Origin of the sequence: Vibrio sp. (assembly GCF_047973365.1) — a bacterium.
Taxonomy (GTDB): domain Bacteria; phylum Pseudomonadota; class Gammaproteobacteria; order Enterobacterales; family Vibrionaceae; genus Vibrio.
On the sequence record NZ_JBKEBW010000004.1, the window covers coordinates 57672 to 115342 of the forward strand.

Below are 57671 nucleotides of genomic sequence, written 5' to 3' on the forward strand. Positions count from 1 at the left end.
CCCCTTACTTAACAATAAAGAAGTGTTAAACGAACTGGTTCGTTTACGCCAACTTCACAGCGACGGCCTACCCGCTTGTCGTAATCTTGAATGTGAAAACGCGGGACTTTCTGTCCATACTCACAAACATCTTTACCATGCTTTTGGCTATAGCGGCGATCGTCAACGTTATCGCTGCAAATCTTGCCACTCTACATTTGTCGATAAATGGTCTGGATCTAACAACAAATTACTGTTCCAAGAAACCTTATTCGGGTTGCTTTTCATGGGTTACTCAGTGCGAGAAATCTGCCGCAAACTCGATATCAATCCAAAAACTTTTTATGACCACATCGATCACATTGCGAGTCGCTGTCGTAGAAAACTGGCTATGATTGACGCGCGTTGGGTTAACCACGCTAAAAGCTTCCAGTTCTCTTCGCATTACATGGCGCTGCAGCCTAAAAGTAGCAATGGCGTATTATGGATTGCCACTGGTGAGGCAAATACCGGTTATATTCTCTGCCAGCACGTTAATTATTCCGCTAAAGAAGAGCCTATTGGTTCCGTAGATCACAACCCTTATGAACTCCCAGCGCGATTCGTCTCACGAGAGCATTCTTCAGAAGCGAACCTACCACAGCCGGCACCTTCACCCATATTGAGGGAAAGAATTGATCAACAATATCAGACCATTCTGGCGCGCGGCAACGTTGAAGATCCTATGGGGAACTTATCCATCTTTAACTACCCTTCGAAAGGAGCATTGATTCGTCCCCCATACACCTCCTACGCACACTACCTACATGTGTTGGATATGTGCGACATTGATAAGCATGTCTCTATCTTCATGCCTCAGGATCCGCTTCTTCGCTCAGCCGCTTTAAGTGTGTGTCTATCGAGGATCAGACGTCAAAACATTGACTTAATGTATGTTGAAGAAGATGCAGACTGGCAAGATACGCTATCTTTTGACAAAGTTGATATTGTTCTCATGGGGTGGTGGCGAGACAGATGGGCGATAGCTCACCAACAAAATGGCTCAAAAGGTATCTGTTATCTGGCGGGAGCACATCCAGATCCTCAAGCTTGGTTAAAAAAGGCTTCGGTAAAGCAAACCGCGTTTTATCAACAGCGTTTTCAACTGTTGTTTGAATCCTTCATTAATGAACCAAGACGCAAATTACGTCCCGGTGGCTTGCTGCCATTACTCGACATTTATCGTGCATGGCACAATCTATGCTATCAAGATAAGCATGGAAATACGGCGGCACAGAATTTAGGATTAACACAAAAGCCTTTGACGTTAAAAGAGCTTTTATCCTGAACAGTGAGCAGTAGAGTGTGAGGAAGCACAAATTTATACATGAGCAAAATCATAAACATTTCCGGTTTGCTATGTAATTAGTGCTAAATGGCATCGATATTCAAACGACACGCGGTCAACAAACTCAATGACATTGTATGCGTGTGTCGTACAGCCAGGAAGTAATGGATTTGGATCAAAGCCAGTACCTATTATTATCAGAGCTCAAAAAGCTTAGGCCCCGTATAGAGTCTGAGCCCGCCGATGTATTGGCTATCGCAGAGAAAGCTCTCACCCAAGCGAAACAGTCCCTTTTTCACGATGGCATGATTCAAGCACTGATCATTATGTCCCGTTGCGCATGGTGTGAAACGAATTACCGTAAGGGATTGAAATATATCAAAGAAGCGCGTCGGTATCAGAATAGTCTCGACACTGACGAATTTCTGCCAGAAATTCTCCATGTTCATGCGTTGCAGTTCTGGGGACAAGCCAAATACTATACCGCCCAACAATTTTGGATTAACGCCCTAGAGCAGTCTGCGTTAGTGGACGAAGATGAAGTGCTGATTGAAAGCCTCATCGGTTTTGGCAATATCTGGCGCATAACCAAACAGTACCAACAAGCCAGTTCAACCCACCAGCTCGCGGCTAAAGTCGCACATAATTTAGAGATTTCATGGCTTGAGGGTAAAGCCCGAATTCTATGGGCTTGGGATCTCTATTTGCAAGGACAGTACTTAGATATGCTGACTGTCCTTGATGGTGCAGATGAAGCACTTGCTGACTATCCTGACAAAACATGGCAGACCGAAGTCTGGGATTTTCGTGGCTTAGCACTGCTAGGTTTGGAACGAATTGAAGATGCTCAGCAAGCTACGCAAAAAGCTCATAAGCTCGCGGTCGCCCATAACCTCTCTAGAATGAAAGCCCACTCATACATTAGCCGGGCAAAAATTGAGTTATTGAGGAAAAATCATTCGCAAGCCGTAGAGTTGCTTATTTCAGCAGAAAAGACCGCCCGCAGTTTTAATAATGGTGAGCTACTGTCGCAAATTTGCTATCAACAAGCGCTCGTCTCCGAAGAGATCGGCGATGACTACACCGCATTGGAAGCGTTCAAAAAGTATCGCGAATACTCACTGCAAATGCTCCATGAGCAAAGCCTCCGCTTAGGTTCCGATAAGGCTCGAACTTCCAAGCGACAACTGGATCAGCGAGCGAAGAAACTTCTAAATCGAATCCGAAATCAACACGAGTATCATCCAGAGAAACATTTATCTCATGTGGTACCAGAAAACTTCTGGTGGGAGCAAATGGTCTTGCATAAAGTTGACCTGATGAACTCGTCTCATTCCGTCATTTCAATATATCATGCTAACCCGTTGTTTTTAGATGCCTGTACAGAACTGATTCATTCATTGTGTGGATCCAAAGATCTGCTCTCACGTTTAAGTGTCAATTACTTAGGATTATTAATGAGCGAGCGTGGTGATGCAGCAGAACATCTATTTGATATTATTGAGAAAATGATTGAAATTTATCCATGGGAGCGCAAGAAGCTTCATGGCACGCTTCCACAGACAACACTTCATACAATAGTCAGTTTTCCTTTCACTCTTGAACTGCTTGAAGAGCTGACTTTGGAGAATTAATCAATGGAAGTACTACTGAATAAAGTTCAAGAAGCAGGGTTAGATGCCACATCTGTCAATGGCGAAGAAGCCGTGATCTTCTGGAACCATGTTCGCAAAAACATCGCCATAACTAATGAAGAAAAAGCGATGTGCTTTATTGTTAGTGCAGAATTTCATGCAAAAATGCGCCAGATACCAAGCAGCATTAGCAAACTTAGGTCGGCGCTAAATTTGTTAGATTCCAACCAAGCGGAACTTATTCTTTCAGTAAAAAATAGTCTTGCTGAGCTGCTGATTGAAAACGGCGATTATGTAGAAGCGCTGCAAGAGCATATTTCATCTTCCGGATTAGCGGTAGAGTATCGTTATATCGATGGTTACGTACTTGCTATATTAGGCATGGGCAACTTGTGCGACGCTTATGGTGATCATCGCAGAGCAATGAGTTACTACCTGAAAATCGACAGCCTTGACCACGCAATAAGTAGTCGATCGTTGAGGTTACGCTACAAACTTTACATGCTTGCCTGCTACGTAAACCTCGGACGCTTCGATGAAGCCAACGAGCTAGTAAAAGAGTGTGAAGAATTGAGTATTTTGGTGAGTGACAAAATTCTTGCCGGCCAAACCATCTTATACGAAGCCAAAATATATCGTTATCAAGGCAATATACCGCAGGCATTACGTACTTTATCAACCGTTCAGTTTGCCCCAGGCAACATTCATTCTTACTGGCTTGCTAACATGGTGCGTGTAGAACGCGCAAAATGTTTCCTGGAACTTGGTAAATCTGACATTTCAAATATGCTGCTGTTTGGTACCGAAAAGCGCCTCAAACGTTTTCCATCCCCAATATTGGGAAAAGGCTTATATCAGACTTTCAGCCGAATTTTTGAACGTCAAGGATTGTATAAAGAAGCACTGCGCTACCAACGAGAAGCCTTTAAAATTGAGTCCGAACTTATTCAAAGCATCCCGATTGCGGAACTGGGAGCGGCACAGTTGCGCCGTTTATCTCGCTTTGAGCTGCAATTGAAACTTATCGTATCAGAACTCGAGAACCAAGAGCTGAAAGAGACCACAGAGCACCATAAAAACGCAGTTGCTCGCCTACAGCAAGACGTATTGACCGACCCGCTCACCAAACTGCATAACCGCCGTTGGCTGGATGGAAAACTCAAAGCTCTACTGCATACCGAAACTCCATTTGCTTTCTTAGTAGTTGATATTGACCACTTTAAATCCATCAACGACGAACTTAGCCATCTGGTTGGTGATAAAGCGATTGTCAATGTCTCAAGTGAACTGGCTGATCACTTCAAAGACCCCAAAGCATCTTGTATACGCTATGGTGGCGAAGAGTTTTTGGTCATTCTCGAGGATATGACCATAGAACAAGCACAGGCATCAGCAGAAGCATTTCGTCAAAGAATCTTTAAGTTCCAGTGGCAAGAGATTTTAGGCGAGCGCGGTTTAACCGTGAGTATTGGGATAACCTTAAATAAAGACGGTGAAAATACTCAAAGAACCTTCTATCGAGCAGACAAAGCTTTGTATCGAGCCAAGGCAAACGGGCGAAACCAAGTGTGTTCAGAATAATCCTTTGATTTATCAGACGATACTGTTACAACTAAATACATTCACAAGTAGAATAAACCGCGATTTAACAGAAAAAAGTACTACGCTTTAAGAAACAGAAGGTAGCGACCTGCTATTTTCCATATCGCAGCGGACTGATATGAAATAATTGCCACGACTATACCCAAACTACTTGAAGTTGCAGGTAGGCGGCAAGTGAGTGAATCCCCATGAGCATAGATAAACTATGCGATTGGAGTGAGCGAGCGTAGCCAACACCGCTGCAGCTTTAAGTAGGAAGAGTATATACCCAATTGGCCATCATTTTATATGTAAAGAGATTTTGTTTATCACCACGATAAGTCTTCAATTTATATAGGATCATTCTATGTTTTTAGATTATTTTGCCCTAGGTATGTTGGTGTTTGTGTGCTTAGTGATTTTCTACGGCATCATTGTCATTCATGACATTCCGTATGAAATGGCTAAAGAACGTAATCACCCTCATCAGGATGCCATTCATGTGGCAGGCTGGGTTAGCCTGTTTACCTTACATGTTTTATGGCCATTTCTATGGATTTGGGCAACATTGTGGCGTGAAGACCGAGGTTGGGGGTTCAACAAACTTCAAGAAGAAACGCACGATATTCATGTCCGTGTTGACCAGTTAACACAACAGGTTGCCATGCTAAAAAATGAAATCGCACAATTAAGTCAAAAGCAAGCTCCAGCGGCTAAAGAAACCATGCAAGAAGAGGAGCAAAAATAATGGATTTATTACTTATTCTGACTTACACCGCGATTTGTATTGCCGTTTTCAAAGTTTTTAAAATCCCTCTCAATAAATGGTCGGTACCGACGGCTGTACTCGGTGGCGTGATTATCATTGGTACGCTTATTCTGCTAATGAATTACAATCACCCATTCACAGCGATCGGTGGTCAAGCTTATAGCACCACACCTATCGTGTCTGGTGTGCGTGGTAAAGTGTTCGAGGTAGATGTCGTACCCAACCAACACCTGAACAAAGGTGATGTGTTATTCAAAATCGATCCTACACCATTTGAGGCTGAAGTCGTGCGTAAAGAGGCCGCGGTAGCAGAAGCTGAGCAACAAGTACTACAACTAGAATCGGTTTATAAAGAAGCAGTTTCAAATACGACCAAGGCAGAAGCCGCTCGTGATAAAGCAAAACGCGAGTATGAACGCTACGAAAAAGGCTTCAAACGCGGGGCATTTACTGCCCAACAAGTGGATACCACCAATCAGCGCGCAGGCTTCTTTAGAAGCCGCACAAGCCCAGCAGGAGTCCGCTCGTCTTGCTTATGAGTCTGAGATTGACGGTGAAAACACAACCGTTGCCCGTGTTGAGGCTGAGCTCGCTCAGGCGGAGTTCAACTTAGAGCAAACCGTTGTAACAGCGCCAACAGACGGCTTTGTAACACAGCTTGCACTGCGTCCGGGTATGATGGCGGTTCCACTGCCATTATCACCAGTGATGACATTTGTTCACACTGAAGATGTCTATTTCTACGGTGCTTTCCGCCAAAACTCTATGCAGCGCTTAAAGACAGGATTTGAAGCAGAATTTGTCTTCCGCTCTATTCCGGGCAAAGTATTCAAAGGTGAAGTTGTTGATGTCATCCCTGCGATTGCAGAAGGTCAGGTTCAGGCTAGAGGCTCGTTGATTGGCACACAATCGATCAACACTCAAAGGCGTGTGATGGTAAAACTGAAACTCACGGACGATATGAGCGAATACAACCTACCGCTAGGGTCTAGTGCAGAAATAGCCGTGTATTCAGATAGCTTTGAGCACGTATCTATCATGCGTAAAATACTTATCCGTATGAAGAGTTGGCAAAACTATTTATATCTGGATCATTAATACCGTTATTGCCCCAGATAAAAGCAACACAGAAAAAACTTAACAAACAAATTAGCTGCTCAGTTTTGAACAGCTAATTTTGTATTTTTATTTACCTTACCAGAACGTCATCGCAATGGTGGTCAAAATTGCGATACAGGCTAGATTGAGAACAAATCCAACCTTCATCATTTCGCGTTGTTCTATGTGTCCTGTACCAAACACGATAGCATTTGGTGGTGTAGCAACAGGTAACATGAATGCGCAAGAAGCAGAGATGGCGATCAACACTGACAATATAACGGGTGATACGCCAAACACTTCGGCAACACTAGCAAACACAGGGACCAGAAGTGCAGCACTGGCAGTGTTACTGGCAAATTCCGTCAGGAACACCACAAACACAGCAATCACAAAGACAATAAAAAACATTCCGAATTCAGAGATTAACTGGCTTAATTCCTGAGCAATAAACACACTCGTACCCGTTTGTTTCAACACATTACTCAAACAGATACCACCACCAAACAGAAGTAACACACCCCAGTCGGCTGTCTTTTCTATATCTTTCCAATGCACCACGCGGGCAAAGCTGATCATGATAATCGCACAAAGGGCGATGAGCGAATCGAAGCTCATAAAGCCGCCTAACATAGCATTCACAGGAGCACTGAATATCCATAGAAATACCACCAGCGAAAAAATTCCTAGGGTAACTATTTTGCCCTTGTCCCAATTTACAGGTTCAGAATGGGTATCAAACTGACCACTGAGGTCGGGCTTTAACATGAAATAAAGAATCGCCAAACAGATTGGTAGCAGCACCAATGTTGTTGGCAAGCCGAATTTCATCCAATCAAAGAAAGTTAAACCGACTTCAGCGGCGGCAATCGCGTTTGGTGGACTACCTACAACCGTGGCAATACCACCAATGCTTGCACTGTAAGCAATACCTAACAGAACAAAGACATAAGTTGAATGACCTCGTTTATCATCCACCTTACTCAAAATGCCGAGCACGAGAGGTAACATCATGGCTGTGGTTGCCGTGTTGCTGATCCACATAGAGAGTGCCGCAGAAACACCAAACAACATGAAGACAGCAGCGCTCATGCGTCCTTGAGCTAATACAAGCACTTTATCGGCAATCACTTTATCTAAACCTTGGCGATGCATAGCCGCCGCTAGGGCAAAACCACCCAAAAATAGGAAGATAATGGAGTTGGCAAAGTTATTCAGAGCCGCTTGGGTATCAAATACACCAAGAAATACCGCCATGACAGGGACAAGTATTGCCGTGACGGTGACATGTAATGCTTCTGTTAGCCAAAGAATGGCGATAAACGTTAGCATACTGATACCTAATACCACATTAGGCTCAAAAGGTAGGGTATAGAATAAAGTTAAAAACAGTACGATATCAGCAATCACTATCAGACTGTTTCGGTTTAAAAACCATTCTCGGGTATTGTGGGGTAAAGGGACACTATCATTTCTATTCATTATTATTTTCCTTACAAAAGCCTTACGGCAACATCATGATCACACGTAATCAAACAAGGAGATAATAATTTTTTGTCAAGTTGTTAAACTAATCAACATAAAATCCAACAACTTAACATTTTGAAATGAATAGAAATAGAAAAATCCCTTTTCCGTTAGGCTGAGTTTCACTAAAACATCAGTTTTAAACTGTCGCTCAATTAAACAGCCACCCAGTTAAAATCTTGTTTTTAAGCAACCAATCTAGCAATTTGATCGAATGCATTCATTACCTCAGGGCTTGTCATCACTCTACCATGACCTTGATTTTGCGTGGTTATGAGCGTCACTTTTTCAATCTCTTGGGACGCTTTTTGCGATATCGCATACTTAGCAAATTTATCGCCTTCATCATGAACAATGATAGTCTGTGACTCACGCTGTTTGAGCTTTTTGTATGGGTCAATCGAGTGAATGGGGTAGTGATATTCGTCCTGAACTTCGTTCACCACTTCTTCAAATAAACGCATCGAGTACCCCGAACGAGCCACGGTGCTAAACAGGTTATCTAAGTAATCCAAAACAGGGGCAATCAGTAGCATCGGACAGTTGGCGATTTTTGCGTGTCGACATTCCAGCGCAGTTGCGTTACCCATACTGTGTCCGACTAAGCCAACCACATCATCTTCACTATCGAGAATCGCTTCTAGCCCACGCACAAATGCGGGTATGTGCCCTAGAGCCCCTTCACTTTCACCATGCCCAGGATGATCGTAAGCCAGAGCCGTAAATCCCAGTGAAGCGATATGCTCCATTAACGGATAAAACTGATTCGAAGAGCCTGACCAACCATGAGTTAATACCCAAACAGGTCCAGTGCCTAAACGAAATGTCGTTAACAACCCTTCCGGTGATGGAACCTGAGATTTGATTAAACCTGTTGGCTCATGATTCTTCGCTTTCATTCGATCAGGAGTGAGAAGCAGCTTTCTTGCGGTTTTCTTCGCATGCCTTGGTGCCAATGTATGGTGCAAACGCGTGGTGACATTCACTAAACTGCGACGCCAATTAAAACGTTGCGCGGTATTGAAGTAGATTTTCTCACTCATAATTCTTTATTTTTCAATTTAATAAATAAAAAATTTTAGTATGGCGGGGCTAGTTTTACAAACACGAATACGGAAAATAACTCACCTTGATATACTCAAACTACTTGACCTTGTACTTAACTACAAAGTTTATACTGTTGCAAAATGACAAGAGAAGTGAGGTTTGTGCATGGTGTCTTTAACTCGCGGTCAACTGGCGAAACAGCTCAACATAACCACAGAGGCAATTCGATTTTATGAGCAGCAAGGCTTAATAGAGCCACTGCGTGCAGATAACGGTTATCGTCAATATGACCAACACTGTATTGATAAGTTGAAATTCATCCTTCATGCCAAAGAAGTGGGCTTATCTTTAAGTGATATTCAGGAACTGCTTTCAATCCAAATTGAACCTGATCAGCACACTTGCCAAGAAGTAAAAGAGATCACTCAAGCCAAATTGAGAGACATTGAACTGCGCATTGCTCAACTGCAACATATGCACGATGCATTGAGAGTCATTAATGAGCGCTGTTGCGGAGGAGCACATTCTGCCGAACACTGCACCATCCTCACTGCTTTAACTCACACTCAGCCAGAAGAGGCTTAATATGCAAACTATCACAACGTTTTTAGATACCCTGCTCGATTTGTGGCTTGATGCTTCTTTCTGGCTAATCATAGGGTTATTCGTTGCTGGTGTACTTAAAGTCACACTGAGCAATGAAAAACTGAGTAAACATTTAACCGGACACGGCATGTGGCCAAGTGTCAAAGCGGCAATATTAGGGATGCCGCTACCGCTATGTTCCTGTGGCGTGATACCCGCGGCAGTGGGGCTTCGTCGCGGAGGCGCTTCAAAAAGTGCCACAACGGCGTTTTTAATCTCTACACCGGAAACGGGCGTAGACTCGATTGCCATTTCATACGCGCTATTGGGCCCATTCATGGCTGTCATTCGTCCGATAGCCGCCACTGCTTCAGCAATCAGTGCTGCATTTTTGGTATTGCTAACCGATCAAGACAACCATACACCGCCACCACCATCTGCTGCGGTAAACAGCTCATGCTGTTCAAACTCTCATAGTTGCAGTAGCCATCAATCAACTGCACATACAGCTGAGGAAAAATCACAATCCTGGCTGAAAAAGCTGTGGGAAGGTCAAAAATATGCTTTCACAGATTTGATTGAGGATTTATCGTTGTGGTTGATTGTGGGCTTGGTTGTCTCTGCTTTAGTGGTCACATTTGTTCCGTCTGAAGCTTTGGTTGAAATCAGTCGCAGCCCTTGGGCGATGATCCTGATGGCATTGGTTGGAGTCCCTATGTATATCTGTGCATCCGCTTCAACACCCATTGCCGCAGGATTGATGCTCGCTGGCGTTTCACCGGGTGCAGTGCTTGTGTTCTTACTTGCTGGCCCTGCAACGAACATGGCCACGCTTGGCATCGTAAAAAAAGAGTTGGGAGCGAAGGCGTTGGTGAGCTATCTCGTTGGTGTGGTGGGTGTTGCAATATTGTTTGGTTATCTCACTAACTTCTTAGTCGATACTTACGCCATCAATATCAATGCTCAACTTGCTGCAAGCAACGAATTATTACCGCCAGTGGTCGCTTGGACCAGTGGTATCGCACTCGCTGTCATTATCGCGGCAGACCTGTGGAAACGCTTTATCCCTAAACAAAAGGCAAGCTGCTGCTCATCATGTTAACCGCTCGCCAGCGTATTCCAATCAACGCCAACACACTGTAGAGTATAAAAATCTGCCAATAAGCACTGTCGTTAAACTACACGTCAGTGCTTATCGTTTTAAATATCTCTTCATCTGAAGTTCAAGGAATGAACGTGGACAGCATTTTTCAATTACTGATGTTTTCGGCCTCAATCACAGGTCCTATTTGTTTAATGCTGGTTTTGGGAGTATTTCTTAAACGCATCAACCTGATTAACGATAACTTTATCGAAGTTGCTTCAAAAATCGTCTTTGAAGTAACGCTACCCACTATGCTGTTTTTAAGCATTGTTAGTTCAAACCACGATTTTTCTTCCAGTACATCATTGATCCTTTACGGTGTGGTCGCCAACTTTCTGTTCTTTTTATTCACCACTTTTATCACTAAAAAAACATTCGCTCGACCACAGGATCAAGGCGTTATCATCCAAGGTGCTTTCCGTGCAAATACCGCCATCATAGCTATCGCCTATGTTGCTAATGCTTATGGAAATACAGGGGTTGCTCTGGCCGCCATTTACGTTGCCAGTATGACTTTGCTCTACAATATCCAAGCGGTTATTGCTTTAACCAGCAAAAGTGACGCCAAAGGTACTCCGACATCCAAAATCATCTTTCGAACTCTGACCAAGAACCCACTGATCATAGCAATACTGCTCGGCATCTTCTGCTACGGATTCTCTATTCCAATTCCGAAAATGGTCACGGATGCCGGGCGCTATTTGGGCAATATGACCCTTCCTCTGGCACTGCTGTGCACTGGTGGTTCTTTGGATTTAAAAGCACTAAGAGAAGACAACGCACCCGCATGGTATGCTACTGGCTTTAAGCTTATTCTCGCGCCGCTGTTAACCACATTAGGCGCACTGATATTTGGTTTCCGAGGTATGGAGCTGGGGATGGTCTTCCTGATGAGTTCCGCCCCCACCGCGGCAGCTAGCTATGTGATGGCAAGAGCCATGGGTGGCAATGCGACATTAGCTGCCAATATCATTGCGCTAACAACCATCTTTTCACTGTTCTCATGCACCCTAGGTATATTCCTACTATCCGCATTTGATTTGATGTAAACGATTTGGGATACCGTTCTAAAAAGTTTCTGATCAGTGAATGGGTATCGATAAGCAAACCCTCTGAGCCAAGGATGGCTCAGCGGAGCCCCATGGAAGGGTTTATGCGTGTTTGTGTTCGATGCTCATTCGCTGTTCCATCAATGCCCAATTTGATCATATTTTTATCTAGGAATGGTATGAAGGCAGCAAAAATTAAGCCCCGCATTAGTTACTATATAATTAATGCGGGGCTTAAGTCGTTTAAAGCAGTATCGGTTTAGTCTAACTCGACCAACTGCTTCTTATACGTTTGGTGCTGTGATTTCACAGCTTGTTCTGGTTCACCAGTCAGTAAACTTACAACCACGATAGCGATGGTAGACAGGATGATTCCCGGTACGATTTCATACACGTCATACCAACCACCAGACAGCTGTTTCCACACGACGATAGTCACACCACCGACAATGATACCTGCCAGAGCACCATTACGGTTCATGCGAGACCAGTACAGGCTTAGCACTAACGCAGGACCAAATGCCGCGCCGAAACCAGCCCAAGCGTAAGAAACTAAACCTAATACTGAACTGTCTGGCGTCATCGCTAGGATAAGCGCAATAACAGATAGGATGATGACCGCTAGGCGGCCGACTCGCACAATCTCTTCTGAGCTTGCGTCAGTTTTAAATACCTGTTTGTAGAAGTCTTCAGCCAATGCAGAAGAAGAAACCAGTAGCTGAGAGTCGGCGGTACTCATGATCGCCGCAAGAATTGCCGCCAGAAGAATACCAGCGATAACTGGGTGGAACAGCGCATTAACCAGCAGCATGAAGATCTTCTCACCATCTTCAAGCTGAAGCGTGCCGTGATTCGTTACATAGACCAAACCAACAAAACCGACTAACAATGCGCCAAACATTGACAAACCGGTCCACACAACGGCAATACGACGAGCCGCAGTTAAATCTTTATTCGAACGTGATGCTTTGAAACGAGCCAGAATATGTGGCTGACCAAAGTAGCCTAACCCCCATGCTGCAAGAGAAATGATTGCGATTGCAGACAGTGGCTTACCGTCAATCCCATTCCAAAGAGTCAGAAGCTCTGGGTTGATCGCCGTAAGCTCTGCATCCAGTTTACCGAAACCACCGTCAAGTGCGGCAAAAGGTACGATAAGAAGCGCTGCAGCCATTAAAAGACCTTGCACTAAGTCAGTCCAAGAGACTGCAAGGAAGCCACCGAACAGTGTGTATGAAACCACACAGATTGTTCCGATAACGACCGCGATGGTGTAATCAAGACCAAATACGGTTTCAAACAACTTGCCACCAGCGACAAGACCAGAACTGGTGTAGAAAAGGAAAAATAACAGGATAAAGAAGGCTGAAATCGTTTGAATTAACTTAGATTTGTCATTAAAGCGACGCGATAAAAATTCAGGCAATGTAAGTGCATCCGTCGTTACACTATAGGTACGTAGACGTTTTGCAACTAATAGCCAGTTTGCCCAAGTACCGACTAATAGGCCTCCGGCTAACCAGAAAGCTTCAAAACCCGCTGCGTAGGCATAACCAGGCAGACCAAGTAACAACCATCCGCTCATGTCCGATGCACCCGCAGATAGCGCTGCTGGCCAAGGGCCTAAAGAGCGACCACCGAGGAAATAATCCGATGAACTTTTCGTTCGCTGATATGCGTAAACACCAATCGCCAGCATCAAAATGAGGTAGACGATAAAGGTGGTCGTAATAGCAAAGCTATTTTCCATTATATTGAGTCCTCTAAATATAAATTATCTTCCATGCCCCCTCACAAAAAGGGGGATAGATAAAAGATCTAAGGTCTGAAAAATCTTTTATGGCCTATCAGACCTAATGAGATTCGCTCCCAAGCTCTAGCAAGGTTGCGTTACCACCCACTGCTGTAATATTGATTGTACGAGTACGTTCGGTAATAAAGCGCAGTGATAGGTGTGGATCGTATGCTACAGGTAAGGCATCCAAATCCGTTTCTGATACCAAGCTGACAATAGCGCCTGTACGTTTTGCCAGATCACGATTAAGACGACGCTCAACCGATGTTTTACCGACATAACCTACAGCGCGAACATCCGACTCGATCAACTGGTGATGAGCATCAAATGTCGCGAATTGCACCACGTTTGCTGGTAATGTTGACTGCTCGAAAGCGGTCTTTAATGCTGAAAACAATTCAGCATCGTCGCTACAAAAAACTGCGCTGTTGCCCGCAACCAATGCAGCTGTTAACTGAGCCATTACAGCTTGTTTCGCAGCATAGCTACTGTCATCTTGAATGATCAGTGCCACACCTCGACCCGCCGTATACAGCTCGTTAGTTTCTCCTGTTGGGCCAACAAGTTGGTGCGTATGCGCCAACAATGTAGAAGCCTGTTGAAGATGGTAAGAAATCACTTTCGCTAGTTGAGGCGAAATGTTTTCTACATTTGCTTTCAATGAAAGTAAACACTCACATTTGGAATCAAAACTTGTCAGATTCCAGTTTTCCCAAGCCGAAAAAGCGTCAGAAAAACGAGTAACTTGATGAACCATGTTTGGTCTCCTTCGCCTAATCGATTAACAGTACTGAACTTGAGAAAAACGGTATAAGTAGTGCGGACCACCCGCTTTCGGACCTGTGCCCGACAAACCTTGACCACCGAATGGCTGAACGCCAACCACAGCACCTACTTGGTCGCGGTTGATGTAACAGTTACCTACTCGAGCGTGTTTTTCAATCCAGCGATACGTTGTTTCGTTACGGCTATGGATACCCATAGTCAGACCAAATCCAGTTTGGTTAATTTGATTCACCACCTCCGCCAACTCATTCGCTTTGAAGCGAACAATGTGCAGCAGCGGACCAAATTTTTCTTCGGTCAGACATGATATGTCTGCAATCTCAAACGCGGTTGGAGATACAAAGTCACCGTGCTGGCAAGCTTCACCTAGGCTTAGTTGCGCCACTTTCTTCTGTGTTTTGGTCATGTGTTCGATATGCTCAAGCAAAGTTTGCTTCGCTTTGGCATCAATCACAGGTCCCACATCGGTGGTGTGCAAATAAGGCAGGCCAACCGACAGCTCTTGCATCGCACCTTGAATCAAGGTGGTAATACGATCGGCGATATCTTGCTGAACGAAAAGAACACGCAGTGCTGAACAGCGTTGACCCGCTGAAGCAAATGCAGAACGTAAAACGTCGCGAACCACTTGCTCAGGTAGCGCTGTACTGTCTACGATCATCGCGTTCTGACCACCCGTTTCGGCAATAAACGGAACGGGATCTGCATCGCGTTCGGCCAGTGTTTGGTTGATACGTTGCGCCGTTGCAGTTGACCCTGTAAACGCAACGCCAGCAATACTTGGATGCGACGTTAACGCACTACCAATTTCTGCACCTTTACCAGGAAGAAGCTGAATAACGCCCGCTGGGAAACCCGCTTCCAGCATCAATTCAACCGCACGAACAGCGATTAAACTGGTTTGCTCTGCAGGTTTTGCGACAATCGTGTTTCCAGCCACCAATGCCGCAGAAATTTGACCTAGGAAAATAGCCAGTGGGAAGTTCCAAGGACTGATGCAAACAAACACACCACGACCTTCACGACGTACTTTACGCTCTTCACCATCAAAACCATCAACCGTGAACTCACCTAAGCAATCGACTTGTTTGGCGTAGTAACGACAAAAATCAACCGCTTCGCGAACTTCATCAATGCTGTCGTGAACGGTTTTACCCGCTTCGTGGTGACAAATTGCAACTAGCTCAGCCAGATTCGCTTCTAATAGATCAGCAAGTTTCTCTAATTTTTCGCTGCGAACAGATGCCGGCTCTTGATTCCAGCTTGCAAAGGCGACCTGCGCAGATTCAATGGCTTCGGAAACATGATCATGGGATGCGAAGTAGACTTGACCCACGTCAATACGACGATCATACGGTGCCGTCACAAGCTCAGGTTTTACATCTTCCTTGATCATGCTTTCGAGCTTAGACATGCCATTGATGATTGGCGCAGCCTTCCACTGATGACCAGTAAATGACTCAACTTGCTTTTCAAATGGTTTAGCTTCGCTTTCGATATCAATGTTCACACCATAAGAATTGCGGCGTTCAGAGAAGATGGCTGGTGGCAATGGGATTTGCGTGTTGTTTAAGGTTTCGCACTCTAATAGCATGTCCACTGGGTGCTGAGTCAACGAAGAGATCGGACAACGCGCATCAACCAGACGATGAACAAACGAGCTGTTTGCGCCATTCTCTAGAAGACGACGAACAAGGTAAGGCAACAAATCTTTATGGCTGCCTACCGGAGCATAAATACGAACCGATTGCTTATAGGTTGCCATCACGTGATTATAAAGCGCATCACCCATACCATGCAGACGTTGGAATTCGAAATCTTTATGCTTCGCCATCACAGCAATAGAAGTCACTGTTTGTGCGTTATGGCTGGCAAATTGTGGGAACAAATTGCCACGCACAGCATCACTTAACAGATAACGTGCACAGGCAAGATAGGAAACATCGGTCGATTCTTTGCGAGTATAAACAGGGTAGCCTGTATAGCCCGCTTGTTGAGACCACTTAACTTCACTGTCCCAATAGGCACCTTTAACAAGACGAACTGGTATCAAATCGCCCTGATCTTTTGCAAGCGCAGTTAACCAAACGAGCGCAGGTAAAGCCCGTTTTGAATAAGCTTGGATGACCAAACCGAACTTGCCCCAACCTTTGACAAGTTCACTGCGATAAACTTTTTCAAACAGTTCAAGAGAAAGCTCTAAACGGTCTGCTTCTTCCGCATCAATCGTGATAGCCACATCGAGCTCAATCGCTTTTTCAAGCAATTGCATTAACGTTTGATACAACTCACTCATTACTCGTGCGCGGTTTGCCACTTCGTAACGAGGGTGCAGCGCAGAAAGTTTGATAGAAATAGACGGTGCAGGACTGTTATCTAAAGCATATTTGTCACCACCAACAGCTTCAATTGCCATTAGGTAGTCTTGGCTATATTTTTTCGCATCAGCAGTTGTTAGTGCGGCTTCACCCAACATATCAAATGAGTAGGTAAAACCTTTGTCACACATCTTGCGACCATTTTTTTGCGCTTCAGCAATGTTACGACCAAGAACAAACTGGTGCCCCATGATCTTCATCGCTTGATGCATCGCTTTACGAATAACAGGCTCAGTCAACTTGTTGACTAAACGGTTAACGGCTTGGATTGGACTGGTACTTTCGACATCAGAAAGGCCAATCACTTTGCCTGTAAACATTAAGCCCCATGTGGAAGCATTAACAAATACAGAATCGGAATTCTTTAGGTGTGATTTCCAATCAGCAACGCCTAAACGGTCCTTAATAAACGCATCCGCAGTTTGCGCATCTGGAATACGCATCAGAGCTTCAGCAAGGCACATCAATAAAATACCTTCCTGAGTATCTAGGCTGTACTCAAGCAGAAGAGCATCAATCATTTGAATCGATTGCTTGTCTTTGCGAATCGTCTCGATAAGTTCAGTTGTCTTAGCCGCTATCGCTGACTTTTCATCTTTGCTCGGGGTTGCTAGGGGTAAAAGTTCCTTTAGCCATTGGGATTCGTCCACCATATAGAGTGGCGAGATCTGCGACCATAATTTGTTTAGCGGTTGCTCGACAAATTCGGCTTTCAACACATCAGTTGCTATAAACACGCGCTTTCCTCAATCTCATACCCGTATATCCAATCCGGGCTTCCTACAATGGCTGCAGTGTATTTTGAGCGCGTGAGGATTACTTGTCAAAAACTCCGAGCTTTTTGCTAAAAACTTGGTTTATTAACAAAGTAAAAACAGAATCACATCAATTAACGCAAAATAAAATGCCATTTGTTTACTAACAGATAAAAATAAATAACTTAAAATCAATATTCACACATTATATATAAGAATAATTCTCATTAAATAACACGATGAATAGCGAACAGCGCAGCTTGTTGCAACGACTAACAGAAAAAAAGACAAATCTGATACCAGGTTAGTCATTGATGAGTGCTATGAAATGACCATTTTGCAAAGCCTGTCAGCAGAATAGCTAGTTACGGCAGTTTTTTTTGAATTGCGAGGGTGAAATGCCCTGCAAGCGAGAGAAGGTATGTGTGAAAGTGCTTTGGTTAGAAAACCCTGTCAGTTCTGCAATTTGCCCCAGATTTAAGCGACCTTGTTCAATCAGAGACTTCGCCATGTCCACACGTTTGCCCAATACATATTGGTGTGGTGTGATTCCTTGTTGCTCTTTAAACAAACTATGAAATTGGCTTTCCCCCAGAAACACACTGCCAGCAAGCTGAGCAACAGAAATTCTATGACTTAAATGTTGTTCGATATAGTTATCCACCGCTTCCAGATCAAAACGAGAGTCTTTTCTATGCGTAGAAAAACTGGATATATGTCTCTGCAACAAAGCGGTCACCGTATCGTTACAAGCCCGGCTTAACAGAAGGTCATCAGGATAAGTCTGCATTTCCAAAACCAAAAGCTGGATCAGTTTCTGAATTTGTCCATCAAGCTGGAAATAGATATCGCTGCGTGAAAGATCATTAATTTTCTGCAACGCGAGAGGATCGTCATCGGCAGGAAGAGGTAGATTAAGCACCAAGATGTCAGACTGTCCGACAATACCGCCAAAAGCATGATCGGAACCCGAAGTCACAACACACCCCTGCCCCGGGCCAACAATATTTCCACTGCCGCACACTTCAAATTCAGCCTGACCTTTAAGACCAATCACAATTTGAGTGTAGTTATGATCATGAGACTCCATATACGCAGGCAAGGTGATCAACTGCGCCGGACGAGGCGACAAAACTTTGGCTCTTTGCTCTATAAAGGCAGAAGTTGTCATATTTTGCTCACTCAAGACCACATCATTTTTTGAAACAGACTCGCATTTTATACCAAATTTTACCGCAGTGATATTGCTGTACAAACACTCACCAACACTAGACAACTGAATGCATATGAGATAATTTGTGGTGACGAAATGGAGGAGATTAATCGAATCGGAACAATGATCAAGTGCACATAAATTACGGTCAATGTGTATTCAATCGAAAAACTACACTGCGAAACGGAAATCGGTACTTGCATATTTTATTAATCTGCTCAAAATGGGAATCGCACATTTGTAAGATTTACAAAATCAGAGACCTAATAGCAGGTTTTGGTAAGTTTTAGTGCTTTGAAGCTAAAACAGCGACAAAGTTTGCATAATGAGTCGGATTTTATGAAACCGTCAAAAGATTGTCTTTCCCACTGTTATCGGTGGTTAAATATTAAATTGTTGCAGGGACCTATGATCAAATATCGCATCCCAGCGCTATTGCTTGCGCTAAGCCCTCTTTGGCTAACTGCATCGGTGAACGCAGAACAAGTAACACAGGCTGATCCTGTGGCGAGCATCGATGAGAAGATAAGCATCAAACAAACGGAAATTGACACAATTTCTTCAGAATATGAAACGGAAGGTGCAAAACTTCAACAATTGAAAAATGAAGAAGAGCGCCTACAACGTGAAGCAGATGAGTTAGATGCGAAACGTAACCGTGCAAAATCAGATCTAGACAAACAATATTCACGCCTCTTGGATGACCCAGAAACGGATCTGGTGAGCTTTCAAAAGAAATACCAAGAAACTTGGGCAGCGGTGAAACAAAACCAGTCGGCTAAATTAGCCAATGAACAGTCAGCGACAGAAATTGAAATGCGTCTGTCTCAAATTAAGCAAAAACAGGCTCGCTTAAAAACTGAATTCGCTAATTTGGAAGAAAGCCGTATTGAAGCGCGAGTGAAACGTCTTGAGTCTGAACTGCGCGAGAGCAGCGTTTTAGAAACAAGTTATAAAACGGCTTGTTCTACCACTATGACACTCGGAGAGTGCGCCAACCAGGGGAAATATCTAACCAAGCAAAAAGCCGTGAAAACCTTTCGAGCGAAGTTGCTTGATGGTGTCACTGAATCAACGCTTGTTAAACAAAATACCAATGGTGTTGAACTGAACATTCACGTTCAAGAAAGCCAAATCATCAAGAGCGGCTTTGAAGGTAACAGTGACTATGTGACGCAGATGCAAGCGCAATTGCAAGCTAAGCCAGAAGCCGTAGCATCTTGTAAGTTACTTAATGTACCTACCCGTTACTGCCTGCAAGGTGCAGCAGACGAGAACGCAAATAAAAAGAACGATAAACAGTGGGCGAATGTCACTGTTCGTTCTGACCAATATAACGACTCAGTCACCATTAATGGAATTAACTACGGTAGCACTCCAGTAGAAATTGTACTCCCTGCTGGTCGTCATCAAGTAACGGTCGCAAAAGACGGTTTTGAGACCTATAACCGAGTGATTACTGTGAATGGTAACGATTCAATTTGGGTTAAACTAAGACCAAATAAAAACGGCTAAGTGACAAAACTCACTGATTTTTACGTAGTGATTCACAAAGCTGAAAAATAACGTTATGTTAAAACGCCATTTTGTTACCAAGTTATTGAAAGATAACTTCTGACAAAATGGCGTTTTCGTTTAGAATAAGCAAAACACTTTTAAAACTTAACTGAAGTAGACAACAATGCGACAAGGTTTATCCGCTCTTCTAATAGCACTCTCACCTTGCTTAATGGCGACATCGACGTTGGCAGCAGGCACGCCTTCCTCTGTAATGGCCATTGATGACGCTCTGTTCAGTAAACATTCAGAGTTGCAGAATGCAAAAAAAACGACCCAGTCAGATCAGGCTGCCGTCGATAATCAACAGCAAGAATTGGAACGTCTAAATCAACAGACAGCAACTCTCGATGCTGAGCTAAAAACGGCGAAAGCAAATCTAGAGCGTGACTATCAGAAGATGATTGATGAACCGGATCTTGACATAATGCCTTCGCAACAGGCGTACCAAGATGCATGGTCAAAAGTAAAACAAAACCAGAAATCTCGCCTAGAAGCTGAACAAAAGCTGCAAGAATTGCAAGTAACCTTAGCTCAGAAAAAATCTGCGCAAGGCGTCATTGAACAAAACATCGCAAGTTTAGAACAAGATAAGCTGCGTGCTCGCGTAGAGCGTTTGCGTGAGGAGCTAAAGCGCACTGGCGAACAGAAAGTCAGCTTTACTAATACCTGTAGCGCAGACATGACGTTAGCTCAATGTAGCAGCCAGACAAATGAACTCGGTTTGCAAAAAGCGGTTAAGCAGTTCCAACGTTGGATTGTAGATGAAACTACAGAGTCAGCACTCGTAGCCCGGCACGCTTCTGACGTATCGCTAAACATTCACGTTCTAAAACATGCTGTAGTCGAATCTGGATTCGTAGACGGCAGTCAATATCGCACCGTCATCTCTGCTCAACTTAACGCCCGCCCTGCGGAAAATGCGCCTTGTAAACTTCTCAATCTAGAATCGCAATATTGCTTTGCGCCAGGTGAAGGCACGCAAAGTGGAGACAAGCAGAAAGAAGTCGCTTGGGTTAGCCTTTCGGTGCGCTCTAATCAATACGCAGACCGAGTAATTGTTGATGATGTAACCTATGGCAGCACTCCAGTAGAAGTGCTAATCCCGGTAGGGAAACATCATGTGATTATTGAGAAAGAAGGTTACCGCGCTTTCAATAGTGAAATTGAAGTCGCTTCAGATCAAACACTACGTGCGGTTCTACATGAATATGAAAATATTCTTAAACCGGGTCATAAGTTTGCCGACTCCTTGAAGGGTAACGTCAAAGCTCCTGAGATGATCACCATGATTAAAGGTGAATATCTTCTGGGAGAACAAGCATCAAGACAAATTCGCCTTGATCATGCTTTCGCCTTGAGCGCGACCCCCATTACCGTTGCTCAATTTGAAACATTCATCAACCAAACTAGCTACCAAACGGATGCTGAGCTGAAAAACATCTGTATTGCCGTAGACAATTCAGAAGTCACGCCTGTCGCAGACAGCTATTGGCGTAACCCCGGTTTCAAGCAATCACCACAATCTCCAGCGGTATGTATTAGCAGGAATGATGCGGTTGCTTATACTCGCTGGTTATCACAACAAACGGGTTTCAAATACCGTTTACCTTCAGAGGATGAGTGGGAAATTGCTGCTCGTTCCGGAAGCCAAAGTGGTTACTGGTGGGGGGATAACTTCGGTTCAGGTAAAGCAAACACTGGTTGGGGTGGTACTCAGTGGTCAAATAAGAGCACATCACCAGTGCGTACATTCGAGCCAAACCGCTTAGGTTTCTATGATATGGTTGGTAACGTTTGGGAATGGACCAACGATGAAAGAGGCATGGCGAAAGGTGGAGCTTGGATCTTCTCACCTGAGATGGCAAAAGCAGACAAACAGCTATTTATAGGCCCTTCTAGTGCAGCAAATTATGTCGGTTTCCGTATTCTGCGTGAAATCCAATAATGAAGTTTGTTGACAAAGTCTGTGTTTGATTTATACCTGTCATTCCTGCTAAGGCAGGGTCTAGTTACAGCGCCAGTTGAGAACAGATTCCAGATACGATATAGGGTTTGTCATCAGTCTGAGGGGGAAATTTATTTCCCCCTTTTCATTTTGCTGAGTTAATTCCGCTCAAGTAACAAAATAGTTTATGGCGCTAAACGATCGACCGACCATGCATCGTTCGTTTTGCTGAACAAGAAACGGTCGTGTAAACGATGCTCCCCGCCCTGCCAAAACTCAATACTCTCAGGCTTGATACGATAGCCCCCCCAGAAACTCGGAACAGGAATTTCACCGTTAGCAAACTTCTGTTTCAGCTCTAAATACTTCCCCTCCAAAATGCCACGCGCTGAAATGCGGCTACTTTGGTGACTGGCAATAGCGGCTATTTGGCTATCTTTTGGACGAGAAGCAAAGTACTTCATGTTTTCCAAAGTGGTGAGCTTTTCTGCCGTGCCGGTAATATGTACTTGTCTTTCGAGAGGATGCCAAGGGAAATGGATACTGACTTTATTATTGTGTTCAATATGCTGTGCTTTTCTGCTACCCAAATTGGTATAGAAAACAAAACCATTTTTATCTAAGTTCTTGAGCAACACAATACGTTGAAAAGGTTGGCCATTTTTATCAACGGTTGCAATCGTCATCGCTGTCGGGTCAGTCAATTTTGCGTCGATCGCCTGCTGTAACCATAAGTTGAACTGATCAATAGGATCAGCAAGCAAGTCCTTACGTCTCAAACCACCTTGAATGTACTCGCGGCGAATATCTGAAAGATCCATTTCTACTCCTCATCATTTTTTGCCGATTGTCCTCTGAACAGATAAAGAACTCAAGCCATTCACGGTCAAATGAAAGATAACTCAGACATTTATGATATTAACGAAAGTTTAGAAAGCAGCAGCCAGGCAAAACAAACAGAAAATTGATACAGAAAATCAATCAAAAAATCGAATGAATTCAAAAATTAAATTGAAATAGTTATACGCATTCCATAATTAACATTTATTCTTATAGGTGAATCGATAAACAATCCATTACCAATGCCATAGCAAGGAACATCATGGACCATGAGTAGTTACACTAAGCTCTCCGCGACAGAACTCGAATATGTCGACGACCAAACAGCGGCACTTCTGCTAAACACACCGAATAGTGCCCGCGTCATGCTTTGGTTGATGATCGTTTTTTTTATCGCAGCTTCGGCATGGGCTTCTTGGGCTGAAATAGACCAAGTGACGCGCGGTCAAGGTAAAGTGGTTCCCTCCTCACAAATTCAAGTGATCCAAAACTTGGAAGGCGGCCTTGTGAAACAAATTCTCGTTCGCGAAGGTGAACAAGTTACCAAAGGTCAGCAACTAATACTCATTGATGACACTCGCTTTCGTTCAGACTTTCGTGAACGCGAGCAACAAGTGGCGAACTTAACTGCCAACGTACTTCAGCTTTCTGCTTCTCTTTCCAGTGTCATGATAGATGAAGATTTCACAGAGAATAATTGGGAAAACAGCGTTCGCATTGATTACAACAAACTGGCATTTCCACCGATTTTAAAAGAGACACAGCCGGAGCTGGTGGCTCGCCAACGTGCGGAATATCAACAAGATCTAGCTAATCTACGCAACCAAATTTCTGTTGTTTCACAACAAGTTAAACAGAAGCAGCAGGAGTTAATTGAGATTCAGGCGCGGATAAAAAACCTTCGCCAAAGCTATGATTTCGCCAACAAAGAACTGGAGATCACTAAGCCTTTGGCTGATGAAGGTGTTGTACCACGAATTGAGCTTCTAAAACTGCAACGTCAGGTGAATGACACACGTCGAGAACTGACATCAAGCGAGTTAAAAGTGCCAGTGTTGAAGTCCAACATTCGCGAGGCGATGCTGAGCCGCATTGATACCGCACAGAAATTCCGTTCTCAACAACAACAAGAACTCAATCAAGTACAAGATAAACTCTCGTCTATGACGGAGTCGGCTGTAGGGTTGGAAGACAGAGTAAACCGTACGGTAGTAATTTCACCGGTGACAGGTACGGTTAAAACACTGAATGTGAATACCGTGGGTGGCGTGATTCAGCCAGGGATGGATATTGTTGAAATAGTGCCAACCGAAGACACTCTGTTAGTTGAAGCGCAAATAGCACCTCAAGATATCGCTTTCCTTCGTCCAGACTTGCATGCAATTGTGAAGTTCAGCGCCTATGACTTTACCAAATATGGTGGCTTGGAAGGCACTCTCGAGCACATCAGTGCGGATACCACTCAAGATGACGAAGGTAATAGTTTCTATTTGGTTCGCGTTCGCACCAATGAAACTTCGTTAGGACACGACGAAAATCTACCGATTATTCCGGGTATGACAGCTTCCATCGACATTATTACGGGCAAACGTACTGTGATGGAGTACTTACTTGAACCGATTCTTAGAGCAAAGAAAAATGCCTTGCGGGAATAAAGCACAATGCTCAGACACAGATTAATGAATTGCCACATCAGTTTCTGGATTCGCTAATGAAGCGCTGGCTAGCTGCAACGCTGCTCCTCATCGTCTCGTCCTTCTCTCTGGCGCTCAGCACACAAGAGCAACAGTGGATAGATGCCGTTTCTGTGACCTATGGTCCAAGAGCGGGTAAACGTGTGGCGACCTGGCGTTCAGAAATGACTCGCTATAAGAGACTTTCTGAAAAAGAACAATTAACCCAAGTTAACCGTTTCTTTAACCAGTTGTATTTCGTCAATGACATACAACTTTGGGGTAAGAACGATTACTGGGCAACGCCGTTGGAGTTTTTAGGCAGCAATGCTGGCGACTGTGAAGACTTTACCATTGCGAAGTACTTCTCACTACTGGAGCTGGGTGTATCTGATATCAAACTGCGTCTGGTGTACGTTAAAGCGATAGAACTAAACCAGTTCCATATGGTTCTCGCCTACTACTCAACACCGAATGCAGAGCCGCTGATTTTGGATAATATCAACGGCGAAATAAAGCCCGCTTCAACCCGTAGAGACTTATTACCGATATACAGCTTTAACGGTAAAAACTTGTGGCTAATGAAATCCAAGAACGGTCAGCTCGCTGGCGACTCTTCACGCCTTAGCCTTTGGAACGATTTACGCGCTCGTGAGCGCACTCATAAACTGAATAAACCACTAATCAGTTACGATGAGTAGGTACTATGACACTATATAAACAACTGGTCGCAGGTATGATAACGGTATTTGTTCTGTTGTTAGCTGCGGTATTCGTTATCGAATTTAACACCACTCGGGACAACTTAGAGCAGCAACAGCGCTCCGAGGTAAGTAATACCATCAATACCGTTGGTTTAGCGCTTGCTCCTTACCTTGAAAAAAAGGATACCGTTGCGGTCGAGTCGGTTATCAATGCATTGTTCGATGGTAGTACCTACTCTTTAGTCAGACTAAAATTTCTCGATGATGACCAACAAATTGAACGTACTTACCCAATCAAACCAAGCTCAGTACCCACTTGGTTCACCGCTTTAGAATTATTCCAACCAATCCACGACCAGCGAGTGGTGACTAGCGGTTGGATGCAACTGGCAGAAGTGGAAATCATCAGCCACCCCGGTGAAGCGTATGCTCAGTTTTGGAACGCTTTGATCCGCTTATCTATCGCATTCGGTGCAATTTTGTTTGCTGGTTTAGTGGCGATTTCCGTCATTGTTAAGCGTGCACTTCGCCCTCTACAAATGATCGTTAATAAAATGGAACAAGTGGCGCGTAACTACTTTGGCGACCCACTACCTTTGCCACAAACCAAAGACCTTATATCCGTAGTTGAAGGCATCAACAGCATGTCTGCACAAGTAGAAAAATCTTTCAAAGCACAGGCTCAGGAAGCTCAACAACTGCGCGAGCGCGCTTATATTGACCCAGTATCGCACCTAGGTAACCGAGCCTATTACATGAACCAACTCAATAACTGGTTGGCTGAAAGCGCGATAGGTGGTGTAGCAATTCTTCAGGCACAGTTTATTAAAGAGCTCTATGAAGAGAAAGGCTATGAAGCGGGTGACGGTATGATTGGTAGCCTGGCAGAACGTCTGAAAGTAACGCTTTCGGCACCAAACACGACGATTGCTCGTATCTCTACCGATGAATTTGCTTTCATTCTGCCAAATATGGATGAAACTGAGTTGAAAATGGTTGCAGAAAGCATTTTCGCATGTGTGCAGGATATCAGCTCTGATCCAACAGGTATGACACAGGAAAAAGTCTATCTGGGTTTTGTCCATAACCAAAGTAAGAAAACATCAACTCAAATACTTTCACTACTGGATAATGCTGTCGCTGCATCTAAAGCCAATGCTGAAGTGAAATACGGCTTTATCAAAGCGGAAGCAGACCAAGTCATCATGGGGAAACAACAGTGGAAAGCGCTGGTTGAAGAAGCTATGCATCACGACTGGTTTCAATATCGCTTTCAGGCTGCGAACGATGGTTGGGGGGAAACCTTCCACCACGAAGTCTTCTCAGCCATTAATAATGGCAAACAGCGCTACACCGCGAACCAATATCTGTTTGCACTTGAGCAGCTCAATGCGAGCCACCAGTTTGATGAATACGTCATCGAAAAAATGATCGAAAAACTTGAGGCCAACGAGTTTAACGCACCACTGGCCATTAACATTGCGCAAAGCAGTATTGAACAACCGAGCTTTATCCGTTGGGTCACACAAACACTAGCCAAGCACAAAGAAGTGTGTGCCCGACTCCACTTTGAAATTCCGGAAAACTGCTTTATCAACGCTCCTCACCATACCGCGCTATTTTGTAATGCGGTGCGCGCAGCAGGTGCTGAATTCGGTGTTGATAACTATGGTCGCAATTTTCAGTCATTAGATTACATCAATGAATTTAGACCAAAATACGTGAAGCTGGATTACCTGTTTACTCACCACTTAGACGACGAGAAACAAAAATTCACGCTAACCTCTATTTCTAGAACTGCGCATAACTTAGGAATAAAGACCATCGCTTCTCGCGTTGAAACTCAAGCTCAGTTGGATTTGTTATCGGAGCACTTCATTGAAGTATTCCAAGGTTTCATCGTTGATAAATAAGGAAAAGGTCAGATTAATGCAAGATACGCTACTAAATTCACTGGTCTATGTGAGTCGTTATTATGGATTAGCGAATTCACCTGAAGCGTTAATCAATGGATTGCCGCTAACAGATGGCAAATTGACACCGTTTCTTTTCCCTCGATCTGCAGAGCGCGCAGGGCTTATCGCAAAAGAAAATCGCTCCAACCTCAACGAAATTCCCCACTTAGTTTTTCCTGTCATCCTGCTGCTACGAGGCAATGAAGCTTGCGTTCTAAACAGTATTAATGAAGAAAAGCAGGAAGCCGAAATCGTCACTGCAGAGTCAGGCATGGTGCCGGTGGCTTATCCACTTGAAGAACTCAATGCCCGCTTTATCGGCCGATATTTCATGGTGAAAAAGCAATTTCGTTATGATGAACGTTCACCTGAGATTTTGAAAACCCGTGAAGGGCACTGGTTCTGGGGCACGATTTGGCAGTCAAAACGCATCTATCGGGACGTAATGTTTGCATCGCTGCTGATCAATCTGTTCGCGATTGCTGCGCCGATGTTTACCCGCTTGGTGTACGACAAAGTTCTCCCCAACCTCGCATTTGAAACTTTGTGGGTGTTAGCTAGTGGTGTCTTTGTCATCTTCCTATTCGACTTCACGCTGAAGATGCTGAGAAACTACTTTATTGATATTGCAGGTAAAAAATCCGACATACTCATCTCCTCAAAGCTGTTTAGTAAAGTGATGGGAATTAGAATGGAGTCTCGTCCGCCTTCGGTCGGTGCATTTGCTCGTCACTTACAAGAGTTCGAATCGATACGTGAATTCTTTACTTCAGCGACAATTTCATCGCTGATAGACCTGCCGTTTTCCATTTTGTTCTTAGTCATTATCTGGTTAATGGCCGGGGAACTGGTTTACGTGCCAATTGCTGGTGTGGTCATTCTGATTGTCTATTCATTGTTAATTCAAGCCCCTTTGCGCCGGGCAATTGAAGAAGGCTCACGCCTTGCTTCGCAAAAATACGCCAACTTGATTGAGAGCTTAGCTGGCCTTGAAACGGTGAAACTATTTGGCGCGCAAAGCCAGTTCCAATATCGTTGGGAAGAAGCCATTTCTCATATGGCGAACTGGAACATTAGGAGCCGCCGCATTACTGATGGCATTCAAAGCACTGCAGGCTTAGTGCAGCAGGCTTGCAACGTAGGCATGATTATTCTCGGGGTCTATCTGATTGCTCGAGGGGACCTGACGATGGGTGGACTGATTGCTGCAACCATGCTTAGCGGGCGCGCGATAGGCCCTATGGTTCAGTTATCGCTGCTTTCCACTCGCTATAACCAAGCAAAAGCATCTTTAAAAATCATTGATCAAGTGATGGCGATGCCGGACGAGCAAGAACAAGGCAAACGTTACATACACCGTCCGATAATCCAAGGTAAAATCGAACTCGATAAAGTAACGTTCCACTACCCCGACTCACCAATTGCCTCGATTCGCGATTTGAGCTTAACCATTAATCCCGGAGAAAAAGTGGCAATTATTGGCCGTATCGGCTCAGGCAAAACGACGTTAGAGCGCCTGATTATGGGCTTGTACAAACCAACTGAAGGTCATGTGCGAATCGACGATACCGATATTGAGCAGCTCCATCATATTGATATTCGCCGTAACATCGGTTGTGTTCCTCAGGAGAGCATCTTGTTCTATGGCACAATCAGAGACAACATTACGCTTGGGCGTCCGCTGGTGGATGATAGAGAAGTGATGGATGCAGCAAATCGAGCCGGAGTCACCGTATTCACACAACAAGATCCAGCAGGTTTAGAACGTCAGGTGGGAGAAGGCGGTATGTTACTTTCTGGTGGTCAACGCCAAGCAGTTTCTATCGCGAGAGCTCTGTTGGGTCGCCCTCCCGTGTTATTGATGGATGAGCCAACTAGCGCGATGGACAATCGTTCAGAAATGCACATTAAACATCAAATGCAGCAGCTCACACCAAGTGAAACTCTGATATTAATTACCCATAAAACATCGATGCTGGATGTTGTCGATCGCGTCATCGTAATGGAAAAAGGCACAATTATCGCAGATGGCCCTAAATCTATGGTTCTCCGTGATCTCAAACATGGAAAGATACGTGCTGTGCATTGATGCCAGGCATCAACACATAACAAGGGGAGCAAATGCTCCCCTCCCCTTTTGAACTTCAACAGTTCGATTTAAACTCCGACATCTTCATCTTCTAGCTTTGATGAAACTTGGATTTCATATTGATTGAAGGTGAATATTGTTGGACCGCGAACACGTTTAGTTACCACTTTCTCATCACCAAACTGGACGGTAACATGAGTAAACACTTTGCCTTTCGCTTCTACCATATTGGAAGCCAAAGCAAGCTCGAACTCTTCATTTAGCAAATCGAGTGAGTTCTTCACTTTCTCTAAACGTTCATTGGCCGATTCTTTTTTTTCGTTAATTTCTAACTCTTCTTCTTCGCTACGCTCTGCTTTCGGCCGCTTTTTAAATTCCAATTCTTTACGTATCGCATCCATTGTCCCTTCTTGAGCTTGTTTGTATTGCTCTTTATGGCTCACGATACGTTCCTTGTAACGTGCGAATACAGCAAATGCTTCAACAAGTGTCGCGGTATCACCTTCTACACCCAAATTGAGGCAGACGACTTTCCCACCGACTTTGGCGACACCACCACTGAGCGTGCCATGCTTTTCTTGGTCATCAAGAACGATTAAATCTCTAGCACAACGAATAACATTACCCATGCTATGCACGGTTAATTGAATATCTTCACCGGCTTGCAGCTCGGCATACTGGGCGTAGCTCGCTTTAATCGTACCGCCTGACTTCACCGTACAGCTTTTTTCATCACCTTCCGTTTCAGTATGACCAATAATGCCTTTGCCGACTTCTATGTTTCCTTGAGCTTGAACATCTGCCGATTCGATAAACCCGCCAACAATTACCGAGCCTGTCGCTCTAACTTTCATTCCTGGCTCAACATCGCCCTTGATGACCACATTACCTTTAAACTTCACATGTCCAGTTGCCACACTGACATTATTCAGACAAATTGCGTTTTCAACATCGATAGTTTTGTTTCTAAATACAGGCATACCACTAATGGACGCCAACAGCAGATTCGGATTCGTTGGGCTGATATGTGTGCCATTCCCTGCAACAAGTTCAGCGTCGGTGCCCGGATGAGGATCTAGAACTTTACCTTGAACAGTGAAACCTGGTTCACCTTTGGTGGCTGGTTGGCGACGCATCACTGGATCATTTTCACTGACGGTGATGGTTTCACCTAAATCACGCATGTCTCTTTTGTCTTGTCCTCTCACCGATTGAGGGGCAAGAACCCGCTTATTAACATCTTCAACTAAAGGCAAAAACTTGGCATCTTTTCCGTTAATCGCTTCTTTGCCTTGCGCGACTGGCTGAATAAAGATTTCTCCGCCAGCCAACTTACTACTGGTAACAAAAACCTTTTTTAGTGCCAATTTGTTGATGCCTTTGATCACGCTTGCATCAGCAAGTGCCTGAATAATTTCAACACCTTTTACGCCTCGACCACCATATGCTCCAGTAACAGAGATGCTCGCAAGCATACCATCATCACTAATAGTGACGAGCATGCTTGCATTGCGAGCTTCCGCAATAACAATCCCTTCATACGCTTCATCTTTACCTTCACTGGCACAATTGATGAAACGTGTAACTTCATCTTCCAACAAATAGAGTTTAGAAGCATCAAGACTCTGTAAGGCACTCAAAAGCCCCTCTTGAGTGAATTCTTTCTTGATGAATTGCTCACCCGTCAATTTAGCGATTACACGAGTTTTATCATTCGTGATTGTAATGACATCCTTCCACATACAACTAAACCTTCACGGCACACAAACCTTATGTTCCAGTGTATCGAAACTGAGACGTATACCAAACATCCATCTATTCAAACTAAGGCGTGTATCACTCTATCAGCCTTAACCAGTAACGCCACTTTACACTGTAAATTGTGGCAATATCGCCTGTTTACCCTTAATAAAACGAATTCACCTTATCTCTAACAGCAAAAGTTGGCAAGACAGAATTGTATCCAAACGTTTAATATTATTAACGAGATTAATACAATTAATATGGGAAAGGTTATAGCAACTTATAGCCATTTATAGCAGCTTATAGCAAAAAAGTAATCCGATTGAACTCTGGCGTTCTATCAAACAGATGGATATGACGGTTGGTGAAAGCCCAACTCATGATGTGTCGAAAATGCTTTGTTAGCCGAAAGCAAACAGAACAATTGGTCAAATATGTAAATCGATTTACAGTGTAAATGCCATGCTGAGCGATCTTAGTCTGCCACTTTACACTGTAAATTGAGCAGTAACATCGACAAATCTTTTCTAATCAACGATTCAATTTGCTTTCTGCCACTGAGCTGATATTTCTTAGCACATTCATCCCAGGATTGACGTTGTACAACTTTTGCAATGAAAACATCAGATAACAATTTCAAATCTTGATGAGAAACAGTACAGGCTAGCACCCTAATCCAGAGCGCGACGCTTTCATAATTGGAACCGCCATACGCATAATTCTCTATAAGCTTTATCGGTAAATCCTCAACACTGAGCGAACTTTTGCTTACAAGTTGCCTAACAAGCTGAGGTTCCATATCCTGCAATGAGTCACTCAATTCAAAATCTAAATGTTGCCTGTACATCTCTTTCGCAGTATCCAGCCAAGACAAATGTTGTCCTTTAATCATCAGCAACGAATAACAACCGCTAGCCTGATCACGCATTGAACCAACTTTGACGATTTGAAAATCACTCTTTTGCCAAAACCTAACAAGTTCAGGGGTCGCACCGAAACTCGTTGAAAGGTAATCTGCTTTGAGCTGAGCTGAGAAATGGGTGATTAATGCTGCACCGATATTTCTATTTTGAACATCTGGATGAACGGCTATACGCATGATACGGTAGCTGACTTGTTTTGCAGCGTCAGCAATACCCAACTGATTAGCAATAGATACAGGCACCAGATGCCCTTTGGGCCGACGCTTCCCTTGCTGAATATCCTTAATCAGTAGTTCGTCTAAGCCACCTTCTTTCACTGAAAGAATGCATCCAAGCAGAATACCACCACATAAGGCTATATATACCCCAACATTTTCGTCACCGAGTAAATGGAACAAATCATTCGGCGACGTCTGATAATGAGCATTAACCAGTAAGCTAAAAACATTATGCAGTAGTTGTGGAGTATTCAATAAATCTTGTTTGGATAACAAACGAAACTGCAATGCCTGAGCAGTAATAGCATCGGTTATCGGCTGAAATTCATAATTGAGTAAAAAACTATCGTTATGCCATGCTTCCAACGGATCGTCTTTGCTCCAACGAATTGGTTGATCCATATTTTGAACTTTCATATTCGGACGAACGTCTTTTAGCCACGACTGAAACTTTAGCGAAAAACCGCGACCGCAGCCTTCATAACCATGAATGGTTGAAGAAAATATAGCTCGGTGATAGTTATTCACCATAGTTTGAAGCATAGGTAAAGGCAGCGCCGCCGCTTCATCGACTAACAGTAAATCACATTCAGGGCGATGTTTTAACAGTTCGTCAGGGGCGATAAAACGCAAACTGGATTGACCAAACTCGACAATACCTTTCGCAAAATAAGCGCTATCCAATAGGCGTTGAGCGAATTGGAATACAGGAGATACCGAGGCAAGACTTGGGGCAGTAACAATAATATCAATCTTACGTTCGAACATCAGATTGGCGGCAGCCATACCCAAAGCGCTGCTTTTCCCTCGACCTCTGTCGGCAGTAAGAATTAGAGGGCGCTTTCTATGTCCTGTCACAACTTTCACAATGTTGTCAACGGCAAGCTGTTGTTGCGAATAATCTATAGGCTGCACAGCTTCTGAAACGGAGGGATATACCGCTTTGCTCTCAGGAGAAATTGAAATCAGTTTATCCAGAGAACGTCGTAACCATTGGTCCGCAGGATTTTTAGATAAAGAGTTGGCACCTAAAACAAAGAGTAACCCACCACCAATAAGAGTGCCTAAAGCAGCGCTGAAACTATTGGCGTCCCACCCGGATGAAATATCACAAATCAGAGTATTACACTCTTGCCCTAACAATCGTTGTCCCTTATTAAACGGAACATGCCTTGCACCAGAAAGAACATCGCCGCCTAGTTGGAAAACTACGTGATTGTTCGACGCGGCTAACCATTCTTCAAGCAAAGAACAATTCCATTGCTCTTCGCCTTGCATACAGATGCCAAAACGAAATTGATGCCTTGCAGCCAGCAAGCTAAGCGACGATAGATAAGACAATAATTGACAGGTTTCAGAAGACATAAACTTACATAATCGGTGAAAGTAAACCTATGGTAACACACCCCAATAACAGACAATAAGATGCGATACATCTTATCCATAATGTGTAGCCCACTTTAACCATGTAAGGTCAAAAAATTTTTCCCTGACGATAAATTATATTTGCTTTATTGAGCAAACAATTTGCCTAATTATTCATTAGAACCCCAGTAAGGTACTGGCTGTCAGGACTAAATGATTAATGAAGACTTTCATCAAAGGATTGGTATTAGCTGCAACAATTGTATCTGCTCAAGTCAGTGCAGAAACGCAGACTTTAAACGTTTATGCGTGGGGCGGCTACTTGCCAGAAACTTCACTTAAACAATTTGAAGAGCAAGAAGACGTGACCATTAACTACTCTACATTTGAGAACAACGAGTCTATGTATACCAAACTCAAACTTCTCAAAGGCACAGGGTATGACGTTGTTTTTGCTTCAGCTTACTTTATTGAAAAGATGGGCCGTGAAGGCTTACTTACTGAGCTCGATCATAACCAAATTCCAAACATGAAAGATGCGCTACCAGCACTGCTTGGTCAGGCCCACGATCCTGAAAACAAATTTTCTCTACCATACATTTTTGGTGTGACAGGAATGAGCTACAACTCTGAAGTTCTTCCTGAAGGCGTAACACGTTGGGCTGAGCTATGGGATAAAAAATATGCGCAACAAGTTATGTTGATTGACGATATCCGTGACGTATTCGGTATGGCGCTAAAACTGAACGGTTACAGCATCAATACTAAGAATGAGAAAGAGATCGAAAAAGCTTACCAATCTCTTGTTGCACTTAAAAACAACGTTCTGCTGTACAACTCAGATGCCCCACACGTACCTTACGTGTCTGGTGAAGCGTCTGTTGGTATGCAATGGAACGGCAACGCATATCAAGGTCAGGCGGACATGCCTGAATTAAAATTCGTGTTCCCTAAAGAAGGGCCTGTTTTGTGGATGGACAACTTTACCATTCCGTCGGGCAGCGAACACAAAGCGCTGGCACACAAGTTCATAAACTTCATGTACCAGGCTGACAGCCAAGCAGAAATCGTTAACAGTTTGGGTTACGCATCAGCAACAACAACAGGGCGTGCGTTGTTGCCGGAAGAGTTGAGAAACAACACGACTATTTTCCCAAGTGATGAAGACATCGCAAACGGCGAATTTATTAACGATGTTGGTCTAGAAGCTTTAGCCATTTACGAAAAATACTGGCAGCGTCTGAGAAACTAACGCTGCTATTGGCATAACGGCTGTCGACATACAGAGTGATACCATCAGTAAAAATATGATCGAATTGGGCATTGGTGAAACAGCGAATGAGCATCGAACACAAACACGCATAAACCCCTCCATGGGGCTCCTCTGAGCCATCCTTGGCTCAGAGGGTTTGCTTATCGATGCCCATTCACTAATCAGAAATTTTTCCTGAACGGTATGATAAAACAAACCCGCGAATTTCGCGGGTTTGTTTATTAATCGATTTTATTTTCCAAAAATTCGAGGATATCTTTCATCAAACTATCGTCGATTTTCTTCAGATTCAAGGTAAGGTTATTACCTTTACGCGCATAGCTCACACGACCTTTAATCAGATCAACACTATTGCTCACAGCGCGTTTAGGAGGCACCAAATCGTGAATCCACTCTTCTATCGTTTCTGTCACTTCTTTAGTAATTCGAGCTACACCTTGAGACTGGCAGCGTTGCCATACAAAACTATCTTCCTTGTGGCACTTGTTTAATAACGCCGAACGCTGACTATCACTGAGTTCATTAAACTGTTTATGCAACTTAACAATAGTAGGGCGGCCAAGTTCAACCACATTAGGATACGCTTGCAACAACTCTAACGGTAATGCTGCCGCTTTAAGCGCGCCGCTCACGAGAGCTTCACTGCATTGAAACATTTTAGCTAGCGCTTTCTGATCTTCAGCTTCACCACTATCCAATTTTGCTTGCATCTCTTTACCTTTTTCATATAAAGATAAAGGTTTATGAGCATTAGCTACATCAGACAAAAACTTTGCATGTTCTGCGTTGATATCATCAGCAACATAAACAAGAAATTCTTTTTCTGCCAAGATACATGCCATACGACGACGGCTACCATCAAGCACCTCAATCGTTCCATCCGCCATACGACGACCGACAGCCGGATACTGCTGCCCGCGCTCGTTTAGAGTGCTTAGAATATCAGAAAGTGCATGTTGGTTTAGAAAGCTCTGTTCACGAGCATTAGCCGAAAACACTTTGGTTTTTGCTTCTACTTCAGCCGATGGGATTCTCATCAGCTCAAACGTGACCAGTTGTTCTCCAGCAACAGCTAGTTCAATGATTTGTGCTTGCTCTTTAGCCGCTGACTGCGCTTCTTTAGGTGTCGTTGCACGGCGCTTATCGACTTTACCAAATAATTTTGCATTCAGATCAGATGTCTTAATTGCCATAACTTACTTACCCCTGATTTAGTGAAGTCCAGTGACTGTGGAGCACTCGCTCAAGCTCTAATGCGCTTTTCTGAACAGAATCCTGAGCGGTTGCAAGCGTCTTCTTACCACCTTCAAAATCGTTAACAGTCAAATCAAATACAGTGCTATAGGTGTCTGCACACGTTTCAAATGCACGGCTACGTGGTATTGTTGCCATCATCACTTGATCACCTAACAGATAATTCATTTCTGTTAATACCGAAACCTGCTTCTTGTTGTCATCTTCAAACATAGTTGGCATTAAACGTACAAACTCCAACCCTTTCCAATCGTCTGGGAACATCTCATAAACTGTTGGTAGGTGTTGGAAGAAGTTCACGGTTGAAGCCCAGTCAAGACGCTTAGCAGCACATGGAATGAGAAGAGCATTTGACGCAAACATTGCATTCCACACTAAAGGATCTACGTGAGGACCGGTATCAATCATAATGACATCAAAATCATCACCGATTTTGTCGATCAGTTTATCTTTAAGGAGACGTACAATATCCAAAGACTGATTTTGAGACAAATACTGCCATGCTTCCGCGTTAAACATAGCATCTTCAGGGAATGCAGAAATGGTCTTTAAGTTTGGATACTGTGTTGGAAGCAACACATTTTTATGCAGAAACGCTTTATCCACTTCCACATCTTCGGGAACGTTATCTAGCATCACATCGACTGCAGAGTAAATATTGCTGTGCTCAGTCACACTAATTTGTGGATTTAAGAACAAACGCAATGAACCTTGCGGATCTAAGTCAATAAGACAGATGCGGTAACGCTTATCCAAATTTAGCGCCAAGCAAGCCGCCAAATGAACCGCGGTCATCGATTTCCCCGTACCACCTTTTTGGTTCTGTACGTTGATAATCCAAGGTTTATTTTCTGAATTTTTCTTACGTTCATGGAATTTAGGCACTCCGGCTGCATCCATCAACATGTGAGCTTCAGATAAAGAAATAGAGTAGTGGTTAGCATTGTTTTTGGTGAACTGGTGACCCGCATCTTCCATTTTTGCAATCGCTTCGTCCAACTTACGGCGAGTCAAACCAGAACGGGTTTCCATCAATGCTTTAGACATCGGAGGAAAATGTTCTTCTCGACGCTCTTCTAAAACAATTTCAATACGATCAGATTGAACCTGTTGTGTTTGTTCGGCAAGTTTATAGAGATTGTCGATTGTTTGTTCTCTTTTCATAGCCAATTTCCGTTATTAGTTTATAGAAAAGATTGTACAGCATTGAGCGTCATTTACAATAAAAAGGTGAACAGTCACTTTAAGATAAAAATCACATTAAATTGACAAAATAATATCGTTTAAATGAATAAGTAGAAAAATGGTAAAAAAAGATGACAAATAGATGAAAAATAATCTAGATAATGGGCAGAAAAATCAATTAGATTTTAAATATTACAGTGTCACTTATTTACAATGTAAACCGATAACTGATTAGGGAAAAGACTCGGAACGATTAAGTAAGCAGAACAAATTACGGTAGATGTCAGTTCGATTTCTAATTAAGTTATTAGTAATTAAAAAATCGTCGAGAAAGCAAGAACAATATGAAAATGAATATTGCATTTACCAAAAAACAAAATAGGGAAGCATGATCAAGGTAAGCTACATGATCATAGTTCCAAGCAATTTTTAACCATTAGGAACGATGATCAAGGAATTGATGTACGGAAAGATTGAGCATGGAATGGTTTGATCTTATGATCCTATTTCGGATCAATGATCAAGAGAAAAACCAAGTACGGAAGCATGGAAAAAAGTAAACAAACTACGGTGAATGTCAGTTGTAATGGGGATTTGTGTCATTTAGACAATCAGCGCTAGGAGTTAAACATTATTAGAACAACAATAAAAGCATAGACGGGTTACCGTGATCATGCTTTCGTCCATCGCCTGCAATTTCAATTGCTAGCTACAATACGCATTGAATGTGTATTTCTATTTTTGACGCATAAAATACAATCAACAAATGACAATTTGTCAGTAACACTTGATCATGCGTCCGTAACTCTGATATCAAAATCAAATCATAACCGTGCTTATTGAAGAGCGAATAAACGGCTTTGTGGATAAGTTGTGCATCGACCTTGATCATGCTTTGAGATTTGTTTTGATCATTTATTCGTATTCATCATGATCATGCTTCTAAATAATATTGATCATGCTTTCAATGAGTTAATGATCATAGTTTCGAAATCGCAATGATCATGCTTCTGCACGGGGAAAATAAATAGACAACAAATACAGTAAGTTATGTTTAAATTTCCATTCAGATCATAAGATCACTTTAATCACTATTAATCATTATCATCAAAAAGATCAGTTATTTAAGAGCAATAACTTTTTCTTTATTTATGATCTTTTTTTCTTTATCCTTTTGGAACTATAGCGATATTACGGTTATTGTGGGATAGATCTAATAATGGCATCAGAAGATAAAATACTGATCAAAGCACCTAGAAGCCATAAAGATGGACATCTTTTTACGGTTTCTGAATCTGCGATCGACTGGATAGAGCAGTATCAACATTTTAAGGGTGTAACAAGAAGTATTATTGAGCTGCTTAATTTAATTTCACTACGTGGTTTTAGTAGCAAAGATGGATTGGTTTCCACGACTGAACTTATCGATGCTACTGACGGTCAATTAACACGAGCTGCTATCCAACAAAGACTTCGTGCTGCTGTGAACATCGGTCTTTTTCAACAAATTCCGGTACGATTTGAAGAAGGTTTAGCAGGTAAAACCATGCTTCACCGTTTTATCAATCCAAATCAACTTATCTCAGTGTTGGGTTCAACAAGCCTTGTAACCGAATCGGTTAAACAGTCAGAAAAGCAAAAGCGTTCTAAAGCACTGGCACAAACACAAGTCAATAAACGTCTGTTGAACGAACATGGGCTTAATACGCCACCAGCAATGAAAGATGAGACTGAACAGTTTGTGGTTTCTCCGACCAACTGGGCAGGGATCATTGATCAAGCGTTAGCTCCACCAAGAACGAGAAAAAGTTACCAAAAATCAATGGTGTCTATTTCTGGAACTCGAGCGGTAATCGAAACTCGATCATCGAAGAACATTATGACAGTTGATGATCTCATGACGTTGTTCGCTCTGTTCACATTAACCGTTCAGTATCATGATCATCACCATGAAGACTACCAGCTTAACGCCAGCCAAGTACCCAATAAGACGCCGCTCTATATCACAGATATTCTTTCTCTAAGAGGTAAGAAGGATAGTGGTCCTGCACGTGATTCCATTCGGGATAGTATTGATCGTATTGAATTTACCGACTTCCAATTGCACGAATTGACAGGACGTTGGCTGAGCGAAAACATGCCGGAAGGGTTTAAGAGCGATCGTTTCCGTTTCTTAGCCAGAACGATCACCGCATCGGAAGAGGCACCAACGGAAGGTAGCGATGGTGAAATTAAGATCAAACCAAATCTTTACATACTGGTTTGGGAACCGTCATTTTTCGAAGAGTTGATGACGCGTGATTACTTCTTCCTGTTTCCTCCAGAAATTCTAAAACAACATACACTTGTGTTCCAACTGTACTCGTACTTTAGAAGCCGTATGTCACGCAGGCATACCGATGTGATGATGTTAAGCGAATTAAATCAAAAACTTGCTCGTAATATCGAATGGCGTAGATTCTCTATGGATCTACTTAGAGAACTTAAACGACTTTCTGATGGAAAAGGGACGGATGATCTTTTTGTGGTCAATCTATGGGGTTACCATTTAACGATCACTACTTCGATCGATAAAGGCAAAGTGATTGATTATCAAGTTGATATTAAGTGCGACGTTGAAGAGGTATTGCGTTATTCACGTGCGAAGATGACCAACGCAGGCAAACGCAATATGGCGCCAACGTTGCCAAACCCACTTCGCCATGAAATGGTATCAAAGCAGAAATTGGCAGAACTGTCTGAAATCATTGATGGTGAATTCGAACCCATTCAACGCAAATCGCCGTCACCAAGAGGCAAATTGGGACGTCGCGTGAAGCAGCGTAAGCACTTAGTTGAGATCAATGCCGACGAGATCACTATTACTCTATCTAAATACACCTCACCAGAAGCGCTAGAACGCAGTATAAGCGCTTTGGCGGCTATGACTGGACATGCCCCTTCGTCTATCAGAGAAGAGTGTTTAGAGCTGATTGATAAGCTTGATTGGCTGCGTGTGGATGATCAAACTATTCCATATGAGACGTTGAGTAAATTGATCGAGCTTTATAATTCTCAAAATGAGAATAAGCACTTGTCGATTGAACGCCTGATCTCTGGGTTGGCGGTAAGAAGGAAAGTGTGCAAACAAGTTTATGATGGTCATTTGGACGAATCAGTATTCCGGGCGCTGGATGAAGTTGCTATTGGTATTTAAATCAACAAATGAACAGATACTGAACACAATGCTGACATATGCCTGACATAATAAAGCCTCTTGTTGGCTAAAGTTACTAGCGAATAGACAACCTTTTGCCCTATCTGATGAATTTAAGGATTGGCTCATATTGTTACATTCATTCTGAATATTTTTTATCGAGTTCTCCCCAAGGACTCGATTTTTTTTTGTCCAAGATTTAAATTTACGCTACGCATTCCATGATCATGCTTTCGTGATTTTTTATTGTCCCATGATCATTCTTCCGTCGTTGTGAAATTTGCTGACAAGAGTGCAATAAGTTTAATTCGGGTTATTCAATCATTTTTACTGGCTAAATAAGAAGCGGCAAAATGGATCTGTGGGGAAGGGCATTTGTTTTGCTGAACTTTAGAAAGGGCTCGGTTTAGCCGACAAAAATTGAGCTAGATCAGGTTTATTTTTTAGCTGTGAATCTGCTCAATGTACTGCCAGTTTTAAGCTTGTACAAAAGATAATTGAGTGATTTGTAAATTAGATTTGTGAATTATAGTTTACGTCACATTATTGCTTAAATGTACTTAACAGCGATTTGGACCTTTGCTACAGATTACATGTCCTTGCATGGTTTGTTCGGAGGTTACAATGTCCATCAATTCTATTAACCATGATGAAATCACTGGTATCACAGAGAAGTGGGACTTCAAAGAAGAAGTTGAAACTCAGATTCCAGTTAACAAACAAAAATCAGCGGAAGCTCGTCGTCGCATTGAAGCATTAAGAGAGATCCGTGAAAGTGGTTTGTCTATTGAAGAGGCGAAGGAACTAGGACTTCTTCATTAAGATACTCACTTATTCGGTTTACAAAGGTGGCTGTAGCCACCTTTTCTATTTTGAGAACATTACTTAACAGCAATTTTTGCTATACCCAAACTACTTTAAGTTGTAGGTAGGCGGCAAGTGAGTGAATCCCCATGACCACAGATTACCATGCGTGATTGGGGTGAACGAACGTAGCCAACACCGCTGCAGCTTCAAGTAGGAAGGGTATATAAATCGATTTTTTGTACGCTTAGTAACGAAAGTCATAGAATCCGACATTTTTGACTCTTAATTTTTGCTATTCCTATGCTATATTTCGCCCCATGTTTTTATCGACTGTGGGTTTACTAATGTCTTTCAACCTTGCGCTGCTTGATGTGAATGAAAAAAACAAAATAGAACTGGATAAACAGGCTTCTTTTTTGATTTGGAAAATGAAGCAGGCAAAAGGCGGACCGGAAGAGATTACTAAGCATCTAACCACTCTTAGTTCTGTACAAGATAAAGAATGGTTTCAACAGTCGGTGGACAAATACAAAAGGGTTATGGGCGTCATGTGATGCTCACCCAAGCAGAAATTTTATTTTCTGCATGAATCTGTCGCATTAAATTGAACTAGAGAGAACATCCCGATGGGAAGAAGTTTCGAAGTGCGCAAAGCCTCTATGGCGAAAACTCAAGGCGCAAAAATTAAAGTTTACTCAAAATATGGTAAAGAGATTTACGTTTGTGCAAAGAACGGTGGTATCGACCCAGACATGAACTTGTCTCTTCGTCACCTGATCAGCAAAGCGAAAAAAGATCAAGTACCAGCTCACGTTATTGATAAGGCATTAGACAAAGCGAGTGGCGGTGGCGGTGAAGATTACCAACCAGCTCGTTATGAAGGTTTTGGTCCTGGTGGCGTTAGTGTTATCGTTGACTGTCTAACAGACAACGGCAACCGTACTTTCCAAGATGTGCGTCAATGCTTCGTTAAGACTGGCGCTAAAATTGGTACTCCAGGTGTTGTGGCACATATGTTTGACCACCAAGCCGTATTTCAATTCAAAGGCGAAGACGAAGAAGCGGTATTAGAAGCGCTGATGATGGAAGATGCGGACGTCACGGATATCGAACTTGAAGATGGTATCATTACTGTATTTGCACCAAACACTGAGTTCTTTAAAGTGAAAACAGCACTGAATACCGCTTATCCTGATCTTACTCTAGATGTTGAAGAAATCACTTTCGTTCCTCAGAACCAAAGTCCAATCTCTGGTGAAGACGCAGAAAAATTTCAAAAGTTCCTAGATTTACTAGATGACTGTGATGATGTTCAGCAGGTTTACCACAACGCTGATATTCAATAACAAATACCGGGCTTAGGCTCGGTTTTTTGCTTTTATGGCAACGATAATTTGTCGTGCTCTAACCATAAAAGCAACTGCTGGGTATGAAGTGCCAAAGTCAAAAAGAGCATAAAGAAAAAACATTATAGGGAGATAAAATGAAAGTCAGTTTTATTGGTTTAGGTGTTATGGGCTATCCCATGGCGGGGCATTTGGTCAAAGCCGGATTTGATGTCACGGTATTTAATCGCACAGAAGCAAAAGCAAAGGCTTGGGCGGAACAATATGGTAGCGCTTATCGATCAACTGTCGCTGAGTGTGTCAAAGATGCCGATGTGGTTTTGCTATGTGTCGGCAACGATGATGATGTTCGTAGTATGACCACCAGCGAAACCGGCGCACTAGCGTACATGAAATCTGGCGCTTTGCTTGTTGACCACACGACGACCTCTGCTCATCTTGCTGAAGAGCTCTCAGAAGCCGCTCAAGCGGTTGGTGTTCGTTTCATGGACGCACCCGTTTCTGGTGGTCAAGCCGGCGCTGAAAATGGCGTACTGACAATTATGTGTGGCGGTGAGCAAGCAGATTTCGATGCACTTCAACCGATATTTGATGCCTATGGTCGCTCTTCGGTGTTGATGGGGCGAGTAGGGCAAGGGCAACGTGCAAAAATGGTTAACCAGATTTGTATTGCAGGCGCTCTAACGGGAATTTCTGAAGGTTTAATTTTGGCTGAAAAAGCCGGCTTAGAGATTGAAACCTTGGTTGCTTGTCTGAAGAATGGTGCTGCGGGTTCATGGCAAATGGAAAACCGCGCCGTGACTATGTCGCAAAGTAAATTTGACTTTGGCTTTGCTATCGATTGGATGATTAAAGATCTGGGGTTTTGTCTGGATGAAGCGAAGCGGCAAGGCGTGAAACTGCCGATGACAGAGAAAACGATGCAGTCGTATCAGACATTATCACAGCAAGGGCAAGGGCGTAAGGATACGTCGATTTTGATCAACGCGATTAAGCAAGGCGCTGCAGATTAACCTTAGACTAAATGAATAAAGCCGACTCAATTGAAAGTCGGCTTTTGCATTGTGGACAATAATTTGTATTGTAGATAAAAACTGTGGGTTAACTCAGTTTAAAGGTCGCCACTTTCTCTCTCAGGTCTTCCGCCTGATATTTAAGTTCGTTTGATTGGTTTAAACTTTCTTCTGAACCCATCACCAACTGATCTGTGACATCTTTAATGGCCGTCACGTTCTGCGTAATTTCACTGGTGACATGGGTTTGCTCTTCTGCCGCAGTAGCAATTTGTGTCGCCATATCGCTAATGAGTGCGACGGCAGCATTAATTTCTTCTAAAGCGAGAGAGGCTTTATCTACATCCTCAACGGAGTTTGCCGCCAAAGTTGAACTACTCGCCATTAACGTTACCGCTTTTTTGGTCGTTTCTTGCAGTGTATCAATCGTGGCTTTAATTTCCTCGGTGGACGTGTGCGTACGTTGTGAAAGAATGCGAACTTCATCGGCCACCACAGCGAATCCCCGTCCCTGTTCTCCGGCTCGTGCTGCTTCAATGGCGGCATTGAGCGCTAATAGATTGGTTTGTTCGGCGATCCCTTGAATTGTTGCGAGAACGGTTGAAATTTCCAGTGCATGTTGATTCAGTGCCGAGATAACCGCACCGGCTTCTTCGACCGATTCCGCCAGTTTATTGATCGAACTTTTGGTATGAATGACGAGTGTGTGCCCATGATTCGTACTATTCGCCGAATCTTGCGCCGCTTGTGCTGTATGCTCTGCATGAGAGGCGATCTCCTTGGTGGCTGAGGCCATTTCAGTCACCGCTGTTGCTACCATGACAACTTCTTGTTGCTGTTGGTTTAGTTCCGTTGCTGACAGATTTGCTCGATGTGCCCCCTGATCCGATTGCTCAGAAAGCTGCAGCGACTGATGACGAATATGCCCGATGAGCGCATGCAGACTATCGACAAAGGTATTGAAATTATTGGCCAGCCTACCGACCTCATCACTGTTCTCAACCACGATACGCTGCGTCAGATCACCACTACCACCGGCTATTTGTTCCAGAGCATTAGATACGTTATTGAGCGGACGGAACAGAACGTTACAAAGCAGATTGAATAATACGGTACACAATACAACCACAATACCCGTGACCAATAGTTGTTCCAGTATCGCGTTATAAAGTGGCGCGATCAAAGAATCGTAATTGAGTATGGTGACCGTGGTTAGTCGGGTATTGCCAATTTTCCGTGCATAAAGCACATACTTTTCACCATGGATGTCGACTATCAGATCGGTTTGGCTAGAGACTGCGCGCTGAATATCTGCGTAATGGAGTCCTAATTCAGCCACACTTTTATTGAGTAATTTAGTATCGCTGTGAGTGAAGATATTGCCCGATTCATTGGCGATGAACATATAGCCATCACCTGGCAGGATCACCTGTTGAATATTTTTGATGATATCGGTGATTTCAACATCTGCACCGAGAATGACTTGTTGACCGCGCAGATTTAATGCTTTACCCAGTGAAACCACATTAGCGCCGGTTGCTGATGCAACCGTTGGGTTGTCCATATAGACGCTAGCCGGGTTTGCTTTGGCGTTTTTATACCAACCCCAGACCCTAGGATCATTGTTATTCGCTGCGAGTGTAACATTGTTAGCATTCTGCTGAGAGCCATCAGGGTAAGCAATGAAGACGTTGTCAAAATCGGCAGAATCACGAACCTGTTTCAAGTGAGTAATGATAGCATCGGATTTTACTGCATCGGAAAGGGCGGTCAGGGCTCGTTGTTTTGAAAGCAACCAGTCATTGACATACTGGTTGTACGAGGTTGTAGAACTTTGTAGTCGCTGCTCTATTTCGATATCTAAACGATTGAGAGAGGCGTTGTAGGAGAGGAGTTCCACTAAAACACTCCCTAGAACGATAGCAATACTTGCGGAGATGGCAAGTTTGTTTTTTAAAGATAAATTTTTAAACATAGATAACTCTGCACACTCATTATTGTTCGAATAGTAAACCTTTATGAATATAGGTAGTTTTAACCAAACTGATGATAGTTCTTGTTTCCGGAGCCATTATCGAGTGAAAAGAAACCGGTAACATTTTGTCAGTATATTCCTACATCATTAGTTTAGGAATAGAGAGGTGATATGAAACTTAAGTTGCAGGATTATTCATTAAACTCATTGATTTAAAATGTATTTTTGGTTTCAATCTTGTTAATAATGGATGTGTGTTATGTTGCTTATCCTTCCAATATCACAGGATAAGCCGGTTTCACTGCCAATATGGCTGGATCACGACGTTAGTAAATTTTTCAGAAAGCTCAGTTAAAAAATTCGAAAAAATAATCTCCCATTTTTCGGTCAATTAAAAAGATTTATTGATTTAAATCAATAAATAGTTTGTTTTGTGATTACAATGAGTTAACCCTATTAACCACCATTTTTAAATGGCTAATTTTAAAGGTTATTTTTATTTGTGAAATGTTAGATTCCATTTTATTGCACTTTGAAAGTGCGACCAATGTAAGCATAATGCGTCGGATGTAACTAAAAGTTTCTAAATGTAATCTTTACGTTAATGTGGTTATTGATGGGCATGAATGGCTTATCAATGACGTGTCATAAGTAAAATAACAGCAGTTTCATTTGTTACAAGCTCAACAAAAGAAAAACGCATATAAATTCATACGGATTCTTAAAGTGCCAACTTTTGTTATGGAACTCCGTAAACATAATCGAGAAAGTCAATGGAAGCCTCAAGATATAAAAGCATCTTGTCGCGAGCGGGATTGTTTTGTGCAATTTTGCTCCTGTCTGGATGTCAGTCTGCTTTGCTGGATCCCAAGGGCCTAGTAGGAGTGCGTGAGAAAGAGTTGATCATTACCTCTCTTCTCTTGATGTTGATTGTTGTTATCCCTGTGATTTTAATGACAATTTACTTCGCCTATAAGTACCGTGCTAGCAATACCGAAGTTGAATACGCTCCTGAGTGGTCTCACTCAACTAAGATCGAATTGGTGGTTTGGACAATTCCAATCATCATCATTGCGATTTTGGCCGTGATTACTTGGCGTTCAACTCACGAACTAGAACCGTCTGTACCTCTGAAAAGTGACATCGAACCAATCACAATTGAAGTCGTTTCATTGGATTGGAAATGGTTGTTCATCTATCCGGAACAAAAAATCGCTACGGTTAACTACGTTGCTTTTCCTAAAGATGTTCCTGTTACGTTCAAAATTACCTCTGACAACATCATGAACTCTTTCTTTATTCCTCGCTTAGGTAGTCAAATTTACGCTATGCCCGGCATGGTGACTCGTCTACACCTAATTGCAAACCATGAGGGAGAGTATAAGGGCATATCGTCGAGCTATAGCGGCGAAGGTTTCTCACACATGAAATTTGTCGCGAATGCGCTACCTGACGAGCAAAGCTTCGATGAGTGGGTTGGTGAAGTGAAGAAACAACCATCCATGCTACACGCTTTCAGTGATTACCAAGCGCTTGCAGAGCCAAGTGAAAACGTTCCGGTGACTTACTACTCTCATATCCCACAAGACTTATTTGAGTCGGTTGTTATGCAACACATGGGTTCACTCAATATGGGTGAAGAAGAGGCTCAACACAGTCACATGGACATGGCAGAACATAAAGGGTAACAGAGATGTTTGGAAGACTTACATTAGACTCCATTCCATATCATGAGCCAATTATCATGATCACTATGGCGGTGATCGCGCTCGTTGGCCTTGCTGTTGTTGCGACCATCACTCGCATGGGCAAATGGCAATACCTTTGGAATGAGTGGTTTACATCGGTAGACCATAAAAAGCTTGGCTTTATGTACATTGCCGTAGCGATGATCATGTTACTTCGTGGTTTCGCTGATGCGGTGATGATGCGTAGCCAACAGCTACTATCATCAGCGGGTGAAGCAGGTTATCTGCCTCAGCACCACTATGACCAAATCTTTACTGCGCATGGCGTGATCATGATTTTCTTTGTGGCAATGCCGCTCATCATTGGTTTGATGAACATCATTGTTCCATTGCAAATTGGTGCTCGTGACGTTGCGTATCCATTTTTGAACAACCTAAGCTTCTGGTTGTTTATTGTGGGTGTGATATTGACCAACCTCTCTCTTGCGGTCGGTGAGTTTGGTCGCACTGGCTGGCTAGCTTATCCGCCGCTGTCTGGTATTGATGCCAGTCCGGGAGTAGGGGTGGATTATTGGATATGGGCACTGCAAATCTCGGGTGTTGGTACGACGTTATCAGGCGTGAACTTCTTCGCGACCATTCTGCGTATGCGTACACCAAGCATGCCATTGATGAAAATGCCAGTCTTCACATGGGCATCACTATGTTCGAATATCCTAATCATTATTTCGTTCCCAATTTTAACGGTTACCATTGCACTGCTAACGCTGGATCGTTACCTAGGAATGCACTTCTTTACCAATGACATGGGCGGCAACATGATGATGTATGTCAACCTGATTTGGGCATGGGGTCACCCTGAGGTTTACATCCTAGTGTTACCTGTATTTGGTGTATTCTCAGAAGTGACTGCGACTTTTTCTCGTAAGAAATTGTTCGGTTATACGTCACTAGTATGGGCAACGATCGTCATTACCATCCTTGCATTCGTTGTATGGCTACACCACTTCTTCACTATGGGTGGTGGCGCGAACGTCAACGCCTTCTTTGGTATCGCAACCATGATCATCTCAATTCCAACTGGAGTTAAGATTTTCAACTGGTTATTCACCATGTACAAAGGCCGTATTCGTTTCACGACTCCTATGATGTGGACGATCGGCTTCCTAATCTCATTCTCGATTGGTGGCATGACAGGTGTGCTTATGGCGGTACCGGGCGCAGACTTCGTGCTGCACAACTCAGTATTCCTTATTGCGCACTTCCATAATGTAATCATTGGTGGTGTCGTTTTCGGCTGTTTCGCTGCAATTACTTACTGGTTCCCGAAAGCGACAGGTTTCACTTTAAATGAAACTTGGGGCAAACGTGCTTACTGGTGTTGGATCACAGGTTTCATCCTAGCATTCCTACCACTATACGCATTGGGCTTTATGGGAATGACTCGTCGTATCAGCCAAAACCTCGATCCGGAATTCTTCCCGCTGCTTGCTGTGGCTGCTTTCGGAACAGCAATTATTGCTGTTGGCGTACTGTGTCAGTTTATCCAGTTCTACGTCAGTATCCGCGACCGTCATCTTAACCTAGATGTGACTGGTGACCCTTGGGATGGTCGTACGCTTGAGTGGGCGACATCTTCTCCACCTCCGTTCTATAACTTCGCTGTGATTCCAAAAGGCGATGAGCTAGATGCATTCTGGTACCAGAAAGAACGTGGTGAGCACGACATCAACAAAGAAGTGGACTATCAACCGATCCATATGCCGAAGAACACACCAACAGGTATGTACATTTCAGCATTCGCATTGATTTTCGGTTTCGCGATGATTTGGTACATCTGGTGGCTGGCCGCTGTTGGTTTCATCGGCGTGGTAGTGACGGCGATTAAGCACAGCTTTAATGAAGACATCGACTACTACGTACAACCAGAAGAGATCCGAGCAATTGAAGAAGCTCACCGTAAGCGTGTTCTCGCTGCGAAAGAGCAAGCAGAAACAAACAAAGACAACGGTATGGAGGTGGACTATGCACGCTAACACTCATGATGCACATGATCACCACGATAGCGGTAGTCTGAAACTGTTTGGTTTCTGGATTTACCTGATGAGCGACTGCGTGCTGTTCGCGAGCTTATTCGCAACTTACGCAGTACTAGCAAACGCGACCGCAGGTGGACCAGACGCAAAAGAGCTGTTTGAACTGCCATTCGTATTTGTAGAAACCATGATGCTGCTATTTAGTAGTATTACTTTCGGTTTCGGCATGATTGCGATGAAGCGCAAAGACATTGCCGCTCTTAAACGTTGGTTAGCGATTACTTTCGTTCTCGGTGCTGGCTTTATTGCGATGGAATTGTATGAGTTCCATCACTTGATCGCTGAAGGCGCAAGTCCTCAACGCAGCGCGTTCCTATCTGCGTTCTTCACGCTAGTTGGTACACACGGTCTACACGTGAGCTTTGGTTTGATCTGGTTGGCAGTCTGTTACTGGCAGCTATCAACTAAAGGCTTGAACGAAATGATGGAAACACGCTTTAACTGCTTGAGCTTGTTCTGGCACTTCTTGGACATCGTTTGGATCTGTGTATTCACCATCGTTTACCTAGTGGGGGTTATGTAATGAGCAACCAACATTTAGATAGCGCGAAGAGCGACTATGTAAAAGGTTTTATTGCGTCACTCATCCTGACCATTATTCCGTTCTACTTTGTGGCGACTCAAAGTCTGCCAAAAGACATCACATATGCAATCCTATTCGGTTGTGCTGTGATTCAAGTGATTGTGCACTTCATCTACTTCCTACACATGGAAATTAAGACGGATGAAGGCCAGTGGAACTTTGTTTCCTTGATGTTCACGGCTATTGTGGTGCTGATCTTGATTGCGGGTTCAATCTGGATCATGTGGAACCTTAACATCAACATGATGATGTAGGTTGAAATGATCAGAGGTTACCTATCAATCACTAAGCCGGGCATTATTATCGGCAATTTGATCTCTGTGGCTGCGGGGTATTTCCTCGCAGCGAAATCAGAAGCTGCGGATGGACTGTTACTGTTGTTTACCTTAGCGGGTGTGGCGATGGTGATTGCGTCTGGCTGCGTGGTAAACAATATTTTCGATCGCGATATTGATTTGAAAATGGATAGAACTCGTGGCCGTTTGCTGGCCCAGGGTGACATCAATATCGATCATGCGTTCGTGTTTGCCATCGTACTACTGCTAGCGGGAACCGCCTTGCTCTATAGCATGGCGAATCCGTTATCGGCAGTGGTGGTGTTATTGGGTTACGTGTTCTACGTATTCTTTTACACCATGTGGTACAAACGCAACTCAGTGTATGGAACTCTGGTCGGCAGCGTATCTGGTGCTGTGCCGCCATTGGTTGGTTACCTTGCTGTAACCAACTACATCAGCTTGGAAGCCGTGTTGCTGTTTGCCTTGTTCTGTTTATGGCAGATGCCACACTCTTATGCGATTGCCATGTTTCGCATGCAAGACTACAAAAACGCGGGCATCCCTGTGTTGCCTGTAGTATCTGGCATCGAAAAGGCTCGTAAACACATGATCGCGTACGTGGTTGCGTTCAACCTTGTGGCGTTAGCTTTGTTCCTGCTTGGAAATGGTGGTTATGAATACTTGGTTGTCGCTGCAGGTGTATGTTTCATGTGGACACAAGTGACCTTTAAAAAGGTTACTGAGGAAAACTATGTTGAATGGTCAAAAGCGGTATTCAAAGTATCGCTACTGGTTGTTATGAGCATCAGTACGGTTTTGGGCGTAGAGCTTATTTCGCTATCAATTTAATTCCACTATCAATTTAAATCAGCAGGCTAATACCTCTGTCGATGATGGTTTCATCTTGTTCCAATCCCTAAGCTATTTTCATAGCTTAGGGATTTGTCTGTAGAATTTAGTTTTACTCGTGTGTTGGTAGTAAGAATAGTCCGTGAGGGTTAAAAATAAGGAAGGCGTGCCTACTTAGCTCTTGGCTAAATTGTGCGGAGTTGAGTTGCAGCAACAACTCTTGATCATGCCATTTAACCGTAACTTCATACATAGAGCCCATGTATGCCGATTTCAATATTTCACAAGCTTGATTCTCTTCACCATTGGAAGCCAAAGTAATAGCTTCAGGACGAACCCCTATTTGATATTCACCTACCTCTTTGTTTTTAGTAACAATAGGATCTGCTTTAATGGAGTAGCCGTGAATATGGATATTCTGCCCATCGAAGTGACCATTGAACAGGTTGGCTTCGCCCATAAAGTTCGCCATGAACATTGATTTCGGTGCTTTGTATAACTCCTGTGGCGAACCAATTTGCATGATATCGCCATCCTTCATCACTATAACGGTATCTGATACTGCGAAGGCTTCAGCCTGGTCATGGGTAACGTATAGCGAAGTAATATCAAATCTTTGCTGTAGTTCACGGATCGTTTCGCGCATGCTACGACGTAAGTTAGCATCAAGGTTACTTAATGGCTCATCAAACAACAGTACTTTGGGTTTGAGTACTAAAGCGCGAGCCAGAGCTACACGTTGTTGTTGACCGCCGGATATTTGGTCAACAAAGCGTTCGCCCATACCCTCAAGATCAACAATCTTTAATGCTTCGTCAACGCGCTGACTGATTTCAGCTTCAGGCAATTTGAGCATTTTCAATCCGTAAGCGACGTTCTCATACAGCGACATGTGCGGAAACAGAGCGTAAGATTGGAAAACCATGCAAATATCCCGTTGTTGAATTGACCGTTCGGTAACATCTTCGTCATCAATAAAAATTTGACCACTAGTTGGCTTTTCTAGCCCTGCAACCAGTCTTAATACCGTGGTTTTCCCACAACCAGATGGACCAAGTAAGGTTACTAAGCTACCTTTTTTAATTTCCAGATCTAGGTCGCCGATGACGGTATTGTTGCCAAATCGTTTACAAATATTTTTTAGTACAACAAAGTTTTGTTTTTCCATGGTGAAGTCTCCTAGGAATCTTGATTGGTGGCTTTTGAGCGAGAGATTCGAGCTTCGCCCACCAGTAAATCAAACAACAGAATGATGGCTAACATCACCACTATTAATACGGAACCATAAGCAATGGCGATACCATATTCGCCGTCTTCAACACGGTTCAATATGTATGAAGTTGCAACACGGGTTTCTGGCGTAACTAAGAAAATGATAGCGCTTACCGTGGTCATTGCTCGCACAAAGCTATAAACCAAGGTTGATAAAATAGCTGGACGTAGTAATGGCAAGATGACGTGTCGAATGGTTTGCAATGAGCTAGCTCGTAAGCTTAACGACGCTTCATCGAGAGATTTGTCTAGCTGGCCAAGCCCGGCTATACCAGAACGAATGCCCACAGGGACGTTACGCATTACCATTGAGATCACCACAATTGCCGCGGTGCCAGTTAAGTAAATTGGAGCATTGTTAAACGCAAGGATGTAAGAAACACCAGCAACAGTACCCGGCACGGCAAAACAAAGCATGGTTGAAAATTCGATTACTTTCTTGCCATAGAATTGCTGTCTAACGACGATATAGGCGATCAGCAAACCAAACAGAGCGGTAATTGGAGCGGCAACACCAGCATAGATCATGGTCGTGATCAATGAGGGCCAAGCACCATCGGACATGCCATTACCAAATAGATTGATGTAGTTTTGTAGAGTTAATGAGTAATCAACACCCCAGTTAACGGTAAAGCTACCGAAGAATATGCTGCCGTACAGTAGAACGTTAAACAGCATCCAACCATATAGTGTGAAAGTCACGCCAAGTTTGAGCGAAGGTGGCATCTCTTGTACATCACCGCGATAAGCTTTGCCTGAAATGGTGACGTAAGAGCGCTGACCGATCCATAGATATTGAACGACGAAAATCGCCAATGAGAACAGTAGTAATACTGAACCTAATGTACTGGCCGAAGCATAATCTAACTGCGCACCAGCGATATAAAAGTAAATTTGTGTTGCTAAGACGTCAAAGCTACCACCAAGGACTAGCGGGTTACTAAAGTCTGCTAGCGACTGAACGAAAATGATTAAAAATGAGTTAGCTAATGCCGGTTTAAGTAACGGCATTATGATGCGGAAGAAGGTTTGATAACGGTTTGCTTTGAGTGTGTAAGACGCCTCTTCTAAAGAAGGATGAAGCGATTTAAGCGCGCCATCCAAAATCATAAATGACATAGGAGCAAAAGCTAAAACTTGAGCAAGCCAGATACCAGTAAAGCCGTATAACCAGTTGGTTTTCTGTAGCCCAAAGTATTCCACCATTAATTCAGTAATATAGCCGGAGCGACCTAACATTAGGGTGACACCAAGGCCTACAATAAAAGGAGGAGTAACAATCGGTAAAATCGAGAATATACGAGCGATAAACGCAGAACGTTTAGCAATACGAGTGGTATAAATCGCAAAAATCAAACCAAAGAAAGTAGCACCAATACCCACAGCACAACCCAGAACTAATGAGTTACGAATAACAGCAACAGTATGTGATTGCGAAAGGATGTCTAAAAACTGCCATGCGACCCAGCTACCTGCGTCATCTTTAAACATGGGTAAGAAAATTGCCACACTTGGAAAAATAATAAAGATAGCAATTAACAGGATAATCGAGATCAAGGAACCTATAACAAAATGGTCACCACCCAAATACTCTAATCGGGCAAAGGCTAGTGTCATCACTGCGCCAAGGGAAGTGAAAAGTACGATTGTCGAGTAGCCGAGTCCTTGATTACTTAACCATGAGCTTAAAAGAACGACCAACATACAAACAGCAGAGTAACTAATATCAAAATAGTGGCGTGTTTTATGTTGGCGACCTAATGGTGATAATGGACGAAATACCAGTAAAAGTGGCATGCTAAACCATAACCAAGAAATATTTGGTTCGCTCCATCCCATCGCAGCATAGAATTCATCGGATGTTGATTCAAAAACACCATAATCCAATGCAAAAGAAGGCAGAAGAATAAAGCTGAATACCATTGCCCCGAGCCAGTAAAACACCGCATCAATATGACGCTCATGGCTTGAGGTCAGGTTTAGAGCTTGAAGTTGCTCGTTCATGGTAAGACCTTAATTTAAAGTCGAGCTCTCCCTGCCTGCGAAGCAAGTACGCTAGCAAGGAGAGTATTCGGAATGTAAAACCGCGACTGAGTTGGTAGCGGAGAGATTAAGCCTTGTTACTATTTGCTCATTTTGACATCGTTAACCCACTTAGTGATTAAGCGTTTACGTTCGTCAGATGATCCATAGGTTTCCATGTCGTAGTTGATCAGAGTCAACTCGTTTGGATTTAGGGCATTTGGTGATTGCTCTGCTTTAGAGTTGGTTAGAATTTGGAATGATTCACCTTCTTTCCACGCCAATTCTTGACCTTCTTTAGATAGCACCCAGTCCATAAACAATTTCGCGTTGTCTAGGTTGCGAGCACCTTTAATGATACTTGCGCCGCCAATTTCATAACCTGTGCCTTCACATGGTGAAATCAGCTCAAGTGGTGCACCTTTTGATTTTTCAAGAGAGTAATCGTGCAAAAAACCAATGCCGATGGCGATTTCACCACGAGCTGCGTTACGTGATGGAGTTACGCCAGACTTAGTGTATTGAGAAACGTTTTTATCTAACTGTTTAAAGTAGTCAAAAGCGGTTGGTTCGTCCCATAATTGGATAAACGTAGCAAGAGCTGTATATGCCGTACCCGAACTTTGAGGGTCTGCAATTTGAATCTCGCCTTGATACTCAGGTTTAGTTAGATCTTTCCAGCAACGAGGTACAGGAATTCCTTTTTGTGCTAGACGTTCTGTATTAACACCAAAGCCAAGAATGCCCATATAAACAGCAGAAGAATAGTTCCCCTTACGTTTAGCTGGATCTTGGAATTGCTCGATGATGTTTGCTAACTGCGGTGACTTATAAGGTTGCAGCAAATCCATTTCACCTGCTTGAGATTGTGGATCAAGTGTACCGCCGTACCAAACATCAGCACGTGGGTTATTCTTTTCAGCATCTATTTTTGCCAAAGTACTTCCTGAGCCGTTACGAACGAAAGAAGTTTTGACATCATATTTCTCTGAAAACGCTTTTGTTTCAGATTCACACATCGCATTCGTCGCACTACAGTAAACGACTAGGCGTCCTGCGGCTTGTGTTACTGGAGCGGCCATTACTGAGCCGATAATACTAAGAGCGAGTAGTGTACGTTTGGCATTAATTTTCATAGGTGATTCCTTTTATTTGTACTCCTGCAAATTCCCGATGGCTTCTCTAGGTCTTTTAGCGGAGCTTCGTCACGTTGTTGGTAGTTCAGTTATTAGTGTGTTTGTTGCTCATCGTTCATTGAAGATTGCTGAGCTTTTATAAAGGGCAACAGTTGCAAGCTGACTAGAATTGCTGCCGCAGTAATCAGTCGAAAATATCCATCCCATCCCCAAGCCGTGAGCGCTAGCGACATCGGGTAACTTGCCAGTGCTGCACCAAGATAGCTAAACAGCCCAATAAATCCGGTCGCAGTACCTGCCAAATCTTTTCTGGAACACTCTGCTGCAGCCATACCTATCATCATTTGTGGGCCAAAAACAAAAAAGCCAATACAAAAAAAGCAGCCAGCAATAAACCAAATTTGACTAATGGGGGTTAGCCATAATGCAGCTACGGAAGCTGTTATCCCTAAAGCAAAAATTAAGATCATCGGGGCTCTGTTGCCACGAAAATAGATGTCGGAACCCCAACCGCCAAACAGTGAGCCAAAAAAACCACCTACTTCAAACATTGATACCGCAGTATTAGCACTTAATATGTTGTATGAGCGGCGCTCAACTAAATACAGTGCACCCCAATCATTGATACCAATTCGTACCACATAGACCAGTAGATATGAGCCACATAACAGCCATATGTAGCGATTGGTTAGCACATAGCGTGATACGGCGGCCTTAAAGGACAAATGTTGTCCTTCTCGTTCGTGATCTCGTTCTAAATCATCGGCTCGCCATTGACCAATAGACGGCAAACCTAATTGGTAGGGAGAACCTTGGATTCGATAGCAAAGCCCAACCCCAATCAATACCGCAATACTGCCTGCTATAATAAACCCGTAACGCCAACCTAAAGTTAAACAGATAAAGCCAATGGTAACGGGAAGCAAAGCACTACTTAAGTTGTGGCATGTGTTCCATAATGACCACCAAAATCCTCTTTCACTACGCGAATACCAACTGGTGAGTATCTTGGCACAAGCTGGCCATCCCCATCCTTGAAAAAAGGCATTTACTGTCCAAAGTAGGGTGAATGTGATTAGGGATGAACTAAAACCGAAAACAATGTTGATAATCCCTGTGGCAATCAAGCCTAATCCCATCATGTAGCGAGATTGACTGTGGTCAATAATCAGACCAGAGGCAAACTTGGATATGCCATAAGTTAAATAGAAAAGCGTACCTATTATCCCTAAATCGGAATAATCCATATTTAAGTCGGCGATCATTCCGGGTTGAGCAAAATTGAAACTCTTACGAGTCAGATAAAAAACGCCATAGCCAACATACATAGAAACCATTAAATGAATGCGCCAGTAACGGTAACGTTGATTGATTTCTATCGATTGTGCTGTTGGTTGCATGTTCAGCCGTCCTTGTTCAATATCATCCTAGTTAATAAGCGAAGGAAAAACATGGGAAGGATTTTTATTCATCTAGGAAAATTTCCTAGTTTTTACTCATTTGTGGTGCTTTTGCGGGTAAGTTAACAATTATATGGGTGCCAGATTTAGGTGGTGAGGTTACGGTGACTTTTCCTCCTAGCGCAGAGGCTCTTTCGTTAAGCCCTTTCAAACCTTGACCAAGAATTTGCCAGTTATTGGGTAAGCCTAACCCATCATCTTTCACATCCAGTACGATATCGCTTCCGGGAAACAAGCTGATATGCACATTTCTCGCTTGAGCATGTTTAGCGATGTTATTTAGCAGTTCTTGGGTAATGCGAAAGAGTGTGACGATGATGGTGTCATCTAATTTGTGAGTGTGAAGCCCCATGTTTAAGCGAACATCAATACCTTGCTCTTTGAATTTCATCTCTTGCACCAACTGGCGAATTGCGTGTTCTAAACCAAGTTCATCAAGAATATGTGGCCGAAGTTGTGTAAGTAATTGTCTCGTTGAGTGATGAATGCGCATCGCCAACGATTGTATGTTGTTTGCCGAGTTTATTGCTTGTTCATTTTCACTTAAACGCCCAAC

41 protein-coding genes and 1 pseudogene (2 of these 42 cut by a window edge) are annotated in these 57671 nt (G+C 43.3%); 25 read left to right on the plus strand and 17 right to left on the minus strand.

All coding sequences use genetic code 11. The features are described from left to right. The 5 genes and pseudogenes from ACK5MF_RS00630 to ACK5MF_RS00650 form a co-directional block, all read left to right on the plus strand. A protein-coding gene (locus ACK5MF_RS00630) for a transposase (protein ID WP_416918370.1) crosses the window boundary here: on the plus strand, window positions 1-1306 show its 3' portion. Its footprint begins 164 nt before the window's first position; the window shows 1306 of its 1470 coding nt (coding positions 165-1470); its start codon lies beyond the left edge, outside the window; the stop codon is at window positions 1304-1306. Window positions 1307-1476: 170 nt separating this feature from the next. Beyond that, the gene (locus ACK5MF_RS00635; protein ID WP_416918511.1) at window positions 1477-2940 is read left to right on the plus strand and encodes a hypothetical protein; all 1464 of its coding nucleotides are present in this window, start codon (window positions 1477-1479) and stop codon (window positions 2938-2940) included. 3 nt (window positions 2941-2943) lie between these two features. Continuing rightward, on the plus strand, window positions 2944-4521 hold the full coding sequence (locus ACK5MF_RS00640) for a diguanylate cyclase domain-containing protein (protein ID WP_416918372.1): 1578 nt from the start codon (window positions 2944-2946) through the stop codon (window positions 4519-4521). A 367-nt stretch (window positions 4522-4888) separates the two neighbouring features. Continuing rightward, window positions 4889-5269 carry a DUF3302 domain-containing protein gene (locus ACK5MF_RS00645; RefSeq protein ID WP_416918374.1) on the plus strand — a complete coding sequence of 127 codons (381 nt, stop codon included), beginning with the start codon at window positions 4889-4891 and terminating at the stop codon, window positions 5267-5269. Beyond that, window positions 5269-6388, plus strand: a pseudogene (locus tag ACK5MF_RS00650) (HlyD family secretion protein). The gene ACK5MF_RS00645 and the pseudogene ACK5MF_RS00650 overlap by 1 nt, the downstream one beginning before the upstream one ends. A gap of 96 nt (window positions 6389-6484) precedes the next feature. Here the strand turns inward: ACK5MF_RS00650 and ACK5MF_RS00655 are convergent. After that, complete coding sequence (locus tag ACK5MF_RS00655; RefSeq protein WP_416918375.1) at window positions 6485-7870, minus strand: SLC13 family permease; 1386 nt, start codon at window positions 7868-7870, stop codon at window positions 6485-6487. Between the two features lie 230 nt (window positions 7871-8100). Further along, window positions 8101-8958: an alpha/beta fold hydrolase gene (locus ACK5MF_RS00660; RefSeq protein WP_416918377.1), complete on the minus strand. Its 858-nt coding sequence runs from the start codon at window positions 8956-8958 to the stop codon at window positions 8101-8103. Between the two features lie 169 nt (window positions 8959-9127). On the opposite strand from ACK5MF_RS00660, the gene zntR reads away from it, so the two are divergent. The 3 genes from zntR to ACK5MF_RS00675 all read left to right on the plus strand — a co-directional run bounded on the left by zntR (window position 9128) and on the right by ACK5MF_RS00675 (window position 11740). Next, the gene (gene zntR / locus ACK5MF_RS00665) at window positions 9128-9547 is read left to right on the plus strand and encodes a Zn(2+)-responsive transcriptional regulator (RefSeq protein WP_416918379.1); all 420 of its coding nucleotides are present in this window, start codon (window positions 9128-9130) and stop codon (window positions 9545-9547) included. A 1-nt stretch (window position 9548) separates the two neighbouring features. Continuing rightward, entirely contained in the window at window positions 9549-10649 is a 1101-nt protein-coding gene (locus tag ACK5MF_RS00670) for an SO_0444 family Cu/Zn efflux transporter (RefSeq protein WP_416918381.1), read from the plus strand. Between the two features lie 128 nt (window positions 10650-10777). Beyond that, window positions 10778-11740 carry an AEC family transporter gene (locus ACK5MF_RS00675; RefSeq protein WP_416918383.1) on the plus strand — a complete coding sequence of 321 codons (963 nt, stop codon included), beginning with the start codon at window positions 10778-10780 and terminating at the stop codon, window positions 11738-11740. Window positions 11741-11999: 259 nt separating this feature from the next. On the opposite strand, the gene putP is transcribed toward ACK5MF_RS00675, so the two are convergent. The 4 genes from putP to ACK5MF_RS00695 form a co-directional block, all read right to left on the minus strand. Beyond that, window positions 12000-13490 carry a sodium/proline symporter PutP gene (gene putP / locus ACK5MF_RS00680; protein ID WP_416918385.1) on the minus strand — a complete coding sequence of 497 codons (1491 nt, stop codon included), beginning with the start codon at window positions 13488-13490 and terminating at the stop codon, window positions 12000-12002. A gap of 103 nt (window positions 13491-13593) precedes the next feature. Further along, window positions 13594-14292, minus strand: coding sequence for a 1-pyrroline-5-carboxylate dehydrogenase (locus tag ACK5MF_RS00685; protein ID WP_416918387.1), 699 nt, complete (start codon window positions 14290-14292; stop codon window positions 13594-13596). 24 nt (window positions 14293-14316) lie between these two features. Further along, entirely contained in the window at window positions 14317-17436 is a 3120-nt protein-coding gene (putA, locus tag ACK5MF_RS00690; protein WP_416918389.1) for a bifunctional proline dehydrogenase/L-glutamate gamma-semialdehyde dehydrogenase PutA, read from the minus strand. A 379-nt stretch (window positions 17437-17815) separates the two neighbouring features. Next, the gene (locus tag ACK5MF_RS00695) at window positions 17816-18625 is read right to left on the minus strand and encodes a helix-turn-helix domain-containing protein (protein ID WP_416918391.1); all 810 of its coding nucleotides are present in this window, start codon (window positions 18623-18625) and stop codon (window positions 17816-17818) included. Window positions 18626-19075: 450 nt separating this feature from the next. On the opposite strand from ACK5MF_RS00695, the gene ACK5MF_RS00700 reads away from it, so the two are divergent. Together ACK5MF_RS00700 and ACK5MF_RS00705 are read left to right on the plus strand one after the other, a co-directional pair. After that, on the plus strand, window positions 19076-20182 hold the full coding sequence (locus ACK5MF_RS00700; protein WP_416918393.1) for a PEGA domain-containing protein: 1107 nt from the start codon (window positions 19076-19078) through the stop codon (window positions 20180-20182). Between the two features lie 166 nt (window positions 20183-20348). After that, complete coding sequence (locus ACK5MF_RS00705; protein WP_416918395.1) at window positions 20349-22172, plus strand: SUMF1/EgtB/PvdO family nonheme iron enzyme; 1824 nt, start codon at window positions 20349-20351, stop codon at window positions 22170-22172. A gap of 185 nt (window positions 22173-22357) precedes the next feature. On the opposite strand, the gene pdxH is transcribed toward ACK5MF_RS00705, so the two are convergent. Next, complete coding sequence (gene pdxH / locus ACK5MF_RS00710; protein WP_416918397.1) at window positions 22358-22993, minus strand: pyridoxamine 5'-phosphate oxidase; 636 nt, start codon at window positions 22991-22993, stop codon at window positions 22358-22360. A 288-nt stretch (window positions 22994-23281) separates the two neighbouring features. Between pdxH and ACK5MF_RS00715 the strand changes: the two genes are divergently transcribed. From ACK5MF_RS00715 to ACK5MF_RS00730, 4 genes are read left to right on the plus strand one after another with little or no spacing between them, the layout of a single operon-like run. After that, window positions 23282-24667 (plus strand): HlyD family type I secretion periplasmic adaptor subunit, encoded by a 1386-nt coding sequence (locus tag ACK5MF_RS00715; protein WP_416918399.1) that lies wholly within the window; start codon window positions 23282-23284, stop codon window positions 24665-24667. A 56-nt stretch (window positions 24668-24723) separates the two neighbouring features. Continuing rightward, window positions 24724-25386: a transglutaminase-like cysteine peptidase gene (locus tag ACK5MF_RS00720; RefSeq protein WP_416918401.1), complete on the plus strand. Its 663-nt coding sequence runs from the start codon at window positions 24724-24726 to the stop codon at window positions 25384-25386. A 5-nt stretch (window positions 25387-25391) separates the two neighbouring features. Then, window positions 25392-27302, plus strand: coding sequence for an EAL domain-containing protein (locus ACK5MF_RS00725; RefSeq protein WP_416918403.1), 1911 nt, complete (start codon window positions 25392-25394; stop codon window positions 27300-27302). A 16-nt stretch (window positions 27303-27318) separates the two neighbouring features. After that, window positions 27319-29433 carry a type I secretion system permease/ATPase gene (locus ACK5MF_RS00730; RefSeq protein WP_416918405.1) on the plus strand — a complete coding sequence of 705 codons (2115 nt, stop codon included), beginning with the start codon at window positions 27319-27321 and terminating at the stop codon, window positions 29431-29433. Window positions 29434-29501: 68 nt separating this feature from the next. Here ACK5MF_RS00730 and ACK5MF_RS00735 read toward each other — a convergent pair whose 3' ends face one another. After that, window positions 29502-31175 (minus strand): DUF342 domain-containing protein, encoded by a 1674-nt coding sequence (locus ACK5MF_RS00735; RefSeq protein WP_416918407.1) that lies wholly within the window; start codon window positions 31173-31175, stop codon window positions 29502-29504. Window positions 31176-31651: 476 nt separating this feature from the next. Then, window positions 31652-33682 carry a tRNA(Met) cytidine acetyltransferase TmcA gene (locus tag ACK5MF_RS00740; protein ID WP_416918409.1) on the minus strand — a complete coding sequence of 677 codons (2031 nt, stop codon included), beginning with the start codon at window positions 33680-33682 and terminating at the stop codon, window positions 31652-31654. A 220-nt stretch (window positions 33683-33902) separates the two neighbouring features. Between ACK5MF_RS00740 and ACK5MF_RS00745 the strand changes: the two genes are divergently transcribed. Continuing rightward, window positions 33903-34934: an ABC transporter substrate-binding protein gene (locus tag ACK5MF_RS00745; RefSeq protein ID WP_416918411.1), complete on the plus strand. Its 1032-nt coding sequence runs from the start codon at window positions 33903-33905 to the stop codon at window positions 34932-34934. 242 nt (window positions 34935-35176) lie between these two features. On the opposite strand, the gene ACK5MF_RS00750 is transcribed toward ACK5MF_RS00745, so the two are convergent. Both ACK5MF_RS00750 and ACK5MF_RS00755 read right to left on the minus strand, forming a co-directional pair. Then, the gene (locus ACK5MF_RS00750) at window positions 35177-36148 is read right to left on the minus strand and encodes a ParB/RepB/Spo0J family partition protein (protein ID WP_416918413.1); all 972 of its coding nucleotides are present in this window, start codon (window positions 36146-36148) and stop codon (window positions 35177-35179) included. A 7-nt stretch (window positions 36149-36155) separates the two neighbouring features. Then, entirely contained in the window at window positions 36156-37373 is a 1218-nt protein-coding gene (locus ACK5MF_RS00755) for an AAA family ATPase (protein ID WP_416918415.1), read from the minus strand. Window positions 37374-38613: 1240 nt separating this feature from the next. On the opposite strand from ACK5MF_RS00755, the gene ACK5MF_RS00760 reads away from it, so the two are divergent. From ACK5MF_RS00760 to ACK5MF_RS00780, 5 genes are all read left to right on the plus strand, one after another. Next, window positions 38614-40590: a replication initiator protein RctB domain-containing protein gene (locus ACK5MF_RS00760; RefSeq protein WP_416918417.1), complete on the plus strand. Its 1977-nt coding sequence runs from the start codon at window positions 38614-38616 to the stop codon at window positions 40588-40590. Between the two features lie 624 nt (window positions 40591-41214). Beyond that, the gene (locus ACK5MF_RS00765; protein ID WP_416918419.1) at window positions 41215-41412 is read left to right on the plus strand and encodes a PA3496 family putative envelope integrity protein; all 198 of its coding nucleotides are present in this window, start codon (window positions 41215-41217) and stop codon (window positions 41410-41412) included. Between the two features lie 329 nt (window positions 41413-41741). Next, complete coding sequence (locus tag ACK5MF_RS00770) at window positions 41742-41951, plus strand: DUF3283 family protein (RefSeq protein WP_416918421.1); 210 nt, start codon at window positions 41742-41744, stop codon at window positions 41949-41951. 72 nt (window positions 41952-42023) lie between these two features. Beyond that, window positions 42024-42743, plus strand: coding sequence for a YebC/PmpR family DNA-binding transcriptional regulator (locus ACK5MF_RS00775; protein WP_416918423.1), 720 nt, complete (start codon window positions 42024-42026; stop codon window positions 42741-42743). A gap of 137 nt (window positions 42744-42880) precedes the next feature. Further along, window positions 42881-43756: an NAD(P)-dependent oxidoreductase gene (locus tag ACK5MF_RS00780; RefSeq protein ID WP_416918425.1), complete on the plus strand. Its 876-nt coding sequence runs from the start codon at window positions 42881-42883 to the stop codon at window positions 43754-43756. 88 nt (window positions 43757-43844) lie between these two features. Here the strand turns inward: ACK5MF_RS00780 and ACK5MF_RS00785 are convergent, their stop codons facing one another. Beyond that, window positions 43845-45731, minus strand: coding sequence for a methyl-accepting chemotaxis protein (locus tag ACK5MF_RS00785; RefSeq protein ID WP_416918427.1), 1887 nt, complete (start codon window positions 45729-45731; stop codon window positions 43845-43847). A gap of 773 nt (window positions 45732-46504) precedes the next feature. Here ACK5MF_RS00785 and cyoA point away from each other — a divergent pair. From cyoA to cyoE, 5 genes are read left to right on the plus strand one after another with little or no spacing between them, the layout of a single operon-like run. Further along, window positions 46505-47419, plus strand: coding sequence for a ubiquinol oxidase subunit II (gene cyoA, locus ACK5MF_RS00790; RefSeq protein ID WP_416918429.1), 915 nt, complete (start codon window positions 46505-46507; stop codon window positions 47417-47419). A gap of 5 nt (window positions 47420-47424) precedes the next feature. Continuing rightward, window positions 47425-49455, plus strand: coding sequence for a cytochrome o ubiquinol oxidase subunit I (gene cyoB / locus ACK5MF_RS00795; protein ID WP_416918431.1), 2031 nt, complete (start codon window positions 47425-47427; stop codon window positions 49453-49455). Further along, window positions 49364-50038, plus strand: a complete 675-nt coding sequence (gene cyoC / locus ACK5MF_RS00800) for a cytochrome o ubiquinol oxidase subunit III (protein WP_416918433.1) — start codon at window positions 49364-49366, stop codon at window positions 50036-50038. The genes cyoB and cyoC overlap by 92 nt, the downstream gene beginning before the upstream one ends. Next, window positions 50038-50352 carry a cytochrome o ubiquinol oxidase subunit IV gene (cyoD, locus tag ACK5MF_RS00805; RefSeq protein ID WP_416918435.1) on the plus strand — a complete coding sequence of 105 codons (315 nt, stop codon included), beginning with the start codon at window positions 50038-50040 and terminating at the stop codon, window positions 50350-50352. Before cyoC ends, cyoD begins: the two co-directional genes overlap by 1 nt. A 6-nt stretch (window positions 50353-50358) precedes the next feature. Next, entirely contained in the window at window positions 50359-51225 is an 867-nt protein-coding gene (cyoE, locus tag ACK5MF_RS00810) for a heme o synthase (protein ID WP_416918437.1), read from the plus strand. A 112-nt stretch (window positions 51226-51337) separates the two neighbouring features. Here cyoE and fbpC read toward each other — a convergent pair whose 3' ends face one another. The 5 genes from fbpC to uhpB form a co-directional block, all read right to left on the minus strand. Continuing rightward, on the minus strand, window positions 51338-52393 hold the full coding sequence (gene fbpC, locus ACK5MF_RS00815) for a ferric ABC transporter ATP-binding protein (protein ID WP_416918439.1): 1056 nt from the start codon (window positions 52391-52393) through the stop codon (window positions 51338-51340). 11 nt (window positions 52394-52404) lie between these two features. Further along, a complete protein-coding gene (locus tag ACK5MF_RS00820) occupies window positions 52405-54501 on the minus strand; it encodes an ABC transporter permease (protein WP_416918441.1) in 2097 nt (698 codons plus the stop codon). A gap of 119 nt (window positions 54502-54620) precedes the next feature. Then, window positions 54621-55655 (minus strand): ABC transporter substrate-binding protein, encoded by a 1035-nt coding sequence (locus ACK5MF_RS00825; RefSeq protein WP_416918443.1) that lies wholly within the window; start codon window positions 55653-55655, stop codon window positions 54621-54623. A gap of 92 nt (window positions 55656-55747) precedes the next feature. Then, window positions 55748-57055 carry an MFS transporter family glucose-6-phosphate receptor UhpC gene (gene uhpC, locus ACK5MF_RS00830; RefSeq protein WP_416918445.1) on the minus strand — a complete coding sequence of 436 codons (1308 nt, stop codon included), beginning with the start codon at window positions 57053-57055 and terminating at the stop codon, window positions 55748-55750. Between the two features lie 85 nt (window positions 57056-57140). Next, window positions 57141-57671: the final stretch of a signal transduction histidine-protein kinase/phosphatase UhpB gene (gene uhpB, locus ACK5MF_RS00835; protein WP_416918513.1), read on the minus strand. 1038 nt of this gene lie beyond the right edge of the window; the window shows 531 of its 1569 coding nt (coding positions 1039-1569); its start codon lies off the right edge, out of view — the gene reads right to left on this strand; its stop codon occupies window positions 57141-57143.

What these genes read in the sequence shown, in the direction of transcription:
- ACK5MF_RS00640 (WP_416918372.1), top strand. Translation starts at nt 2,944, where the DNA reads ATGGAAGTACTACTGAATAAAGTTCAAGAAGCAGGGTTAGATGCCACA.
- ACK5MF_RS00645 (WP_416918374.1), top strand. Translation starts at nt 4,889, where the DNA reads ATGTTTTTAGATTATTTTGCCCTAGGTATGTTGGTGTTTGTGTGCTTA.
- ACK5MF_RS00655 (WP_416918375.1), bottom strand. Translation starts at nt 7,870, where the DNA reads ATGAATAGAAATGATAGTGTCCCTTTACCCCACAATACCCGAGAATGG.
- ACK5MF_RS00660 (WP_416918377.1), bottom strand. Translation starts at nt 8,958, where the DNA reads ATGAGTGAGAAAATCTACTTCAATACCGCGCAACGTTTTAATTGGCGT.
- zntR (WP_416918379.1), top strand. Translation starts at nt 9,128, where the DNA reads ATGGTGTCTTTAACTCGCGGTCAACTGGCGAAACAGCTCAACATAACC.
- ACK5MF_RS00670 (WP_416918381.1), top strand. Translation starts at nt 9,549, where the DNA reads ATGCAAACTATCACAACGTTTTTAGATACCCTGCTCGATTTGTGGCTT.
- ACK5MF_RS00675 (WP_416918383.1), top strand. Translation starts at nt 10,778, where the DNA reads ATGAACGTGGACAGCATTTTTCAATTACTGATGTTTTCGGCCTCAATC.
- putP (WP_416918385.1), bottom strand. Translation starts at nt 13,490, where the DNA reads ATGGAAAATAGCTTTGCTATTACGACCACCTTTATCGTCTACCTCATT.
- ACK5MF_RS00685 (WP_416918387.1), bottom strand. Translation starts at nt 14,292, where the DNA reads ATGGTTCATCAAGTTACTCGTTTTTCTGACGCTTTTTCGGCTTGGGAA.
- ACK5MF_RS00695 (WP_416918391.1), bottom strand. Translation starts at nt 18,625, where the DNA reads ATGACAACTTCTGCCTTTATAGAGCAAAGAGCCAAAGTTTTGTCGCCT.
- ACK5MF_RS00700 (WP_416918393.1), top strand. Translation starts at nt 19,076, where the DNA reads ATGATCAAATATCGCATCCCAGCGCTATTGCTTGCGCTAAGCCCTCTT.
- ACK5MF_RS00705 (WP_416918395.1), top strand. Translation starts at nt 20,349, where the DNA reads ATGCGACAAGGTTTATCCGCTCTTCTAATAGCACTCTCACCTTGCTTA.
- pdxH (WP_416918397.1), bottom strand. Translation starts at nt 22,993, where the DNA reads ATGGATCTTTCAGATATTCGCCGCGAGTACATTCAAGGTGGTTTGAGA.
- ACK5MF_RS00715 (WP_416918399.1), top strand. Translation starts at nt 23,282, where the DNA reads ATGAGTAGTTACACTAAGCTCTCCGCGACAGAACTCGAATATGTCGAC.
- ACK5MF_RS00720 (WP_416918401.1), top strand. Translation starts at nt 24,724, where the DNA reads ATGAAGCGCTGGCTAGCTGCAACGCTGCTCCTCATCGTCTCGTCCTTC.
- ACK5MF_RS00725 (WP_416918403.1), top strand. Translation starts at nt 25,392, where the DNA reads ATGACACTATATAAACAACTGGTCGCAGGTATGATAACGGTATTTGTT.
- ACK5MF_RS00730 (WP_416918405.1), top strand. Translation starts at nt 27,319, where the DNA reads ATGCAAGATACGCTACTAAATTCACTGGTCTATGTGAGTCGTTATTAT.
- ACK5MF_RS00735 (WP_416918407.1), bottom strand. Translation starts at nt 31,175, where the DNA reads ATGTGGAAGGATGTCATTACAATCACGAATGATAAAACTCGTGTAATC.
- ACK5MF_RS00740 (WP_416918409.1), bottom strand. Translation starts at nt 33,682, where the DNA reads ATGTCTTCTGAAACCTGTCAATTATTGTCTTATCTATCGTCGCTTAGC.
- ACK5MF_RS00745 (WP_416918411.1), top strand. Translation starts at nt 33,903, where the DNA reads ATGAAGACTTTCATCAAAGGATTGGTATTAGCTGCAACAATTGTATCT.
- ACK5MF_RS00750 (WP_416918413.1), bottom strand. Translation starts at nt 36,148, where the DNA reads ATGGCAATTAAGACATCTGATCTGAATGCAAAATTATTTGGTAAAGTC.
- ACK5MF_RS00755 (WP_416918415.1), bottom strand. Translation starts at nt 37,373, where the DNA reads ATGAAAAGAGAACAAACAATCGACAATCTCTATAAACTTGCCGAACAA.
- ACK5MF_RS00760 (WP_416918417.1), top strand. Translation starts at nt 38,614, where the DNA reads ATGGCATCAGAAGATAAAATACTGATCAAAGCACCTAGAAGCCATAAA.
- ACK5MF_RS00765 (WP_416918419.1), top strand. Translation starts at nt 41,215, where the DNA reads ATGTCCATCAATTCTATTAACCATGATGAAATCACTGGTATCACAGAG.
- ACK5MF_RS00770 (WP_416918421.1), top strand. Translation starts at nt 41,742, where the DNA reads ATGTCTTTCAACCTTGCGCTGCTTGATGTGAATGAAAAAAACAAAATA.
- ACK5MF_RS00775 (WP_416918423.1), top strand. Translation starts at nt 42,024, where the DNA reads ATGGGAAGAAGTTTCGAAGTGCGCAAAGCCTCTATGGCGAAAACTCAA.
- ACK5MF_RS00780 (WP_416918425.1), top strand. Translation starts at nt 42,881, where the DNA reads ATGAAAGTCAGTTTTATTGGTTTAGGTGTTATGGGCTATCCCATGGCG.
- ACK5MF_RS00785 (WP_416918427.1), bottom strand. Translation starts at nt 45,731, where the DNA reads ATGTTTAAAAATTTATCTTTAAAAAACAAACTTGCCATCTCCGCAAGT.
- cyoA (WP_416918429.1), top strand. Translation starts at nt 46,505, where the DNA reads ATGGAAGCCTCAAGATATAAAAGCATCTTGTCGCGAGCGGGATTGTTT.
- cyoB (WP_416918431.1), top strand. Translation starts at nt 47,425, where the DNA reads ATGTTTGGAAGACTTACATTAGACTCCATTCCATATCATGAGCCAATT.
- cyoD (WP_416918435.1), top strand. Translation starts at nt 50,038, where the DNA reads ATGAGCAACCAACATTTAGATAGCGCGAAGAGCGACTATGTAAAAGGT.
- cyoE (WP_416918437.1), top strand. Translation starts at nt 50,359, where the DNA reads ATGATCAGAGGTTACCTATCAATCACTAAGCCGGGCATTATTATCGGC.
- fbpC (WP_416918439.1), bottom strand. Translation starts at nt 52,393, where the DNA reads ATGGAAAAACAAAACTTTGTTGTACTAAAAAATATTTGTAAACGATTT.
- ACK5MF_RS00820 (WP_416918441.1), bottom strand. Translation starts at nt 54,501, where the DNA reads ATGAACGAGCAACTTCAAGCTCTAAACCTGACCTCAAGCCATGAGCGT.
- ACK5MF_RS00825 (WP_416918443.1), bottom strand. Translation starts at nt 55,655, where the DNA reads ATGAAAATTAATGCCAAACGTACACTACTCGCTCTTAGTATTATCGGC.
- uhpC (WP_416918445.1), bottom strand. Translation starts at nt 57,055, where the DNA reads ATGCAACCAACAGCACAATCGATAGAAATCAATCAACGTTACCGTTAC.